Raw genomic sequence first — 57,671 nt, forward strand, 5'->3', positions numbered from 1 at the left:
TTAATGATGGCACGGTAATTATTAAATCATTGCCAGGTCACACACCTGGACATCAGGTTTTATTTGTAGATCTTCCTAATCATGGACCTACGCTACTATCTGGTGATATGTATCACTTTACCAAAAATAGAAACGATAAAATAATACCTCAGTTTAACCATGATATCCCTTTGTCAGAAAAAAGTATGGTACTATTCGAACAGTTTGTAAAAGAAAAGAACGCAAAAGTTTACATACAACACGAATTATCTGATTTTTCCAAAATGCCAAAGGCTCCTCAATTTTTAAATTAATATGAAGAATTTTTTTATAATACTTGTCCTTAGTTTATCTATCATATCGTGCAAAAACGATACTAAAAAATCATCTGATACTGAACCATCTCTAATTCGTGGAGAGTTCATATTAATTGACAATGCAGGTGTTATTAAAGGTAAAGATTTTATTTATGGTGTAATCATCGATGATATGGCCAATGAATTAAATAAAAAAATAAAACCATTGCAACGAGAAGAATATGATATGGTACCTGTAGTGATCAAAGGTATCATAAAAGAAAACACAGAAGATGGTTGGCCAGAAGTAGTTGAAATAAAAGAAATTGTTGGTGTAAGTGAGCCAACTTCAGAATTACCAACAAAAATAAAGTCTTCGGATTCTATACAAGAATCAAGTGGAGCAGGACATGAAGGTCACAATCACTAAAAATTTATTTAAAAAAGAAATAAAAACACAAGATGTTAGAAATTAAGGATTTACACGCTAGCGTTGAAGATAAGGAGATCTTAAAAGGTCTTAACCTAAATGTAAAAGCTGGAGAAGTTCACGCAATAATGGGTCCAAACGGTGCTGGAAAAAGTACATTAGCCAGTATTATTGCGGGAAAAGAAGAATATGAAGTGACAGAAGGTAACATTCTTTTAAATGGTGAAGATATAGAAGAATTAGCAGCAGAGGAAAGAGCTCATAAAGGCGTTTTTCTTTCGTTTCAATATCCTGTAGAAATTCCTGGAGTTACTGTTACTAACTTTATGAAAACAGCAATTAATGAAACAAGAAAGGCACAAGGACTAGAGGAAATGCCTGCAAAGGATATGCTGAAGAAAATTCGAGAAAAATCTGAATTATTAGATATCGATCGTAAATTTTTATCTCGTTCTCTTAACCAAGGGTTCTCTGGTGGAGAGAAAAAACGTAATGAAATATTCCAGATGGCGATGATGGAGCCTAAATTGGCTATTTTGGATGAAACAGATTCGGGATTAGATATTGATGCTTTACGTATTGTAGCTAATGGTGTAAACAAACTAAAAAGTAAAGACAATGCTGTTATTGTAATTACTCACTATCAGCGTTTATTGGAGCATATAGTACCTGATTTTGTACACGTTTTATATGATGGAAAAATAGTAAAGTCGGGAACTAAAGAATTAGCTTTAGAATTAGAAGAAAAAGGATACGATTGGATTAAAGAAGAGATAAACGCATAGTTATGGAGCTGAAAGAAAAATTAATATCTTCTTTTCTTGCTTTTGAAAACACAGTAGATGTAGATGCTCCTGTTCATGATATCAGAAGTCAAGCTATAAAAGTATTTGAAGAAAAGGGCTTCCCTACTAAAAAGGAAGAAGCTTGGAAGTATACTTCACTAAATGCTATTTTGAAGCATGATTATAGTATTTTTCCAAAAGAAGAAAATGCACTAGAATTTAAAGATGTAAAAAAATACTTCCTTTACGATCTAGACACTTATAAAATTGTATTTATTGATGGTAAATATTCTTCCCATTTATCAGAAACTACTCACGACAAGATTGATGTTTGTTTAATGTCTTCGGCGCTGAGTCATGAAAAGTACAAGCCTATTATTGACAATTATTTTAATAAAATTGCTCCTGAAGACGGTCTTACTTCTTTAAATACCGCTTTTTCTAAAGAAGGAGCTTATATTTATATCTCTAAGAATAAACAAGCAGACAAGCCAATACAAATCATTCATTTTTCTACAGGAAAAGAATCAACACAACTTCTACAACCTCGTAATCTTATTGTAGTTGAAGAAAATTCACATGTACAGATTATTGAACGTCATCAAAGTTTGACTGCTAATCCAGTTTTAACAAACTCGGTTACAGAGATTTTTGCTGATAAGCGAGCCTTTGTAGATTACTACAAAATCCAGAATGACAATGAAAATGCTTCGCTGATTGACAATACATATATTGAGCAACAAGCGCAGAGTGTAGCATCAGTGCATACCTTTGCTTTTGGAGGAAATGTGACCAGAAATAATTTAAATTTCTATCAGAAAGGAGAAGGAATTGATTCTATCCTTAATGGAGTTACTATTATAGAAGGTAAGCAACATGTGGATCACAATACATTAGTGCACCATACTGAGCCTAATTGCGAAAGCCATCAGGATTATAAAGGTATTTTCGATGAAAGAGCAACGGGAGTATTTAATGGTAAAATCATTGTAAACAAAGAGGCTCAAAAAACCAATGCTTTTCAATCTAATAATAATATTTTATTAAGTGATAAAGCAACTATTAATTCTAAACCTCAGCTAGAGATTTTTGCGGATGATGTAAAATGTTCTCACGGTTGTACCATCGGTCAATTAGATGAGCAAGCTTTGTTCTATATGAGATCTCGAGGGATAGGTGAAAAAGAAGCAAGAGCATTATTAATGTACGCTTTTGCCAATAATGTACTGGAAAGTGTAAAAATACCTCAACTTAAACAACGAATCAATAAGTTGATTGCCAATAAACTTGGAGTAAATCTTGGATTTGATTTGTAATTAAAATAACAGACCTGTCAGATTTTAAAAACCTGACAGGTCTCATCATACTATTCTCTACCTCTTCATATATTTGTTGAGGTTTTTTATTTTACAGAAGCTACTATTTCTTTTAAAAATGTATTAAAATCCACACCGGCATCACCAATCAACCCGAAACGCACAATAACTAAATCCTTAGAAGGGATAATAAATACACGCTGTCCCTGAAAACCATTAGCAGAATACATATCTCTGGGAGCATCCGGATAAAAACCTCCTGCATTGAGCCAAAAATGACCGCCATAATCTCCCTCTGATGTTGGACTTGGAGTCGTTACATAATCCACCCAATCAGCATTAAAAATTTGTTCCCCGTTCCAATTTCCTTTACGCAGATATAATAAACCGAATTTTGCCCAATCTCTAACCGTTGCCCAGGCATAAGAAGACCCTACATAATTACCAGCCATATCCGTCTCAATAAGCATAGAACGCATTCCTATTTTATCAATAAACTCACGATACGGAAAATCAAGATATTCTTGATAAGTATCAAACTGTTTTCTCAAAATCCCTGATAGTAAATTCGTAACACCAGATGAGTAATACCAATATTCATTAGGCTTATAAATTGCCTCTTTATCGATCTGAGCGATTGTCATATCTTCATCTATATATAACATGGTTGTAGCGTCAGAAATGGATCCATAATCTTCGTCCCAGGCTAGTCCGCAATTCATCTGTAATAAATTATGAATGGTTATCTCCCTTCTTTCATCTCTCTGCCATTCTTTTATGGGTGCTTTCTCATTAATATCAATCTTGCCTTGCTTTTGCAATACTCCATAATTGGTGGCCAATACACTCTTAGTCATAGACCATCCCAGTAAAATCGAGTTCTGATCTAAACCATCTGCATACTTCTCTGCGATAATCTGATCTTTATGAATAACTAAAACCGCTCGTGTTTTTTTGATACTTTCTCCTTCTTTATCAAAAATTGAAGTAACGGTAGTATCTATTTTATGATAATCAACCGTATCAAAAATAGTATCCTTCTGTGGTAAATCTCCATACGGGAAAGATAAGTTAGTTGCGTTTTTACTTCTATTGGGTACTAAATAAGGAGCTGTTTCATCAAAATCATCATCAATTAATACACTCCCTAATCCTTCTCTATAAATCGCTTTTCTTTCTTTTAACCCAAAAACGGATGCGATTGCAGATTTTTCAGTTGTAAGAACCTCATCATCTGCTAGGTTAACTGGAGCGAAATTATTGTCATTAATATCCGTAAATTCTACACTACGATTTCCAATAAAAACAGATGAAGCCATATTCTTCGCAGAATATCCAGTAAGGATCGTTAGTTTAGGGTAATTCCAAAAAGCAGCTACAACAAAGACCCCAATCAATCCTATAAATACTACCCCTAATTTTTTTTTAAATCCTTTCATTGTGTAAAGTGTTAAATCCTTTTAAAAATAAACAATATCACGTAAAAATAGTTGCTATTTTTGCAGAAAGAAATTGATATGTTAGATGTACAGAAAATACGAGAAGATTTTCCAATTCTTAAGAGAGAAGTAAACGGAAAACCTTTAGTATATTTTGATAATGCTGCCACATCCCAAACTCCTCAAGTGGTAATTGATGCGATAGTAGATTATTATAGTAATTATAATGCTAATATTCATCGTGGAGTACATACATTATCACAGGAAGCTACAGATGCTTACGAAATTGCTCGTAAAAAAGTACAAAACCACTTTAATGCAGAACATGCTCACGAGATCATACTAACTTCTGGAACAACGCACAGTATTAATATTGTAGCTACGGGTTTCACCAACTTACTTACTAAAGGTGATGAGATTATCGTTTCGGCTTTGGAGCACCACTCTAATATTGTGCCCTGGCAAATGCTTTGCGAAAGAACTGGAGCTGTTCTTAAGGTTATTCCTATGAATGTAGAAGGAGAACTCGTAATGGATGTGTATGATCAATTACTTTCTGAAAAAACCAAACTGGTTTTCACCAATCATATCTCTAATGCCTTAGGCACTATTAATCCTATAGAAGAGATTATACAAAAAGCTCATAATGTCGGCGCTGCAGTGCTTATAGATGGAGCGCAGTCTTGTCCACATATTAAACCTGATGTTCAGGATCTGGATGTAGATTTTTATGTAGCTTCTGCTCATAAACTTTGTGGACCAACAGGTGTAGGTTTACTATACGGAAAATCAGCATGGTTGAACAAACTACCTCCTTACCAAGGAGGAGGAGAAATGATCGATCAAGTCACATTCGAAAAAACAACATACGCTGGTCTTCCTCATAAATTTGAAGCCGGAACACCAAATATTTGCGGAGGTATCGCATTTGGAGTTGCCTTAGACTATATGAATAGTATTGGTTTTGATAATATTGCTGAGTATGAAAATGAACTATTAGACTATGGAACTAAAAAACTTTTGGAAATCGAAGGTTTAAGAATCTATGGAACTTCTAAACACAAAACCTCTGTTATCTCCTTTAATATAGACAATATCCATCCGTATGATATAGGTTCTATTGTGGACAAATTAGGTGTTGCTGTTCGTACTGGTCATCATTGTGCACAACCAATTATGGATTTTTATAAAATCCCAGGAACGATTCGCGCTTCTTTTTCTTTTTATAACACCAAAGAAGAGATCGATATTCTGGTTGCATCGGTTAAAAAAGCGAAAATGATGCTTTCTTAACATTTTATTAGCAAACTAATGAATGTTAGTTAGTTAACATTTAATTATGTTAATTTTTACAGTTTTTAAGTATAAAGTTTGTGATTTTTCTGTAGAAATTTAAAAGTATTATGCTTGCATAGTATCTGTTTTAGGGATAGTTTTACGTAACTAACCAATAAATAGATTACGCAAATGAAAAATTTTTTCTTCACACTACTCGCTTTTACCCTAATGACTACCAGTGCTATAGCTCAATATGGCGTTGATTCAAGTTCCAAAACATTTAGAGATGCCGATCGCAGAAACCGTAGAGTTAATGCAAGAATTTATTATCCTACTACGGCTCAAGGAAATCAATATGAGATTGCGGAAGGACAATTTCCTGTTATCATTCTCGGTCACGGTTTCCTCATGGGATCTGATGCTTATCAAAACTTTTATGATACTTTAGTTCCTAGAGGATACATTGTCGTTTTTGTTAACACAGAAGGTTCTTTTTTCGCAAATCACAGAGCATTCTCTGAGGATCTTGCTTTTATGGTTAATGCTATTCAAGGAGAAAACGATAATACAAGCTCCGTACTTTATCAATCCGTAGCGGATAAAAGTGCTTTAATTGGCCATTCGATGGGTGGTGGAGCCGCTACTGTAGCTGCCTCTCTTACCGATGTAGAAACATTAGTAACCTTTGCTCCTGCTACCTTACGATTTGACACATTAACACCAGCTTCTCAGGTAACCACGGATGCCATTGTTTTTTCTGGAAGTGGCGATGCAGTAACTCCTGCTGATGAAAATCACATTCCAATTTATAATAGTCTAGGTTCATCTTGTAAGTATTTCATTAATATTTTAGGTGGTGCACATTGTTATTATGCAAACAGCAACTTCGCTTGTGATTTTGGAGAAAATAGTTCTTCTGGAGATATTCAGATTACAAGAGATGAACAACAGGAAATAGTATTCAATTTTCTTAATTCTTGGTTCGACTATAAGTTAAAAGGTGATTCAAGTGCAGAACAGCAATTTACTAACGACTTACAATCATCTGATGATATCACACATGAAAATGATTGTGCAGAAGGAGTTAATACGTTATCGTCTGTAGAAAATGAACCTACCATTTTAATTACTCCTAATCCAGCATCAAGAAAAGTGACGATTGGAACTAAGAATCAAAAATCATTTGAAAAGATCGAATTTTATAACCAACAAGGAGTTCGAATATTTACTTCATTTAACAACGAAATAGATACTTCAAACCTAAAATCAGGTAGTTATATCGTAAAAATATTCACCAAAAACACAGTTACTACCAAGCAATTAATTATTCAAAATTAATTTTTTTTCATTTAATTTAATTTGATTAACAGTGTCCCGAATGGTGTATAAAAGTTATACACTGTTTGGGGCTATTTTGTTTCTTACAATAGACTATTCTAATCATTATTGCATTTAAAAACTATAGGATAAACACTTCCTTTGTTTTGATCATAACAACCTTCCCGAAGAGTTAAAAGCATTAATAAATACTATTTCATCATCGACAGAGAGTATAGAACAACTAGATTTGGTAATTTAATTTATCGTTCTTTCGTCCATCAAAATAAATTGGTTTAATAATCAATTTTTAGTTCATATTGAAAACCTTGATTATGCCCGTTTCTTATTGTATTTTTACACAAAAATTGTAAGCATATGTCTATACAAGAACTTCAGGAAGAGATTGTTGATGAATTCAGCATGTTTGATGATTGGATGCAACGTTATGAGTATATGATTGATCTTGGTAAATCCCTTCCTTTAATCGAAGAGAAATACAAAATTGATGAAAATATAATAAAAGGTTGTCAGAGTAAAGTTTGGGTCCATGCAGAAATGGAGGATGACAAAATTGAATTTACAGCAGACAGTGATGCTATTATAACCAAAGGTATTATTGCCATTCTAATTAGAGTGTTTTCTGGTCAACATCCAAAAGATATTATAGACGCCAATACCGCTTTTATAGATGAAATTGGTCTAAAAGAGCATCTATCACCAACCAGAGCAAATGGATTGGTAAGTATGATCAAGCAATTAAAAATGTATGCCATTGCATACCAAACCCAATTAAGTTAATTCGTCTTTTACTGTCAGGATTTACCAAAAATAGACGACTAAAAATATACTATGAGTGAGACTAATATAGATACAACAGAGCTTGGAGAAAAAATTGTACGAGTTCTGAAAACAATTTATGACCCTGAAATTCCTGTAGATATATATGAATTGGGATTAATATATGATGTTTTTGTTAATGAGGATTATGATGTAAAAATTCTTATGACACTTACATCTCCTAATTGCCCTGTTGCAGAGTCTCTGCCTGAGGAAGTGAAAGAGAAGGTAAAATCTTTGGATGCTGTAAATGATGTAGAATTAGAACTTACCTTTGAACCAACCTGGACACAAGATCTAATGAGTGAAGAAGCAAAGTTAGAGTTAGGAATGTTATAGGTTTCGAATAATTATTTTACCTATTACAAACTTTACTACATTTTCTTAAACCTGACATACAACAGAAATGAGCCTGGAACACTATCGTAAATTAGAAAAGATGTATTTGCATGCAAATATCAATACCAAAATCTATGATACAACTACGGTCAAAATTTCGGAAGGAATATCAGAGATTGGGTTGACTATATCAGAAAAATATTTCCACGCGTTAGGAGCAATACACGGTTCTGTATATTTTAAAATGTTGGATGATGCTGCATTCTTTGCCGTAAATTCTTTAGTTCAGGATGCTTTTGTACTTACCACATCCTTCACTATTAATTTAGTGCGCCCAATAGATAGTGGTATTATTAAAGCTATTGGAAAAATAAAATTCAAATCCAGAAATCTCTATGTTGCTGAATCCATTTTATATAGTGAAGATGGTAAAGAAATTGGTTTTGGAACTGGTAATTTTGCCAAAAGCAACATTGCACTAACCGATAAAATAGGGTATAAAATCTAAAACGATGGCAGAAGAAATTATCAATAGAGTTGCTAATAATAAAAATCTAATCACCATTAATCTGGAAGACTATTATCCAGAAGGAGAACGTCTATTGTTTGATATAAAAGACTGGCTTTTTGAAGGTTTTATTCTTCGCGAAAAAGACTTCAGAGAAAACGTGTCTAATCATGATTGGAGTCAATATCAGAGTAAGTATGTTGCGCTACACTGCTCAACAGATGCTATTATTCCAGGTTGGGCATATCTTTTATTAACAAGTGAGTTAATCCCTTTTGCCAAAAAAGTTGCTGTTGGCTCCTTAGAAGACATAGAAACGATTCTTTTTACACATATTATCAATACGCTGGATGTTTCAGAATATCAAGACAAGTTTCTGATCATTAAAGGATGTGCTAATAAACCTGTTCCTGAAAGTGCCTACATAGAACTCATCCAAAAATTGCAGCCAATTGCGAAAAGCATCATGTATGGAGAAGCTTGTTCCTCTGTACCTCTATTCAAGAGGAAATAGCTCATTTCATCCCATAAAACTGTTTTTTGTCGAAAATTCTAATTACAGTTATATTGAATTAAAGCGAAAAACGTTACTTCAATTATATTTGCCATCGCAAAATTTTACATAAATCTTGAACTTGTTTTTGCAAAAGTGTGTAGATATAAGATGCTTCATATTGTAAAAACAAACTACTTAAAACTATTAATTATGAAAAAAACTTTAGTAACATTAATTCTTATAGTAACTTCTACTGTATTATTTGCTCAAGAAGAAACTAAAGAAGAAGGACCAAAAGATGGTTGGACAAGAGCTGGAAATATCAGCTTTATTTTTAATCAATCGGCATTTAATAATGACTGGCTTGGTGGAGGAACATCTAACATTGCTGGAAATTTAGCATTGTCCTATGACTTCAACTATAGAAAAGGAAGCTTAACATGGGATAATAAAATACTTGCAGATTATGGTTTAACTAAACTTAAGGATCAAGAATTTACTCGTAAAACTAATGATCGATTTGACTTTAATTCGTTAGTAGGTAAACAACTTAAAGATTCTAATTGGTATTATTCATTTTTCTTAAACTTAAGAACTCAATTCGCTCCTGGATATGTGTTTAGTGAAGACGCTGCAGGAAATGAAGTAAGAACAGAAACTACTCACATTTTCTCTCCTGCCTATCTTCAGTTTGGACCCGGTATGTTGTGGAAAAAAAGTGATAATCTTAAAGTAAATATAGCACCTGCTACAGCTAGATTTATATTTGTTGATAAAGATTTTACAGCAGTAGACCCAACAGACCAGGCGGCATTAGATGCATATGTTCCTTATTTTGGTGTAGATGCTAATGAATCTTCTCGTTTTGAGTTTGGTGCGTCTATAAACGCATATGCTAAATTCGAAATCATGAAGAATGTGTCTATGGAAAACATTTTGAACCTATATTCTAATTACCTCGAAGATCCACAAAACGTGGATATTGATTATACAGCTAATGTAGTAATGACAATAAATAAATACTTATCTGCTAATGTTACATTTCAAGCAATTTATGATGATAATGCTGTTGGAGCATTTCAGATTAGAGAAGTGTTTGGAATTGGTGTGAATTACGGATTTTAATATATACTATCAACAAAAAACCCGGTTCTCCTATAGAACCGGGTTTTTTGTTGATTATAATTAAGAGTTTAACCTATGAACTCCATATGAAACTCGTATTGATCTTCTCCAATAGTTTGAAAACCGCACCTTTCATATAAATGTCTTGCTGGGTTTTCCTTAAGCACTTTAAGAATTAATTTTTTATTCAGAGATCTGGATAATTGTATCATATGATTAAGGAGGAATTTACCTATTCCTCTACCTTGATGATTTGGCAGTATCTGAAGCTGAAGAATTTCTATTGTATTACTAGTGTCTACATACTTTAGCACCCCTACTTTCTCTTCTTTTTGTTTTACAATAAAAGAGCTGTTAAAATGAATCTTTACTCTAGACAAATGCTCTTCTTCTGATAGGTACAGCCCTGCTTTTTCTAGATGTTCAAGCATCGTTAATTTCCTTAACTGAAATAAAAATGTTCCATCCTCATCTTTTGCTTTGACCAGTTCTATGTCCATCGTTCTTTTTTCTTGGTATAATTTCCAAATAAATATACTATTCTTAAAAAATAAAAGTTCTTATAACTACAACAATCACTCGCTACGAAATAAATTTTTAGTTCGAATTAACCATATTTGAATAAGCTATATGCATAAAGTATATTTGTGCATTGATCTATGATTTTCACCATGCGAAAGATTACATTGTTTGTTTTTTTATTCATTTCTGTGTTCGAAATAATCGGACAAGATAAGAAAGAGGTAAAGCAATTAGATTCTATACAGGTTCGTTTAACTAGGTCATTAGATCGTTTACTTCAAGATACACCTAAAGAATTAAATATAATTGTACTAAAAGATCTTTTAAAAAAACTAAGCCCTAAACCAGTTAAAAAACCTCACATAGGGTGGAAATCTTTTGGTAAGTTTTCTTTTTTCTTCAATCAATCTGCTTTTAATTACGATTGGCAAGGTGGTGGAACATCTAATGTTGCTAGTAATATTGCTCTTAACTATGAGTTTAATTACAAAAAAAATAGTTTAACCTGGGATAATAAAATTTTGGCTGATTATGGTCTTACCTTTTTGAAAGGAGAAAATTTTGCTCGTAAAACCAACGATCGAATAGAACTTAATTCCCGATTGGGACAACGAATTGGTGAAAGTTTCTGGAACTATTCTCTTTTTGTCAATTTCAGATCTCAGTTTGCTAAAGGATATAGTTTTAGTAAAGATCCAGATACTGATGAAACTATTCGTACAGAAGAAACTCATTTCTTTTCTCCTGCTTTTATTCAAATTGGTCCAGGATTGCTTTGGAAAAAAGGTGATAATTATAACATCAATATTGCTCCAGTAACTTCACGTATGATTTTTGTAGATGATCAGTTTACTACCATTCCTGATTATGAGGATGGGGATTATTTTGGAGTAGATGCAGGCAAGAGTTCCCGATTTGAATTTGGTGGATCTTTATCTGCATATACTAAGTTCCAGGTAGTAAAAAATATCACTATGGAAAACACTCTAAACCTATACTCTAACTACATAGAAGACCCATACAATGTAGATATTGATTATACGTTAAACCTAAACCTAGTCGTCAATAAATACATTTCCGGAAGTTTTGTCTTTCAGGCAATCTATGATGACAATGCTACAAGTGGATTTCAGATACGAGAAGTAATCGGATTAGGTCTTAATTATGAGTTTTGATGTTTTTCTAATTACTCCTCTACAAACTCGGGATATAAAAAATTATTATAAGGAAAACGAGTAACGTGTATGTCTCTTACTTCTTGATATACTCTTTTCCTAAACGTATCTATATTTTCTTTATTGATAGCAGATATAAACAATGCGTTGTCTCCTATTCTACTCATCCAGGTTTGCTTCCATTCCTCTAGTGTATAATGTATTTCCGTTCTTTCTGTTGTTAGATCATCTTCATCAATAGTTTCATGCTTATAAGCATCAATCTTATTAAAAACCATGATAACTGGTTTATCAAGACTATCAATTTCTTCCAAAATCTTACTCACAGAATCAATATGATCTTCAAACTGAGGATGTGATATATCCACTACATGTAGCAATAAATCAGCTTCTCGCACCTCATCTAATGTACTTTTAAAACTTTCTACTAACTGCGTAGGTAACTTTCTTATAAACCCTACCGTATCACTTAATAAAAACGGAAGGTTCCCGATTACTACTTTTCTTACAGTAGTATCCAGTGTTGCAAAAAGTTTATTCTCTGCAAAAACATCACTTTTGGCAATCACATTCATTAATGTAGATTTACCTACATTGGTATACCCTACTAGCGCTACACGTACTAATTTACCGCGATTACCTCGCTGAGTAGCCATCTGTTTATCAATTGTCAGTAGTTTTTTCTTCAATAAAGAAATACGATCTCTAACAATACGACGGTCAGTTTCAATCTCTGTTTCACCAGGGCCACGCATACCAATACCACCTCGTTGACGTTCTAAATGCGTCCATAACCCAGTTAATCGTGGTAAATAATATTGACATTGAGCCAATTCAACCTGAGTTCTAGCATAACTTGTCTGAGCACGCTGAGCAAAAATATCAAGGATCAAGTTGGTACGATCGATGATCTTAGCTTTTAGAATACGTTCAATATTACGTTGTTGTCCGGGAGTTAATTCATCATCAAAAACCACTGTTCCAATATCATGCTGTTCTACATATGCCAGCACTTCTTCCATTTTACCAGATCCGATAAACGTTTTAGGATTAGGTACATCCATCTTTTGGGTAAATCGTTTTACCACTTCTCCACCAGCTGTATACGTAAGAAATTCTAATTCATCCAAAAATTCAGTAAGCTTATCTTGATCCTGATTTTTGGTAATAATCCCTATTAAAACTGCTTTTTCGTATACTGTTTCTTCCTTTTCTATCATTAGCTATTCCTTCTTCAAACTTATATTATATATCATTCAACTTCCTCAAGTATACTCCAAGTGGAAATTGGGTCCTGCTATAAGCAGGATAAACTCAACTAATTATTTTAAATGCGCTTTATAGGCTTCCTAAATATAGTTTCATTTAATTAATCCACAAAGGTACAATATTGTCTGCATTTGAATTTGTACATTAGATGTTTACAACAAATTTTTATTGAATGTCTTCAAAGCTTTATTTTAAAAAGAAACATACGAATCTACATACAGTTGCTTTTTACAACTTAGAAAACCTATTTGATACCAAAGATGACCCTAATACCTTAGATGATGATTTCTTGCCAGACTCAGAAAAGCGATGGAATAAAAAAAGGTATGAAAAGAAGCTATTTAAGCTTGGGACAGCAATTTCTAACATTGGATTTGCCAAAACTGGAAAAGCTCCGGTCATTTTAGGTGTTGCTGAAGTTGAAAATAAAGCTGTTTTAGAAGATTTAGCCAAAACTAAGCACTTGGTTAACAAAAACTACGGTATCGTTCATCACGAGTCTCCGGATGAACGTGGAATAGATGTTGGGCTTCTATATCAAAAAGAAAATTTCACAGTTATAAATTCAGAAAGTGTTCAGGTACTAGTCAATAATGAATATGGGGAAAGAGATTTCACTCGGGATATTTTATGGGTAACCGGAACTTTGCATAAAGAAGAAATTCACATTTTAGTGAATCATTGGCCCTCTCGCAGAGATGGAGCCGAATCTACTTCCTACAAGCGAATTGCTGCCGCTGATAAAAATCGAGAAGTTATACGTCAAATTATGGATAAGGATCCCGAAGCAAAAATCATTGTAATGGGTGACTTTAATGATGATCCTAATAGCGAAAGTGTAAGAAAGCACCTAGTGTCTCATGATTTTTATAATCCTATGGAAAGACTACATACACGCTATCAAGGAACACTAAATTATAAAAGTCAATGGAATTTATTTGACCAGATTATTTTCAGCAACAATTTTCACAAATATGAAGAAGCAACCCATAGCTTTTCTGAAGCTAATATATTTGATGATAGTTTTTTAAAAATCCATAAAGGTAGATATAAAGGGAATCCTTTTAGAACCTATACAGGAAGAAAGTATAGAGGAGGATATAGCGACCACTTTCCTGTATATGTTCATCTAAAACATAATTAAGTCTCTTGCTTTTAATATAGATACGTAGTTCCCATAGAAAAATACCCAATAAACACCTTTCTTATACAAAGGGATTTCACTTTGCAAACATAGGTGATATACCCCTTTTTGTTCTAGCGACAAACCCTTTAAAAAACAGTAACACCCTGTTTTTCAATTCATTGTTTTGCGGAAATTTCCGCAAAACTGTTTTCTTCTTTTGCAGATTATAAACCCTATTCTACTTTTGACTCAGAGTTTATAAGAAAACATTTATAACTCTAATTTCACTCGTATGATACGATTGATTATAAAGATCATCCATCTATAGGATTAGAAATACAACTGGCGCCAAAAGTAGTTTCTACAACAATAATCTCTCTATACTACACTGTGAAAATCAGGATGCATTAGCATCCAAAAACTAAACATATCAATTTAATTATTCTAAAAAACCAAACAATGAAAAAATTATTTTATGCATTACCAATCATAGGTTTATTGTTCTTTACATCTTGTGATAAAGATGAATCTAACGAAGTCATGGACGAATCAGCGGTAACATCAGAGTTTTCTTTGAAAAGTATCTATGATTTTCATAAAGATATTACCATTACTTCGGACGAAGGAAGTACAGGAACTGTTAGAGTCTATGCCAATGATGAAAATTCTTTAGCAGATTACTCTAGTGAAAACCTAACTTTAATGGAAATCAATCAGAATGAAACCTTAAAACAAAGTTTAATTCGCCATAACAAACTTGATCTAACACAACCTGATACAGATGAGGATATTGATGATCAAAAAAGTGATTCATTTGAAGAAAATGGTGCCGATATTGCTTTTGAATTAGTTGCGCTTACTAAAGCTAATTCTGCATCAAAATATGCCATCAACTTTAATCATCCACAAAACGATTATGCTAAAGCTAGCTGGGGATATTATACACACTATAGCTCTGTTAATCAAGCTCAAATAGCTGAGATCGCTAGACATAATTTCTGGAGAAAAGTGTATTATGGTCTTAAGTATAAAGCATATAGCAACAGCAGTTGGGCAACTATCCAAAATGAATGGAGGTTGATTAAGAACAATCAAAGTTTTTCTCATACTAAGAACCCTTGCTATCAATTTAGAATGCGAGTAAAAACAAAAAAGAATAGTGCTTATTCAGTAACTTTTGATTACTAATATAATATACTAGAAACAAAAAACTCCCTGAAGAATGTCTTCAGGGAGTTTAATTATTTTGATTTATTATCTAAAGTTAGTTAGCATCAATACTAATCTCATCTAACTCATACGTTCCATCGAAACCTTCATCTCCACTTCCTGTATATCTAAAAGCAATATATATAGTACCTGTCTCACAAGATAAGTCTACATTACCAGACTCGATCCAGTCTCCAAAATTATCACTGTCCTGAACTATTGTAGCATCAGGAAATATTCCCCACGTTGCAGCTGCAATATTAGCTTCAGTTCCATCCCAATCTCTAGAAAACAAAACATCCATTTCGCTACCATCAGAAAAACTGTTAGACGTTTGGAACCTAAAAGTCTCTCCATCCTGAGCGTCTAAATCAATCTGAGGTGTAATCAACCAAGCTATGGTACTATCATCTCCAGATCTAAAAGAACCTGCTCTTGCAGAAACTCCTAAAGAACCATTGCTTCCTCCAGAACTCCAAGCTTCCCAACCTTCTGTTCCTGCTTGGATGTAATTAGTCCATCCATTTCCAGAAATAAGAGAGTTTGTACTTTGAGTTTCGAAATCATCAGAGAACAAATTCGTGTTTCCTATTACACTTGCTAATCCACAAGAAATTTCTTCTGGATCACAGCGATCTCCATTATCAAATGCTAAACCTGTAGGGTCATTTAATACTAAATTAAATTCATCTCCAAAGAAGTTTTTCGTTAAAACTCCTTCAAAACTTCCTTGTTGATTTGGTAATTGTAATCCTTTAAAATCTGCAAAAGTACTTGTGCTTAAAATCGCTGTTGCTCCATTATCACAACTCTCTAAGTTTCTTTCTCCATCAAAATCATCACTTGCCTCTCCAGCAAAAGTTAGTGGATTATCTCCTAGTACATCATTTCTATTAAACTGTACATTGTTAATCTTAACATATAAGTTAGTAAGATCATCAGAAAAATCAGAGATCGCAATTTCTAAAGGAGTAATAGCAGCTACCTCTGCAGATCTTATGATTACTTCTTCTTGAGAAAATGATGGTATTTGATCTACTTCTGTACCCGCTAGCACTCCTAAAGTAGCAACTCCATTTTCGATACCAGCTGACAACCCTTCAAGTTTAATAAACACTTTTCTTCCAAATTCATATGAAGTAAATAAAGGGTTAACATCTATTAAAACTCTAATTCCTGCAGTTGGACTCTCTGCCTTATCTTGTATAACAAGTTCTTCGAAAAAATTACCTGCTTTATCACTTGATACTACATACCCAGACATAAACTTATCTGAATCTTCAAAATTTACTGCATCGCCATTAGCTTGCCCTATTTCTCCTAATACACTTCCTACATCAACAATTAGGTTAGCATCAATATTTGGCTCCTCAATATTAAGTCCAGGAGTCTGAAAATCGTCGTCTTGTACACAAGCAGTAAATGTCACTGCCAAAACCAAAACGCTTATTAGTTTTTTTAAATTAATTGAATTCATTTTATAATATTTTTTTGTTGTGTTCATCATTAAAATCTTACGTATACATTAAGGTAGTACGAAGTACCAAATCCATAAAAATATCTCGGACCAAAAACAGGTGTTTCACGTTGAGATTCTTCCAAAGCTAGTCTGTAATTACCATTTCTAGCTTGCTCAAAACCTCCTGTTTGATATTGCTTGTCAAAAATATTATTAATAGTAGCAAAAAATCCAATATAATAATCTTTTACTCTCCAGGACTTACCTCCTACTGCATTCACCAGTATATAATCGTCAAATTGCTCTTGTCTTAATAAATCTCTTGCAATACTCTCATCATAGTCATTAAATGGTAAGCCATCTACATCCTGATTAAAGTTTGATGTTCTTGCAAAAGGACTCACATCAATATACGCATTAGAGAAATAATTCGCTGTAGTACCAAACCACCAGAAATTAGGATCTCTATACTCAAAACCTAATTGAGCTGCATTTTGGGGACCACCTGCAATACGATAATCTTTTAGTGCAGATTTACCTTCATAACGAGTACCTTGTAGTCCTTCCGTAATTTGTTCTCCTAGGAATGAGCTACTCGTACTTGCTAAAAATAAGTCAGGATTATTATCATATGTAAACTGTCCAATTGCTGCCGCACCTTTAAGCTTTATTGTTGGCGTTATTTGATATTCTATTCCTAATTCTGCTCCAAAATGTTGTTTATCTATTCCTGTAAGTATTTCCTGAACAAAACCTGCATCAGATCCAGAAATTGCCTGCGTAAAGAAAAACGATATATCAGTCGCGTCCTCAATTTTAGTATAATATCCTGTAACTCTTGCTTTCAGTTTAGGTGTTCTTAGAATATAACCAACATCTATAGATTGCACTTTTTCACTTTCCTGAGTACCAGGAATTGATTGTTCTGCTTCTATTAATTGTGCAATTGTTCTGTTGTTTTGTCTTGAGTTTGCAAAAGAGTTACGAATTGTTGGTGCTTTTGTAAAATACGTTCCATGAACATCAATAAGATTACGTCCGTTAATCTTATAAGTAAATCCACCTTTGGCACCATAGTTAGTAAAATCCAATTTATCACTTTTCCCAAAAGATCCTAAACGTCCTTCACCAGGAAAATATCCGTTTTCGAATAAACCTGTTCTTTGATAGGTAGTTTGAGAAACATTTCCTCCTAAAAAGAAATCAATTTTACTAGTTTTAAACTGTGCCTGAGCAAAACCACTTATAACATCAGCATCAATCTCAAAATTATAATCATATCGATCACCAACACCAACGATTCGGTTACGATTACGCAAATCACTTTGTGCTCTGTCAGCTAATTCTTCTGGAGTAAAACCTAGATCCACTGGTACATCATTATCAATGTTGGTTCCAAAAGAATCTACATCCAAAAATCCTGTTCCTCCCAAAAGATCAATTACCTCTGCAAAGTTTTCGCTTTTTAAGGTTCTGTAATTAACAGCTCCATTAATACTGATATTATCCGTTATCTGGCTATTTAAAATTGAGTTAAAGCTCCATTGTGTATCATCAGTTCTATCTTCATACAAAATATAAGTAGCATTAAGTCCTTGCGCAGCACTTAATTGATTGGCTTGTATCAATTGGTTCCAGTTTAACTGACCATCTCTTACAAACGCTTGTTGTGCTAAGAAAGCATTCTGAAAGTCAAGAGTAGTAGGATTAGGATCATCTAAGAATGAACTAGGCAGGTAACTTTGATGAATTGGGTTGGTATCTCTACTAGCTCCTGCTCCTGTATATGTCTCCTGTCCGTTAAAGTTTACTAAGTCCGTTCCTCCGTTATCTAAACGACTATTTCCGATTTTACCAGTCTGGTAACCAATATTGGTGTTTAAGGTCGTTTTGTCCGTAATATTCCAGTAATGGTTTAACATAAATACTGGTTCTTCTATTTCACGAACTCTTGAGTTTTTCTTTTCTCCATCAAAATAACCCCAATTCGGATTATATTGTCTTCCTTTTAAATTAAAAACCTCTTCTGTAATCGCAGTAGATCTTCCTCTTCGGTTTGGTGTATAAAAACTAGTAACATTTATACTATGTTTATCATTGATCTTTTTTTCTACAGCTGCAAAAATTGAATTAGCATCATATAGTGTTCCATCTATATAACCTTCATTACCCATTCTACGGGCTAACGAGATCGTATAGGCCCAACCATTGCTCATCAAGCCTGAACTATAGCTAGCCATCATTCTACCTGTATAACTTCTATTTGATGCTGCATAGGATAATCTACCACCTTGACGATATTGAGAAGCTCTCATTATAATATTTGTCGCTCCAGATAAGTCTCCAAACGTATAATCGTTAGCAGCAATTCCCATTGTGAATTCCTGGTTTCGCTGCACATCATTCAGTCCTCCCCAGTTACCCCACTGAGGTCTTCCGTTATTAAGTTTGTTCATTTCAATCCCATTGATCAACACTTTTGCATTTTCATTACCAAGACCTCTTGGGCGGAAAAACGTAGCGCTAAAATCAAATGCTGCTGCACTAAGAAACACATCTCTTGAAGCTTGTAATAGTCCCGAGATATTTGAAGATGCGTCATCATCTCCTTCGTCTAATTCATTGTCAGAAAGGCTAATAGTACCTATCTGAATTTGTTCTTGATTTACATCATAGTCCAGATCTATAGTTTTTAGATCCAAAACACTTCCTTCGTTAATAATTACCGGATAACGTTTTGTAACATATCCATTTTTAGATATTACAGCAATTTGTTCTCCTAAGGGTAATTGTGCATTTCCAAAATCAAATTCTCCCAAAGCATTTGTTGTCGTAGAAACCTCAGTTCCTTCGATAATAACTAATACCTGCGAAAGATTTTCATTTGAAGATGCGTCAACAATTTTACCCTTTAATCCTGTTTGCTGAGCGTAAGAAACAGCAACAGAACTTAAAAAAATCATTAAAAAGAATAGATTCTTTTTGAGTTGTGACACTTTCATTAATTGTTATTTTAGTTAAATATTTAACATTTCTGCCGCGCAAAAGTACATGTTTTAAATAGAAAAGCTAATTTTGGCTCAAAATTTGGAATACATTTTACAATAAGTTAATAATCAATTATATAATGAACTCAAAATATTTGCTTACCCTTGCTTTTGTACTAAGCCCTATTCTTGTTGTTTTCTCGCAAGAAAAGAAAACGTATAAAGTTAATACAATTGCTTTTTATAATGTAGAAAATCTTTTTGATACTGAAGATGACCCTATTACCTACGATGATGACCGAACACCAAACGGAAAAGATCACTGGACAGAAGACATATATAAGGACAAATTAAAAAACATGGCTAAGGTTATTTCTGAAATCGGTTCTGAGGTAACAAAAAATGCTCCTGCCATTTTAGGAGTAGCAGAAATAGAGAACAGAAAGGTTCTTGAGGATTTAGCTAATGAACCTGTTCTTTTACCTAAAGATTATGGAATTGTACAGTTTGATTCTCCGGATCGAAGAGGTATTGATGTAGCTCTTTTATATCAAAAATCTCTTTTTAGACCTATTAATACTAGTAAACATGAGCTTTTAATTTACAACACTAATGATCCTACTAAACGTGTATATACCAGAGATCAATTATTAGTTAGTGGATATCTTGATGGAGATTTGATTCACGTAATTGTAAATCATTGGCCTTCAAGAAGTGGTGGTGAAGCTCGTAGCAGACGTAAAAGAGAAAAAGCTGCAGAATTAAACAAAAAAATTATTGACTCCCTTTTTGATATAGATCCTTACGCTAAAATTATAACCATGGGAGATTTAAACGATGACCCAGACAATAGTAGTGTAAAAAAAGTACTAGCTGCTAAGGCAGAAAAAGAGGATGTAAAATTAAAAGGGTTGTACAATCCAATGTATAATATGTCTAAAAAAGGAATTGGTTCTCTTGCTTGGAGAGATAGTTGGAACCTTTTTGATCAAATTATTGTTTCTAAAGGTTTACTTGATAAAGATTATAGCTCTTATAAATATTACAAAGCAGGTGTTTATAATAAAAACTACCTAGCCAATCCACGTGGAAGATATAAAGGATATCCGTATAGAAGTTTTGCTAATGGTGCATATACTGGAGGATATAGTGATCACTTTCCTGTATATGTATATCTTATTAAAGAAGATAAATAAGTGTAAATAAGTGTAAATAAAAAAGGTGTTCGAAATGAACACCTTTTTTTATATCGTTTCTTTAAACTAATTAGTTTCCAGCATCAGCGCAGTCAGCAGGTAAAGCTGCTAATTCATTTGTATATGCATCCGCTGCACCACAGTCACTAGATCTATAAACATCAATAGCGCTCTTAACAGCCTCACAAGTTGCGGAATTAGCACTACTCTCATAAGCAGCTAAAGCAGCTACAACGGGAGCTCTAAGTTCAGAATCAATAGTGTCACATGCAAAATCAATAACATCATCTTCTCCACACGAAGTAAATCCTAAAGCCATACCAAAAACGGCAACAAACATAAGTTTTTTCATAATTTGGGTTTTAAAAAATTAAATTTTAAGAAGGCGAATATATAGGATTAATTTTCAATTAACAAAAAATTTTGTTAATTTTGTGTCGTTTGACGGAAAAAACCTACTTTTTGTCGTTTTCAATTCACTTCTTCTACATCTATTGGCTTACCAATATATACTAAAAAACTATCCTCATTAATCTGTTCCATTTTTTCGCTATAAGCAGAAATAATTCTAATATTTCTATCCGAATCTTTAACAAATAAAGGAATAATATCTTGATCTTGTTTTGTGATTTTAATCAAAGAACTATAGTGCGCATCATCATTAATTTTAATCTCTTGTATACCAGGATATTTCTCCGCCAAACCCATTAACTTATTATAATCATCCGTATGAGAAAACAAGCCTTCATCAGGATTATTTTCTGGGTCATTCATTTCCTCAGAGCTCACTAACCTAAAAGATCCGTTCTCTCCAAATTGATCTTTGAATTTGTTAATAGCAAACTTATTAATGTCTGTATTACCTGTAAGAGCCATTAGAAAACCTATGTCATTTAATTCTATATTATTGTTCAATTGATCATTATATATACTTCCTTCTAAAGCTTCTAATCCTAAGGTTTTGGCTTTTTTAATATTATCTCTGTTACTATCTACTAATACTACATGACGATGATTCCTTTTTAAATATGTAGCAATTAATCTCGAAACCTTTGACGCTCCTATAATTAATATTCCTTCAGATTTTGTTAGGAACACACCTGCTATTTTAGCGAATAACCTTGCTGTGGTTGCATTAAGTAGTACAGTTCCTAATACAATCATAAAAACTAGAGGAGTAATATACTCTGCCTCTGGCACACCATTTTTGGCTAACTTTAAACCAAATAAGGATGCAATACCCGCTGCGACAATTCCTCTTGGCCCTACCCAACTAATAAATAATTTTTCATTTATTTTCAGCCCAGAATTAATAGAGCTTAAAAACACGCCCAAAGGTCGGATAATAAAAACAACCGCGGCAAAAAGCATAATTGCATTCCAGTTAAATATTAATTGTAATTCTTCAATATTAATGTTTGCTGAGAGAAGAATAAATAAAATTGAAATTAATAAAACACTTAATGATTCCTTAAAATATAACAGCTCTTCCAAATTCGGAAGATTCGTGTTCCCTAAAACCATCCCCATAATTACTACGGATAGCAAACCCGATTCATGTGCAAAAGCATCTGATAAAACGAATACTGCAAGCACCGTTGCCAAAGTAAAAACATTCAATAAATAATGTGGAATTACTTTTTTCTTAATACCAAAAGCTAAGGCATAAGCAAAGGTGAAACCAAAGGTGAAACCAAACAACACAATTTTTCCGAATTCTATAAAAGCAGTTTTTGTAAAAGTTCCACCTTCTCCGGCACTAATAAATTCAAAAACTAAAACCGCGACCAATGCTCCAATCGGATCAATAAGAATCCCTTCCCATTTAAGTATTGCAGAAACATCTTTTTTTAGGGGTATATTCCTTAAAATAGGAGTAATCACTGTAGGACCCGTCACAATAATAAGGGAAGAAAACAAAAATGAAATCTGCCAACTTAAGTCAAAAATGTAGTGAGCAGCCAGTCCTGCACCAAAAAATGTTACCACAACTGCTACCGTAATTAACTTAAGAATTACCGGTCCCACATTAAGAATTTCATCTCTTCTTAGCGTTAATCCTCCTTCAAAAAGAATAATACCGATCGCCAATGAAACAAAATAAAACAAGCTCTCTCCAGGAAATAAGCCTTCCACTCCATTCCAGATAGGTTGAATTAACTTAGTGCTGTCTTCTGTATATAAAGTTGCTATTGGGCCCACTAAAAGTCCAATCAAAATAAGAGGTAATATCGCGGGGATTTTAAATTTCCATGCTACCCATTGTGCTAAGATTCCTAAAATAATTATCCCTGCTAGCTCTACCATTTTTTTGCTCTAATTATTATGACAAGCAAAATATCGGAATTTTTTTACAAATATATATAGCATTCTCAATTTTATACTTCCAAAAAATAACAGTATATTCTGGCCTTAATTTTTTTAGCAATATAACATTGACCGGACTTTTAGATCACAAATTTAAAACAATACTAATAGGAGTAGCATTTTCTCCCAACCTTAAGAACAATGTATATGAAGCTATGAGAATGGTCGATTTCTTTGATTCTAACATGATTCTTGTTCATGTTGGTATAAAAACAAAAGAAAAAGAAGCCACTATAAAAGAATTAATCTCTGGTTTTTCTGACGATACAGAAAAAGTAAAAATTATCTGGCGAGAAGGAAATCCTGTTGATGTGATTATAGAAACTGCAAAAGAAAGTAATGCAGATCTAATTATGCTGGGAGCAACACCAAGAGAGGATTTTCTGAAGTTTTATATAGGATCCATCGCTAGAAAAATAACCAGAAACGCGCACTGCTCTGTTTTATTACTTATAAAACCCTCAGAAGACCTGAGACCTTGTCATCACGTAGTCGTAAATGGATTAAAAGATGATAAAACAAAACAAACAATTTTTTCGGCTTTTGAAGTTGCCCAAAATCTTGGTGCACAGCAATTAACAATTGTAGAAGAAATATCTCAACAAGAGGTTCAAGTAGTGATACAAGATGATAAATCATTACTAAAAGCAACAAAAAGAAAAGAACAAATAACCAAAAAGGAGCACCTTAGAGTACAAGACATTGTTAATGAAGTTCCTGAAGATTTTAAATCTGGAATACATATTAAAACGCAACCCATATTTGGAAAAAGAGGATATTCTATCGGTCACTATGCTCGTGTTATAAGTGCAGATTTACTTATAATGAATGCTCCAGGAAAAACAACTTTTTTAGATCGAATTTTTCCTCATGACATTGAACATATTTTAGCTGAACTACCAACTGATGTGTTAATTATTAGATAAATGAAAAATTTTAAAACTAACGCATCTGGATTTTTATCCAGCTTACCAAAAAATATTTTTTCTGGTTTTGTGGTCTCGTTGATTGCACTACCTCTCGGATTAGGCTTAGCCTTAGCATCAGAAGCTCCTCCTATATCAGGAATAATTGCTGCTGTTGTGGGAGGAATTATAGTTTCTATATTTGGTGGTTCTAATGTAACCATTGCAGGCCCTGGTAATGGATTGGTTGTAGTATTATTAGGTGCAATTACTACATTAGCAGATGGAGATTTGTATCACGGATACCTTTTCACACTAGCAGCGATTATATGTTCTGGTGTTTTAATGATTCTTATAGGAGTTTTGCGATTAGGAATATTAAGCGATTTTTTTCCCTCTTCTGCTATTCAAGGAATGTTAGCGGCAATAGGGATTAGTATTTTTGCAAAACAATTTCATGTAATGATGGCGAATACTGGGGCAAAAGGAGACACAATCTCTCTTCTTGTAAACATCCCAGATAGTATTGTATCCTTATTTTCTCCAGAATATAGTCACCTTTTAATAGCTGCTGCTGTAGGCATAATAAGTTTGTTAATAATGGTTTTTTATGGTAAAATTCGAAATAAATACCTTCAGTTAGTTCCAGCTCCTATGTGGATTGTTTTATTGGTAATTGGATTTAGTTATTACTATGAGTTCTTTTCTAAAGACCCTTATCCTATAGCTGATAAACTTCTTGTACAGATACCGGATAAAGTGTTTTCTAACTTTCCTTCCCCTGATTTTTCATCGCTATTTCAGTTTAAATTTATTGGAGTCGTTGTTGCAATCACTTTAATTTCTAGTATAGAATCTTTATTGAGTATTAAAGCAGTTGATAAGCTTGATCCTGAGAAAAGAAGATCTAATACTAACAAAGATCTTACGGCATTAGGAATAGCTTCTATTGCTAGTGGTTTTCTTGGAGGATTAAACGTAGTAACTGTAATCGCCAGAAGTTCCGTAAATGTAAACAATGGAGGTAGTAATCGATCTGCTAACTTTTTCCATTCAGTATTCTTAATATTATTTGTAGTGTTGTTTCAGGATCAACTAAGTAGGATTCCGCTAACTGCATTAGCCGCAATTTTAGTGTATACGGGATATAAATTATCCGCTCCAAAAAACTTAAAAGATGCTGCCAAAATTGGTAAAGAACAACTAATTATTTTCTCCGCTACTATAATCGGTACTATTACTACAAACTTGATAAGCGGTATTCTTATTGGAATTCTTACCACCTTAATAATTCATTTTATACTTAATAAAAGTGTAATGCTCTTTGCTCGAAACCTCTTTAAACCAAATGTTCTTATGTTTAAAGAAGAAGTACATGGAACCTATTTTGTGAGTGTCAAAAACTTTTCTAGCTTTCTTAATTATTATAGATTAAAAAGAAACTTGGATTCAATTCCTGAAGATGGTGATGTTGTGGTAGATTTTTCTTATTGTGATTTTGTCGATTATACTGTGCAGGAAAGTCTTTTTGGGTATCAAGAAACTTTTCAAAGAAAAGGTGGCTCTTTTGAAATTACAGGTCTTGATAAACACGGTACTGCATCAGAACATCCTCTTGCTGTAAGAAGTCTTATTTCTTTTTCTAAAAAATTTAAAATCGGATCTAATCTTACTAAAAGACAAGAAGATTTACAAAAAGTTGCTGATGATTTCTCTTGGAATTACAGCCCAAAAAAACAAGAAGATACTACCATTTTAAATAATTTTCTGTTTTTCAAAATCAAAAAAGTAAAATACATTTATAACAGTATAGTCAACAAAGATTCTTCACTCAAAATTTCCGATGTAGAATTTTCTGAAGGTGAATTTATTGCACGAAAAGACATTAGAACCACTATTTTGACCATTGATCTAAAAAAGAAAATTCCAATTTTTACTTTGGATCGAGAAGGATTTATAGAATTTGTATATAAAATTGCTGGGTTTAAAGATATTTTGATTGATGATCATGCTGATTTTTCTAAACGTTTTTATCTTTTAGGAGAACATACAGAAAACATTAAATTATTTTTTACTGATGAATTAGTGCTGTTTTTTGAGAGTAATCCCTATTACCATATCGAGTCAAACGGTCGAACTTTATTGCTAATGCGAAAAGAGCGTGTTGCAAGTGTTAAGGAAATTAAAGCACTATTAGATTATGGAATTCGATTAGAGAAAGTTATATCTCAGATTGATTTTGATGAAATATTGTTAAAAAGTCTACAAATTAAATCCTGATCCTTGTCATTTTTTCTATTTTGCAAAGATTTTTATATGAATTATGAAACGAACCAATAGAAAATTTTTGATTTGCATCGAAAATAATTATTTGGAGAATTCCATGTGACATCTAAAACAATATTATCAACACATGAAATTACACGCTGTAAAAGCAGGAAACTTTAAACTTGATGGTGGAGCCATGTTTGGTGTCGTTCCAAAAGTTTTATGGAATAAAACAAATCCAGCCGACACCAATAATCTGATCGACATCGCTGCCAGATGCTTATTATTAGAAGATGGAGATCGTTTGATTTTGATTGACACAGGAATGGGAAATAAACAGTCAGACAAATTTTTTGGTTATTATTCTCTTTGGGGTAATGATAACTTAGATAAATCTCTAAAAGAAAAAGGATTTCATAGAGATGATGTTACAGATGTTTTTGTTACCCATTTGCATTTTGATCATTGTGGTGGTGTCGTGCAATGGAATAACAACAAAACAGGGTATGAACTGGCCTTTAAAAATGCTAAGGTTTGGAGTAACGAAAACCACTGGAATTGGGCTACAGAACCCAATGCTAGAGAAAAAGCGTCTTTCTTAAAAGAAAATATTCTTCCTATTCAGGAAAGTGGACACCTTAACTTCATTTCTAGAACAGGAGAAACATTCCAAAAAAATACAGAATTGGGGTTTGGCGTGCTATTTGTAGATGGTCATACAGAAAAACAAATGATCCCTCATATAAAATATAAAGAAAAAACAATCGTGTTTATGGCAGACCTTTTGCCTACAGCCGGTCATGTTCCATTGCCATATGTTATGGGATATGATACCAGACCATTACTAACATTACCTGAAAAAAAATTATTTTTGGAAAATGCGGCCACAAATAATTGGTACCTGTTTATGGAACACGATGCACATAATGAGATTATAACCGTACAACAAACCGAAAAAGGTGTACGATACAAAGAAACTTTTACTTGTAATGAAATATTTAATTAATAATGCTATGATTCCCAAGTCTAATAAAATAATAATCACCTCTGTTGCCTCTGCAATGTTATTGAGTAGTTGCGGAGCACCTTCTATAATTTCTACACCAATAGAGAATATTGACACAATTCCATTAAAAAATGTTGTATTAACCGAAGCACAATTAAAAAATTGGAATTCTTCTGATTTAACGATTGATACCATTCCTGGAATGAGTGTTAATCGAGCATATACTGAGTTGATCAAAAATAAAAAAGGCCAAACTGTTATTGTTGCTGTTATTGATAGTGGTGTTGATATAGAACACGAAGACCTTGATGGTGTTATCTGGACCAATGCTAAAGAAATCAAGAATAACGGAAAAGACGATGATCAAAATGGATATATTGATGATATTCATGGATGGAATTTTCTAGGAGATTCTGATAATGAAAATCTAGAATATACAAGAATCGTAAAAAAACTAAAACCAAAGTATGAAGGAAAAAATTTAGCTTCCATCAGTCCGTCTGATAAAGATGAATACCAAATTTATATTGAGGCCAAAGCAGAATATGAGAAGGAATATCAAGAAGCCCTTGGTAATAAAAACCGATATGAACAGATATTGCAGCAAGTTAAGACCTCACACGAAAAGCTTACTGAAACATTAGGAAAAGAAAACTATTCTCAACAAGAATTGCTTTCAGCAAAAGCTGAAACTCCCGAAATGCAACAATATGTTGCGATACTTTCTCAAATGTTCGGGTTTTTAGAAAAAGATGAAACCATCCCAGACTTAATAAGTAATCTAAAGGAAGGTATTGACCATTTCACAGAACAACTGAATTATCACATTAATCTTGATTTTGACGGAAGAGCAAAAGTAGGCGATAATGTTGATGATATAAGTGATACGACTTACGGGAACAATAAAGTAATGGGACCTAACCCTGAAAAAGAAGGAATAAAGCATGGAACCCATGTTGCTGGAATTATCGCTGCAGAACGTAATAATGGAAAAGGAGTTAATGGAGTTGCTAAAAATGTAAAAATAATGGCAATCAGAGCAGTTCCTAACGGAGACGAATATGACAAAGACATTGCGCTAGCTATTCGATACGCAGTAGATAATGGAGCTAAAGTTATAAACACAAGTTTTGGTAAATATTATTCTACTCATCCTGAATGGGTAAGAAAAGCCATCAGATATGCTGGAGAAAAAGATGTATTAATTGTTAATGCAGCAGGAAATGAAGGAATAGATCTAGACCAAAAAGCTGTATACCCTAACGATCAAACAGATAATTCCTCTGAAATTTCTAATAACTTTATTACCATTGGCGCTTTAAATTACGAATACGGCTCTAACCTTGTTGCCAATTTCTCGAATTACGGAAAAAATAATGTAGATGCTTTTGCTCCTGGTGTAAAAATATGGGCTACTACTCCATCTAATTCTTATGAATATCTTCAGGGAACCTCAATGGCTGCTCCTGCGGTTTCTGGTGTTGCAGCACTCATAAGATCTTATTATCCAAAACTAAAAGCAACTCAAGTAAAACAAATACTAATGGACAGTGGTCTAAGTACTACTGCTAGTGTAGTAGTCGGTGGAGATACTACCAATTCAGATAAGTTTACAGAATTATCTAAATCAGGTAAGATGGTAAATCTATATAATGCTCTTATTTTGGCAGAGAAAATATCTAAATAAAAAAAAACACGTTATGTTTAAAATAATCTCAATTGGATTCTTATTATCCGTATTAGGTGTTTCGGCGCAGAATAATACAAGCTACTGGCAACAACACGTTGATTATACTATGAACGTGGATATGAATGTTGACAACTTTCAATATACAGGAACACAAGAACTAGTATACACAAACAATTCTCCTGATTCATTACATCAAGTATTTTATCACCTATACTTTAATGCATTTCAGCCAGGAAGTGAGATGGATGTGCGTTCTAGAAATATTCCAGATCCAGATCCGAGAGTAATGGATAGAATTAATAAACTTACTCCTGAAGAAATCGGGTATTTAAAAGTATCTTCCTTAACACAAAATGGAGCAAAAGTACAATATGACGTAGCTGGAACTGTTTTAGAAGTGCAATTGAATAAACCAATTGCACCTGGTGAAAAAGTCACTTTTTCTATGAATTTTGATGGGCAAGTTCCTAATCAAGTGCGTCGTTCAGGGCGCAATAGTAAAGAAGACATCGCATTATCCATGACTCAGTGGTATCCTAAAATGGCAGAATATGATTTCGAAGGATGGCACGCCGACCCATATATTGCTCGAGAATTTCATGGTGTTTGGGGAAACTTTGATGTAACTATCAATATTGATAAAAATTATATCATAGGAGGATCTGGATACCTTCAAAACCCTCAGGAAATAGGATATGGATATGAAAAACCAGGAACAAAAGTAAAACAAAAAGGAAAAAAATTATCGTGGCATTTTATAGCTCCTAACGTACACGATTTTACCTGGGCAGCTGATCCAGAGTACATACACGATGTAGTACAAGTTCCTGATGGTCCTGTGCTTCATTTTTTATATAAAAATAAAGAAGAATACCTAGAAAACTGGAAGAAACTGCAGCCTAAGTCTGTAGAGCTAATGAAATATTTCAGTAAAAACATTGGAAAATATCCGTATGACCAATATTCTATTATCCAAGGAGGAGATGGCGGAATGGAATATGCAATGTGTACTTTGATTACTGGAGGAAGAAACTTAGGAAGCCTAATAGGAGTAACAGCACACGAAATGGCGCATGCCTGGTTTCAACATATATTAGCTACGAATGAAGCCAAACATGAATGGATGGACGAAGGTTTTACTAGTTACATTTCAACATTAGCAATGAACGAAGTAATGGAACAGAATAAACCAAATCCTATGGAAGGAATGTACCAAGGATACCTACAGTTGGCAAATTCGGGAATAGAACAACCACAATCTACACATGCTGATCGCTATAGTCGAAATGGAGCTTATGGAGCTTCAGCATATGCTAAAGGAGCTGTTTTTATGGCCCAACTAGGATATGTTATAGGAGAAGATAACTTATCAAAAACTATTAGAAGATACTTTAATGAATGGAAGTTCAAGCATCCAACCCCTAATGATTTTAAGCGTATAGCAGAAAAAGTTTCTGGAATGCAATTAGATTGGTATTTAACAGATTGGACTCAAACCACTAATACCATAGATTATGGTATAAAGGAAGTTTTGGAAAAAGAAAACAATACCTCAATAACACTAGAACGTATCGGATTAATGCCAATGCCAATAGATTTGTATGTAGAATATACAGATGGGACTCAGGAATCTTTTTATATTCCATTAAGACTGATGAGAAAGGATAAAGAAAACCCTTTTCCGTCAATGAATCGTACGGTTTTGTCTGATTGGGCATGGACTAATCCAACATATTCATTAAATATATCCAAACCTAAATCAAGTATAAAATCTATTAAAATTGATATTACAAAACAAATGGCAGATATAAAAAGTACTGACAACAGTTTTTCTCAGTAAATAATAACATCTCTAAAATATTCAAAAGGCGCTTTATATAAGTTTAATATAAAGGGTCTTTTTTATTTGTATCGCCTTAACACATTCATTATTAAATCATAAGATCTTTTCTTTTTTGTTAAAAAAGTACTTATTTTCGCCATATAAAATATGTTATTATCATTTTTTAGGGTTTTAACCAAGTGAATTGTTATATATAAGTGTTAGAAAATACTCTGTTAATGATTCTTAAAGTCCATTTAACTAGGAAAAATGTAATTATTGATTATTTTCGAAGACAAAATTGTAAACATAATTAAACCATTACGTATGAAAAAGGTAAAATTACTAATACCACTTTCCTTAGTTTTGATTTCTCTAGTTGTTCTAGTTACTTATTTTAATAAGAACGAAACGAACGTAAATCAAGCTAAAAAAGAATTTATTCCCTTAAAAAAAGAGGGTGAAAAGAAAGGAAAAACGATCGAACAACGTCGTCGTTTTGCAGAAGAGAGATTAAAGCATGAATTCAATCTTCAGGCAAATCCTAGCACAGGAAAAATTCCTAAAGAAGAAAAAGGTAAAGAAATTATTGCTTCTAATGATTTCATGACTAGAGCGAAAAATTCTAAAGCAAGTAGTAATGCTTCTTACATTTCTAGAGGACCTTCAAACCTTGGAGGAAGAACTAGAACTTTAGTAATTGATAGATCTGACAACACTAGTAATACTATTATTGCAGGTGGAGTTAGTAGTGGAGTATTTAGAACTACTGATGGAGGAGCTAGTTGGTCAAAAGTATCTTCTAACAATGAAATACACAACGTTACTACCATTGCTCAAGATCCACGAAGTGGTTTTGAAAACATTTGGTATTATGGTACAGGAGAAGCTGCTGGAAATAGTGCAAGTGCTGGTGGAGCAACCTTTTTAGGTCAAGGAATCTGGCAATCTACGGATAGTGGACAGAGCTGGACTCAATTGCCTAGTACGGCTTCTGTACAAGAACAAAATGATTCTCCTTTTGATTTTATGTATAAAATTGCAGTGCATCCGATCACTGGTGATTTATATGCTGGAGCAGGAGGTGCTATTAGAAGGTTCGATGGTGCAACTTGGACTGTTGAATTAGATTCTGGTGGAAATTTCTTTTCTGATTTAGTAATAACAAGTACAGGAATAGTATATGCTGCATTTTCTGGATCTTCTGTAACTAACAATGGAGTATGGCAGTCACCTACAGGTGTTGGATCTTATACAAGAATTGGGTCTAATCTTACACCTGGTTTTGGATCAACCGGAAGAATGGTGCTAGCTGTTGCTCCTTCTAACGAAGATGTTGTTTATGCGTTTCATACTTCTAGCGCACCGTTTGAAGCAAGGCTTTGGCAATGGAATGACGGTTCAGATAGTTGGATAGACAGAACCTCTACAATGCCTGATGAAGCAGGAGGAGACTTGGCCGGAAACGACCCTATTGCGGTTCAAGGTGGATATGACTTAGTTGTTAGTGTAAAACCTGATGATGAAAACTTTGTCGTTATCGGTGGAACGAATGCATATAAAATAGAAAATATAACTACGGATCCTACATTTATAAGAATTGGAGGATATATTAGTAATCAAAGCTATGGGTTGTATAACCTTGGTGGTGGTGATTCACACCATCCAGATATTCATGCTTTAGAGTTCGATCCTAATAATCCAGATATTTTGTTCAGTGGAACTGATGGAGGTATTCATAGAACAGATCCTACAGCAGCAATTGTTGCTTGGACTAGTCTAAACAATAACTATCAAACATATCAATATTATCACGTAGCAACTGATCCTGATGCGACTTCAAACATAGTAATTGGTGGGGCTCAAGATAATGGTACTACAGCTGGAGGTTTCGCTGCAAGTCCTGATCTTACTACAATGTCTAGTCAAGCGGGAGGAGATGGAGTTGCTGTAGCTGTATCTAGAGATGACGCTTGTGTTCCTTTCTTTTTAGGTGTTCAAAATGGTGTTATATTCAGAGATTGTCCTAATGGTGGAGAAATAACTCCAGATGGTTCTACTAGTCAATTTGTTACTTATTTCTACCTTGATGAAAGCAACAATAATGCATTATATTATGCTGGTCAGAATATTTTGTATAGAACAAATGAATCTAGCGCTGTAACATCTTTGACTTGGACTAATTTAGGCACCTTACCTGTTGGAGAACGAATTAGACAAATGAAAGCGACCTGGGGTACTTATAATGCTGCTTCAAGTTATTTACTAATCGGTGGAAATCAAGGTTCTTTGTTTAGATTAGATGATCCTCAAAATGCTACTGATGTGTCTTCTGCAATAGAAATAACTCCTCCTGGTAGACTTGATGGAACAGTAAGTGGTATTGCAATACACCCAACCAATAGAGATATCGTTATGGTAACTTATTCTAATTATGGGATTACGAATATTTATATCACTACTAATGCAACAGCAGCTACCCCAACCTGGACAGTAGCTGAAAGGAATCTGGATGTTTTTTCTATAAGATCTGCAATGATTACTGAGGTTGATAATGAAACTAGATATTTTGTAGGAACCGCAAGAGGGTTATATACTAGTTTAGATCCTATTAATACAGATTGGGAGATAGAAGCTCCTGACCAAATTGGTTTTGCTGTAATTAGTGCTTTAGCATACAAGCCTTCAAACAACAAAGTTTTGGTTGGAACTCATGGTAATGGAATGTATGAAGCAACAGTTGTTTCTACTGCTCTTTCTGTAGAAGAATTTGATTCACCAGATTTTAGGTTATTAGCTTATCCTATTCCAGCTAAAGATATATTAAATGTGGTAGTCGAAAATTCATTTGTAAAAGGTGATTTAGACTATACAGTTTTTAGTATTGATGGTAGAATAATAAAAGAAGGAGTGCTAAATGGTGATAAACAAGTTAACGTGAGTGATTTAGCTCAAGGTAATTATATTTTGCAATTAAATTCTGCTTCTAGTAAAAAAGCTATTGTTTTTAATAAGGGATAGATTCTTTAAAAGTTTTTAAAAATCCGCTGTTAGGTATTCTAACAGTGGATTTTCTCTTTACAGCATATTCATCCCAAATCTTATCTGTATTTTTACCAAAATATGAAAGCAACTTTTGGTAAAAATGAACGACTGAAAAGTAAAAAGGAAATAGAGTTTCTTTTTTCAGAAGGGAAATCTATTTCCAAATATCCTGTTCGTCTTATTTATAGAAAAACTACTTTACAAAAAGGAGAAGGTATCCAAACTGCTGTTTCTGTTAGTAAACGTAATTTTAAAAAAGCAGTAGATCGAAATCGCATAAAACGTTTGCTACGGGAAAGTTATAGAAAAAATAAGTATCTTGTAGGCAACAACACTACTCATCAATTTACTTTTATGTTCTTATATACAGGTAAGGAAATGCCTGATTATATAATAATTGAATCTAAAATAAAAGAAATAATACAAAAGTTCATTGCTAAAGAAATTAAAACATCATAGTTTTAAACATCTTGTAACTTCATAAAAAGATGAAACGTATGAAAAAGAAAATCCTTTATCCTGCAGTTGCAGTTATTATTCTGTTATCTACAGTAAGTTTTAAATCCGATTTTTTTGAAATCGCGAAACAGATCGAAATTTTTACTACCATGTTCAAAGAATTAAACATGAATTATGTAGATGAAACGAATCCTGCAGAGCTTATGGATACTGCTATAAAAGCCATGTTAGACGATTTAGATCCATATACTAAATATTGGAATGAACAAGATGTAGAGGCTTCTAAAATAAGAAATGCCGGAGAATATACAGGTATTGGTGCTTCTGTAAAAACAGTTAAGGATAAAATAATTATTGTCGAGCCTTATAAAGATTATCCAGCCGATAAAGCTGGTCTAAAGGCTGGAGATGAAATTATTAAGATTGGTGATGTAACTGTGTCAGATTTTGAAGAAGATGCAGGAGAACTTCTTAAAGGAGCTAGTGGTACCAAAGTAGAAATCACTTACAAAAGACAAGATCAAACAAAAACCACAATTCTTACCAGAGAAGAAATAGAAGTAAATGCGGTTCCATTTTTCGAATTGTTAGAAGACAATACCGGATATATTGTACTATCTAAATTTAACAATAAAGCATCTTCAGAAACAGTTGCGGCCTTAAAAGACCTAAAAGCTAAGGGTGCCGATAAAATTATACTGGATCTTAGAGGAAATCCTGGAGGTTTACTAAGTGAAGCCATCAATGTAACCAACATATTTGTTCCTAAAGGAGAGTTAATCACAACAACCAAATCAGTTGTAAAAAAATATAATAAAGAATATTTTACAAAAAAATCTCCTGTCGACATAGAGATCCCGTTAGTCGTTTTAGTGAATGGTAGAAGTGCTTCAGCCAGTGAAATTGTAGCGGGAAGTATTCAGGATTTAGATAGAGGTGTTGTTATTGGTGCCAGAAGTTTTGGTAAAGGATTAGTACAGCGCCCTAAGAAATTAACCTATGGGACACAGCTAAAAATAACAATATCACGTTATTATACGCCTAGTGGAAGGTGTATTCAGGCTCTAGATTATTGGAACAGGGATGAAAACAATAGAGCGGTTCGTATAAGTGAGCAAGATTTTAAAGCTTTCAAAACCAAAAAAGGAAGAACCGTATACGATGGTGGAGGAATTCAACCAGATATCGAAATGGAAACATCAAAATTTAGTAATATTACTACTTCTTTACTTCAATCAGATGCAATATTTGACTACGGAACAAAATACTATTACTTACACCAAACAGAAGATATAACTAACTTCAAGTTTACTGATAAAGACTATGAAGATTTTAAAAATTTTGTAAAACAAAGTGGTTTTAATTACGAAACAGCCACAGAAAAATCTCTTAAAAAATCATTAGAAGTTGCTAAAAAAGATAAATTAGATCAGGATATTTCTGAAAGTTATAATGCTTTACTTGCTACTATAAAAAAATCTAAAGCAAAAGGTTTAGATACTTTTAAAACAGAAATTGCAAATCTACTAACAGATGAAATTGTTAAACGTTTCTCTTATAGAGAAGGATTGTATAATTACTATCTAACACATAATCCAGAAATTAAAAAGAGTAAAGAAATTCTGGGAAACAAAACTAAATATGATAAGATTTTAAAATAATTATTTCTTACTGTAACGCTATTTTAGGACGTCACAACATATAAAATAAAAAAACCAGCGTTCTTGCTGGTTTTTTTATTCTTATCTTATCATTGCTATATGTGGAATACCATCTTCTAAATATTCTTCTCCTATTTGTTTAAACCCATGTTTTTGATAAAAACTATTGAGATAACACTGAGCTGATATTTTAATTTGTTCAGTACCGAAGATTTCTTTTATTCCTTCAATACTTTTCTTTATTAAATCATGTCCATAACCATATTTTCTTTCATTTTTAGACACTACTACTCTACCAATACTAGCATTTTCAAAATAATCTCCAGCATCAAAAACCCTTGTATAAGCAACTATTTCATCGTTTTTATATCCAATTATATGAAGTGCTTGTTGATCTTTATTATCTACATCTTGATAAACACAATTCTGTTCAACAATAAATACTTCTGCACGTAAACGTAAGATTTTGTACAATTCGGAGGTAGAAAGCTCCTCAAAACTTTTTATTTTAAAAAATATATCACTCATCAAGAAATACTATTAACACATCGAGATTTTATTAACCCTGTTCTGATGTCTTCCTCCTTCAAATTCTGTTGCTAAAAAAGTTTTAACCATTTCGATTGCCTGAGGCAACGATGTATATCTAGCCGGAATACTAATTATATTTGCATTGTTATGTTGTCTGGTTAATTCAGTGATTTCTTTTGTCCAACATAATCCAGCACGTACATTTTTATATTTATTTGCTGTCATGGAAACACCATTTCCACTTCCACATATTAGTATTCCAAAATCTACAGCTTTAGTATCAACATCTTTCGCTACTGGATGTACGAAATCCGGATAATCTACACTGCTATTCTCATCAGTACCATAATTTACAACCTCAATTCCTTCTGATTTAAGATATGCTACAATTCCAAATTTATATTCGGTTCCTGCATGATCGTTTCCAATAGCTATTTTCACAACTTTCAAGTTTTATTATTATTTAAAGTTCTACGATATATATTGTAAACAAAGATACTTCAATCTAAAAAAAGTAAAGATCAAAAAATCAACAATTTAACCCAACCTCACCTTAATGTTAATAACTCCTTGTCTTGTGTTAACATAACTTGTGTATAAATAGTTCTTAAAATTGAGCAACTTTTTTTGGTAATGTTCTTTTTTATTAGAATACACTGAGAGTTCTTAAAAATCAAAATTAAATAGCCTCTTTTTTTAGATAAGTTTTTAAGTATTAAACTCATCTTATGAACTACGGTTATACCATAAAACTATTAATAAAATCATGTGTTTATAAACTATTAACAGTTGTTAATTAAATTTAATTATAACAACGTTTTCAATCATTTAACCTATTAATATCCTGTTGATATATATCTGAAAATTCAATCTAACTTAACAAACAAATAAAATTTAGTAAAGTTATACCGCTATCAACACTACATAATAATCATTATTTATTTTTTTAAATTTAGAAAAAGAAAAAGTATATATATAATATATGTTGAAAACTATTAAATATAAGATTAAAAGAAATTATATAATTCTAAGATGTGAATTAGTGTTTAGATCATCTATTATTTCTTGTACTCTTATTTGATCTTTTTGATGAATTTTAAGATTGATTCCTCCAAGTGCATTAGAATAAAATGGAAAGACTGTAATCATAGTTTCATTCTCAAAAAAATAAGAAATACCTTCTCTTTCCAAAAGAAGTCGTAATATTGCATAATCGTTTGGATACGTAAAGGTTGCAATTGTAATAAAATCTTTCATAGAAATAATCCAGATAATAGATTATCTAAATATACAAATTATATAAAAATAAAGAGTTAATTAATTTGTGTAGCTTCCTTATCAGAGTGTATAGCACCATTTATTTCTGATTTCTCATTGGTATCTGTTTTCTGATCCATTGTATCTCCAATATAAAGCGTAGAATAATATATACCTAATAAAAATATTAGTGTAAACAGAAATATAATTTTATGAATTTTTTTGATTTTAGGTATCATATACTTAGTACCAAACGAACAAATAACAATCTTGGTATTTTAAAATTAAGTAAATTTTAAGAAAAATAACAAGATTTGTTGATAATAGTTGTTTGTAATATACTGATTTACAGATAACACATTTTTTTAACTATAAACAAGAACAAAATTTAATATTTAATAAAAGTTTACATATAAAACAACTTACGTTAAAAGATAAGCTGTAATTTTATATTATATTATTTAAAAGACATTAATGAAAAGACAAAAAAGAAGAGGAAAAAAGTCTCCGAAAATAGAAAATATTACCCAAGGAATACTCAAAATACTTAAATCAGAACCTGGCAAAACATTTAATTATAAGCAGATTGCTGCTAAATTTGGAGTGGATGATGCTAGTAGTCGAAATCAAATTATTAAGAAATTAACGCAGTTAGCTGCTAAGAAAGAAATTGAAGAAATTGATAGAGGAAAATTTAAGATTGTACCAAATATCAATACATATTCAGGTATTCTTGAAATAACTTCTAAAGGAACAGGATACGTAATTGTAAAAGATCTGGAAGATGATATTTTCGTACCTAATAACAATCTTAATAAAGCTCTGAATGGGGATGAAGTAGAAGTATATATTTACAAACGAAAACGTAGAGGTAAGAGTGAAGGAGAAATTTCTAGAGTTATTTCTAGAAAAAAGGATGAGTTTGTAGGAGTTATCGAAATACAAAAAAATTATGCATTTGTAAATATGCATGACGCTAAGATGTATACTGATATTTTTGTTCCTAAAAATAAAATTAAAGATGCAGAAGATGGTGATAAAGTATTAGTGAAATTGGAAGATTGGCCAGAAAAGGCGGATTCACCATTTGGAAACGTTGTAAAAGTACTTGGTAAACCAGGAGAACATAATACAGAAATTCATTCAATATTAGCTCAGTATGGATTACCATACGAGTTTCCTGTAGAAGTAGAAGAGTATGCAAATAATATAGATACTTCTATCCAAGAGTCTGAAATCAAAAATCGTAGAGATATGCGTAAAACGCTAACCTTTACAATAGATCCAAAAGATGCAAAAGATTTTGATGATGCATTATCTTTTGAGGTTTTAGAAAATGGAAATTATGAGATTGGAATTCATATAGCAGATGTATCACATTATTTGAAACCAGGAACAATTTTGGATGATGAGGCTTATGAAAGAGCGACTTCTGTGTATTTAGTAGATAGAGTAGTTCCTATGCTTCCTGAGGTACTATCAAACAATGCTTGTTCTTTAAGACCGCACGAAGAAAAATATACATTTTCAGCAGTTTTTGAACTTAATGATAAATCAGAAATTAAAAACCAATGGTTTGGAAGAACAGTTACTTATTCTGATGCACGTTTCGCATATGAAGAAGCGCAACATATCATTGAAACCAAAGAAAATACGATTCCATCAGATATTTCTCTAACAGGAAAAGAATATAAAACTGATCAAAAAATTGCCGATGCAGTATTAAAAATGGATGAATTAGCTAAAATCATGCGTGTAAAGCGAATGGGAGATGGAGCTATTTCTTTTGATAAAGTAGAAGTAAAGTTTAATCTAAACGAAGAAAACAATCCAGTGGGAGTGTTTTTTAAGACTTCTAAGGATGCAAATAAACTTATTGAAGAGTTTATGTTGCTTGCTAATAAAAAGGTTGCAGAATTCATTGGAAAGCAAAATCCAAAGAAAACTTTTATATATAGAGTCCACGACGAACCTAATGATGAAAAGTTAGCTGCTTTGCAAAATGTTATTGGACGATTTGGTTATAAACTGGATTTAAGAGATAGAAAAACTACTACTAACTCACTAAATGGATTATTAAAAGAGGTTCAAGGAAAAAAAGAACAAAATCTTGTAGATACTTTAGCAATACGAAGTATGAGTAAAGCAGAGTATACAACACATAATATTGGACATTATGGATTAGCTTTTGATTATTACTCTCATTTTACATCACCAATAAGACGTTATCCAGATGTTATGGCACACCGTTTGCTTCAACATTATTTAGATAGTGGAAAATCTGCATCAGAAGAAGAGTATGAAGAACGATGTAATCATAGTAGTTCTATGGAAAATCTGGCTGCAAGTGCAGAAAGAGATTCTATAAAATATATGCAGATAAAATTCATGAAAGATCATGGAGATGAAGAATTTCTAGGAGTGATTTCTGGAGTTACCGAATGGGGTATTTATGTAGAGATCATTGACAATAAATGTGAAGGAATGATACGTCTTAAAGATATAAGTGATGATCATTATGTTTTTGATCAGGATGAATATGCAGTGATTGGTCAAAACTCTAAAAAAGTATATCAACTAGGAGATGAAGTATATGTAAAAGTAAAGAATGCTGATCTTGTTAAAAGGCATTTGGATTTTACTATTTTAGGAAGTAAACAAGAAAGAGAATAAACAATATATTACGTCGTTTATTTAAAAAACAAATCATACACAAATCAAATTTAAATTTATAGGCAATGAAAAAAGTAGTATTTCTTTCGTTATTATTTGTTGTATCTATTATGAATGCACAAAGTGTAATAACAAAAAATGTTGGAGATTTTAATGAACTTAAAGTTTTTGATAAAATTGAAGTAAAACTTCTAAAAGGATCAGAAAACAAAGTAGAAATTTCTGGAATTAGCAGAAAAGAAGTAGATGTAGTTATTAAAGATAATGTACTTAAGATAAAAATGTCATTAAGTAATACTTGGGATAATAACGATACTAAAGTGATTGTGTATTATACAGATATTTCAAAATTAGATGTAAATGAAGGAGCTAAAATAATGGTCAAAGGAACAGTAACGGCTACTGAATTGGATCTGAGAGCACAAGAAGGTGGAGATATATATGCAGAGATTGAAACGGATAAATTATTAGCAAGAGCTGTTAGTGGAGGAGGATTACATCTAGAAGGAAGTGCTAAAGAGCAAGAAGTAACGGTAAAAGCTGGAGGACAATTTATTGCAGAAGACTTAAAAACTGTAAGAACTCAAGTAAAAATCAGTGCTGGTGGTAGAGCAAATGTAAATGCAAGTGACTACGTAAAAGCTAATACAGCTGCAGGTGGTACCATAAGAATCTATGGAAACCCAAAAGAAGTTGATGGAAAAAAAGTATTTGGTGGTAAAATTATAGAGGTAAACTAAGTTCTATTTTCTAAATTTGTAAGAAACACGCTTACATTATATGTTTCAAGACGCTCAAGCAGCAATACCTTTAGGATTTTTATTAGCCTTTTTGATAGGTCCTGTATTTTTTGTGTTATTAGAAACGGCCGCTATAAAAGGATTTAGGGCTGCATTAGCAGTCGATCTAGGTGTAATTGTAGCGGATATAGCATTTATCTTAATTGCTTATTTTAGTACAAATCAGATTTTGGAAAAAATAAAAGATGATCCTGCATTATTTATTTTTGGAGGAATGTTGTTATCTACCTATGGAATTATTTCTTTTATAAAAGAAAGAAAAAACTATAATAAATTAAGAGACACTTCGGTGGAGATAATTAATAAACATAATTATTTTACTTTATTTATAAAAGGGTTCTTATTGAATTTTATAAATATAGGAGTACTAGGGTTTTGGTTAAGTATTATTATTGTGATAGGTCCACAATTAGATATGAATACGAATAGAATAGTAATATTTTTTATCATTGTTCTTGTTACATATCTTATTGTTGATATCTTTAAAATGCTATTAGCTAAGCGGTTAAAAAGAAAATTAACACCTAAGAGAACATATATTATTAAAAGAGTGATCAGTATTTTTATGATTGTTTTTGGAGTTTTCTTAATTATTAAGGGAGTGTTGCCTGAGACTATGGAGAAAAAAATTCAAGATAAGATCGAAAAAATTACACCAGAATCGAGATTTAAATAAAAAAATCCTGTAAATATTTACAGGATTTTTTTTTGAGGTGTCGAGCGGATTCGAACCGCTGTAGATGGTGTTGCAGACCACTGCCTAGCCACTCGGCCACGACACCCTTTTTGTCTTCGAGGGCAAATGTAAAAAAATTTATGATTACTTCGGTTTTATTTATCTTTTTTTACTCCTAGTAATTGTAACCATCTGCACATTTCCTCCTATTGGTGGATTAATCTTAGAAACATCAATCGTTACTTTATCAACTAATGGTAACTCATCCAATATACGTGTTAAAATTCTTTCCGCAGCATGTTCTAACAATTTAGAACGAATAGCCATTTCTTCTTTAACAATATGGTTAAGGTGTACATAATCCACAGTATCAGAAAGATGGTCAGTATTAGCTGACTTATTAAGATTCGCATTAACTTTTAAATCAACACGGTAATCAGAACCAATTTTTTTTTCTTCTACAAGACATCCATGATATGCATATATCTTGATGTTTTTAAGTTTAATTAACCCCACATAATTTTTTTACAAAGGTAATAGAATCTTTGGTAAGAATTCATAGGAAAATAACCCTTTTCTATAAATGCATTATCACAAATAAATAGATATTATATAATTGTTGTGTATCATTAGAAATATTAGGTAGTTTTGTATTTTATTTTTTACCAATGACAGAAGAAAAAAAATCACTCAATTTTTTAGAGCATATTGTAGAAGAAGATTTGGCAAATGGGATGAATCCTAAGGATTTACGCTTTCGTTTTCCTCCAGAGCCCAATGGATATTTACATATTGGTCATACGAAAGCAATAGGGATAAGTTTCGGATTAGGAATTAAGTATAATGCACCCGTAAACTTGCGTTTCGATGACACAAATCCAGCCAAAGAAGAGCAGGAATATGTAGACGCTATTAAGAACGATATTTCTTGGTTGGGATATCAATGGGATAAAGAGTGTTATTCTTCTGATTATTTTCAGCAATTATATGATTGGACTGTAGCTTTAATAAAAGAAGGAAAAGCATATGTAGATAACCAATCTTCTGAGGAAATTGCAGCACAAAAAGGAACAACTACAGAACCAGGAATTAATAGTCCGTATAGAGATAGATCTGTTCAGGAGAATCTGGATTTATTTCAAAGAATGAAGGCAGGTGATTTCGATGAAGGTGAATATGTAGTAAGAGCAAAGATTGATATGGCCGACCCTAATATGTTGATGCGCGATCCATTGATGTATAGAATATTAAAAAAATCACATCATAGAACGGGTGATGAGTGGTGTATATACCCTATGTATGATTGGACTCACGGTGAAAGTGATTATATAGAAAATATTTCTCATTCATTATGTTCTTTAGAATTTAAACCACATAGAAAATTATATGATTGGTTTTTGGATCAAATACATAATAAGAATATAAGGCCAAAACAAAGAGAATTTGCACGCCTTAATCTTAGTTATACTATTATGAGTAAACGTAAATTACTCAGATTAGTTAATGATGGTATTGTAAAGGGCTGGGATGATCCTAGAATGCCCACAATTTCTGGTTTAAGAAGAAGAGGATATACGCCAACATCCATAAGAAAGTTTGTAGAAACGGTGGGTGTGGCAAAAAGAGAGAATGTAATTGATGTTTCATTATTAGAGTTTTGTGTGCGTGAGGATCTTAACAAAAAAGCTCCTAGAGTAATGGCTGTTTTGGATCCTGTAAAACTTATAATTACTAACTATCCTGCAGGAAAAGAAGAGTGGTTAGAAGCAGAAAATAATCCAGAAGATGAAACTGCTGGTTCTAGAGAAATTCCTTTTTCTAAAGAATTATATATAGAAAGAGAAGATTTTAAAGAAGAAGCTGGTCGTAAGTATTTTAGACTTACATTAGGTAAAGAAGTACGTCTTAAAAACGCATATATTATTAAAGGCGAGAGTGTTGTAAAAGATAAGGACGGTAATATTACTGAAGTTCATTGTACATATGATTCTAAAAGTAGATCAGGTAGTGGAACTGAAGAATCTAAGCGTAATGTAAAAGGAACATTACATTGGGTGTCTATACAACACGCAATTCCTGCAGAAATAAGGTTGTATGATCGCTTATTTAATAATGAAGCTCCTGATAGTCATAAAGAAAAAGATTTTATGGAATTCTTAAATTCGAATTCATTAAATGTAATTACAGGATATGTAGAACCAGGTCTTAAAGAAGCAAAATCATTAGAACAGTTTCAATTTCAAAGATTAGGATATTTTAATGTGGATCCTGATAGTACGCCAAATGCATTAGTTTTTAATAAAACAGTTGGTTTACGCGATACTTGGGCTAAAGTTAAACCTGCTGAAAATAATCAATCAAACAACACTCAACCACAGCAAAATAAGCAAAGAGAAGTATCTGCAATCGATGAAATCAAAAGAGCAGGGAAGAAGTATACTAATTTACCGGAAGACAAAAGAGAGGCTCTTAAAATAAAGATTTTGGAAGCAGCTAAGAATGTAGATATTGATGAATTAGTTCCACTTTATGGGACTGCTGCTAAGAAAATAGGAACACGAATTGTGGTTACTATAGCACTAGGAGTTGTTTTAGAAACTAAAGATCTAGAGCCTGATCAATTGGCAAAAGACTTTATTATAAAAGGGAAAGAAGATACTAATGAATTATTAAGTGAAGAAGCAGAAATAATAGGTAATAAATATGGTTTATAGTTTTAAACTAATGTTATAAAAAAAGGATGATAATTATTTTATCATCCTTTTTTTTTCAATTATCAGCAATTTGTTCGTCCTGAGGAATTTCTATTTCCGTTTCAAAATTCTTAAATATTTTCTGTGTTTCGGGATCATCTATTAATTTATTGGATTCAATAAAATACCATTTTTCTTTCTTTTTATCATAAAATCCAAATAATGAACTTTTTAAAGTAACGAGTCTTCCGTTAAAATCCATTTTTATGGTGTTTTTTACAAGACAACGATGTTCTTTTTTTTCTTTTTTGATTTCTGTTAATTCATCGATTTCCGAGCTTTTAATTTTAATTTTTTGAGCAGTCATGGTTTGAAAAACCTGTTCGATATCTTTTTTTAGTTGTTCTTTCCCGTATTTTTTGGAAATTTTAGGATGTGTATATTCTAAAAGTGTATTAACATCTTTTTTAAGTGAAGCTTCAGAAATTACTTTTGCATCTCGTATAGCTTGTTTTTTTAATTTATCAATGTTTTGGGAAAAAATGCTTCCTGAGACAAGTAGAAGTATAAGTAGGTAATTTTTCATTTTCATTTTTTTGTAAAAGTGCTCTTTTTTTAAGCAATAAAGAACATTTATTGTTTTTAATTTTAATATTGTTTTTTTTTATTAAAATTGGGTTTATATTAAAGACTCTAAGCGAAAATAAAAGTTGCACAATATGATTTTATGTCTTGATTATATAAAAGCTCTTAAATCGTACTATTTTCATTTTTTTGTAAAATTAATGATTTGCGCACTTAGATATTCGTAAAATTTATAAAAAATAAAACCCGATCAGAAATTGTGATCGGGTTTTGTTTTTTTATAAAGTAATTCTATGCTTCTGGCTTATTTCCACCAAGCCCTTTTTTAGCATTTTGTTTTTTCATTTCTTCTCCTATTTGGTTTGAAGCAGTAAATGAAGCAATCATATTGTTTAACATATCACTACCAGCTTGTGGAGAGTTTGGTAATAATATTAAATTACTATTTACGTGCTCTCCTATGGATTGTAGTGTATCATAATGTTGTGTTACTACAATTAGGGCAGAAGCTTCCTGAGAATTAATACCAACATTATTTAAAACATCTACACTTTCTTCCAAACCTCTAGCTATTTCTCTTCTTTGGTCTGCAATACCTTGTCCTTGCAACCTTTTACTTTCTGCTTCTGCACGAGCTTTTGCTACAATTTTAATACGTTCTGCTTCAGCTTCATATTCTGCTGCAACTTTTTCACGTTCTGCCGCATTAATTCTGTTCATAGCTTCTTTTACTTGAAGATCAGGATCAATATCGGTTACTAATGTTTTTATAATATCATACCCATAATTAACCATGGCTTCATTTAATTCACTTTTTACAGCTATAGCAACATCGTCTTTACGCTCAAAAACATCATCTAGTTTCATTTTAGGAACCTCTGCACGAACTACATCAAATACGTATGATGTAATTTGATCATGTGGGTTTTCTAATTTATAAAATGCATCGTATACTTTTTCTCTAATTACTTGAAACTGCACAGAGATTTTTAGACGCACAAATACATCATCTTTAGTTTTTGTCTCTACCAGTACATCTAATTGTTGTATTTTAAGATTAATACGGCCCGCAATACGATCAAAGATTGGTATTTTAAAATGTAATCCAGAAGTTCGGATACTTAAGAATTTACCAAAACGTTCCACGATCGCTGAGGTTTGTTGTTTTACAGTAAATATTCCGGATATTATAATTATAAATCCTAGAATTATAATCGGTATAAAATATAGTCCCATTGTTTTTAGATTAAATGTTATTAGATGAAATGAATTTACTAATTAATTATAAATCATTGTATTTTATTTTGCTATAGTTATCATAGCTGTATATCCATAATTGGTGAAAGAAACAGAAATTATTTCCCATCCTTCTGTCGAAATTTTATTTAAGGCATCTTCTACCTTTTTTTTTAGTTTTTCTAAAGACCAGTTACTGGAAATTTTAATGACTTTATATTGTTTTCCCATAGTTGACAAATTTTATAATGGTTACTCTATATGTATACATTTTTATAAAAATGTTACATGTCTTAAAAAGGATAACCCACTATCCGATTGAGGATAATGGGTTATTTATTAGATATATAAATAGGATGGTATTAATTTTTCTCTATGATGGATTCAATTCTTTTAATAGTTTCTTTTTTACCAATAATTGCTGTTATATCAAAGAGATCCGGCCCTTGAAGTGATCCTACTAATGCAATACGAAGAGGCATCATAATTTTTCCGAATCCGATTTCTTTCGATTTTATCCAAGTTTTCACAATATTGGAAACGTTTTCAGAGTCGAAATCTGTAATATCACTAATGATTCTGATCAACTCATGCATAAGCGTAGAAGTGTCATCTTTCCATGCTTTTTTACATGCTTTTTCGTCATATTCAGAGGGTGCTATAAATAAAAAAGAACTTAGGTCCCAAAGGTCTTTAGAAAAAACAGCTCTTTCTTTTATTAGGTTTACTACATCTATAAGATTAAATGTGGTCGTAATGTTTTTCTCAGAAATGATTTCTTTTAATTGTTCCACGTGTACGCTAACATTTGTCTGTTGAAAATGTTGTTGTTGGAACCATTTTGTTTTCTCAGGATCAAATTTAGCGCCAGCTTTATTTACTTTTGAAAGATCGAATTCATTAATCAATTCTTCTAGTGAGAATAATTCTTGCTCTGTTCCAGGATTCCATCCTAGAAAAGCCAGCATATTAACTACAGCTTCAGAAAGGTATCCATCTTCACGATATCCTGATGCGATTTCGTTTGTTTTTGGATCTGTCCATTGTAAAGGGAAAACAGGGAATCCTAATTTATCACCATCTCTTTTACTTAATTTTCCTTTACCAACTGGTTTTAGAATTAATGGTAAATGAGAAAAACTTGGAGCTTCCCAGCCAAGGGATCTATACAATAAAACATGTAGTGCTAAGGATGGTAACCATTCTTCTCCTCGAATTACATGAGTAATTTCCATTAAATGATCATCTACAATATTGGCTAGGTGATAGGTAGGCATACCATCACTTTTAAACAATATTTTATCATCCAATACATTGGTGTCTATTTTCATATCACCGCGCACTTCATCCGTTAGATGTAAAGTTTCATCTTGCGGACATTTAAAACGAATTACGTATGGATCACCAGAGTTAATTTTTTGTTGAGTTTCGTTTTCCGAAAGAGAGATTGAATTATTTAATTTTGTTCTATTGTGCCAATTGTAGATAAATGTTTTTCCTTGAGCTTCATCATTTGTTCTGTGTTCATTAAGCTCATCAGAAGTATCAAAAGCGTAATAGGCATGACCATTTTCTATTAATTGATCAGCGTATTGTTTATATAAATGTTTACGCTCACTTTGTCTGTAAGGACCAAACCCACCATCTTTTCCGGGTCCTTCATCAAAAGGTATATTACACCAATCAAGTGCTTCTGTGATATAATCTTCAGCGCCAGAAACGTACCTGTTTTGATCGGTGTCTTCTATTCTAAGAACAAAGGTTCCATTGTGTTTTTTTGTAAAAAGATAATTGAATAGGGCTGTTCTTACACCACCTATATGCAAAGGTCCTGTTGGACTTGGGGCAAATCGTACCCTAGTTTTTTTCGTCATGATTTCGTGTTTATACCTTAATAAAGGTGTATAAAAGCGATGACAAAGATACAATCTTAAATAAGTGATTTAAAAAGATTTGTTTCAATAAATCTATAAATAATTATATAGTTATTATCAAGGTTTCATTTCTTTCGGAACTCTTTTGTTCATTAACATAAACCATAGAGGTGGAAAAAATGATATGACCATTGAGGTTGGATAACCATAGGGGAGTTGTGGACTTTCTTTATGGTGATCCAGAAGCTGGTATTTTTTAGAAGCTCTGTAGTGATGATCGCTATGTCTTGTTAGTTCAAAAAGTAGAATGCGTCCTAATAAATGATTAGAATTCCAAGAATGAATTTCACGAACACGCTCATATCTTCCAGAATCATTTTTCTTTCTAAGAAGACCATAATGTTCAATGTAGTTGATAGTTTCTAATAACAAGAAACCGACAATAGCGCATGATAAGGCTACAAGTAATCCTATAAATCCAAAAGTTGTAAAAGTAAGAGAGAGATAAATAATGGTAATAATCAAATACCATAGCATGTCATTTTTTACAGATAAAAAAGATTGGTTGTTTTGTTTTAATAATTTGATTTGAATTCCCCAAGCACTTAGATATTGTCCAATAATTGATGTGAACCAAAAAGAATAAAGAGGTTGATTATATTTAGCTGTGGCCGGATCTTCATTAGTAGCGGCTTTTAGATGATGTCCAAAATTATGTTCTATATAAAAATGCATATATAAAGAAGGGAGTAATAAAGCTTTTGCGATAAATCTTTCTTTGGAAAATCGGTGACCAAGTTCATGTCCAACGTTAATTCCGTTAGCACCAAGAACAATACCGGTGGAAAATATAATACCTATTATTTCATATGTTGCTAGACTTAAATTGCTTACTGTATACAATGCATAAAATAGTATCATATATATAATCGGAAGATTGATATAAAGTAACCAATCAAACAACTGTTTTTTAGACTTCGATAAACGCAAGTCGTCATCTAAATTGTCCTCAGAAGAGGATGTAAAGAGCTCTATGAGAGGAATGAGACCAAATACATAAATTGGAGTTAAATAGGTATATATGCCTTGTAACCATATACTTAATACTGCAACAAAGGGAATGGTGTAGGCAGATATGTATTTTAAATCTTTCATAACAAGTTATATACTAGGGGTTTGAATTATAATAAATATAACAAATCTATAAGAAATAAAGTTGTAGTTTTATAGATTACTGAAAAAGAAAAGGCAAGAAGTATGGGTAATTTCGAATTCATAAAAGAGAAATTAGAACAATTTATCAAAAAATTTTATTTGAATGAACTAATAAAAGGAGTAATACTGTTCTTTGCTATTGGTGTGTTATATTTTTTGATTACACTTTTAATTGAATATTTCTTATGGTTAAATAGTACTTGGCGTACGATATTGTTCTGGTTGTTTATCGTGGTAGAACTATCGCTTTTTATTAAGCTAATCATGCTACCAATAGCTAAGTTATTAAGAATAGCTAAAGGAATTGATTATGTGAATGCTTCTAAAATAATAGGAAATCATTTTCCTGATGTAAATGATAAATTATTAAACCTCTTACAACTTAGCGAGGACAGCAGATCATCGTCATTATTGTTAGCGAGCATAGAGCAGAGGTCAATACAATTGAAGCCGATACCTTTTAAATTGGCGATAAACTTTAAGAAGAATGGTAAGTACTTAAAGTATGCATTGATACCAATTGCTGTTTTTTTACTAGTAAGTTTGTTTAATAAAAACAATTGGTTTTCAGAAAGTTACGATCGAGTTGTTAATTATCAAACTGCTTACGAACCACCAGCGCCTTTTCAGTTTTTTGTGGTTAATGAGTCATTAAATGCTTTAGAAAGTAAAGATTTTGTTTTAGAGGTTAAGACAACTGGTGAGGTTGTTCCAGAAAATGTAACAATTAGCTATAATGAGGAGGTTTATTTTTTGAAAAATACAGGTGTCGGTGCGTTTCAGCACACATTTGTTCAGCCTAAAAAGCCTATTGATTTTGTGTTATCTTCTAATGAGGTTAGTTCAAGAGAATATTCGTTAGATGTTGTACCAGTTCCAACGTTATTAGACTTTAGAATGGAATTGGATTATCCAGCATATACTCAAAAGAAAGATGAGTTTTTACAGAGTTCAGGTAATGCGGTAATACCAGAAGGAACTAGGGTTATATGGAAAGTAAAGACCAGAAATACGGATAAAGTAAATATGGTTGCAAATGATTCCGCGATGATTTTTGATAGGAAGGAATCTGATTTTTATTATGAAAATGTATTATATGCAGATTGGGATTATCAAATCACAACTTCTAATGGAAATATTAATGATTATGATAACCTTTCTTTTAATATAAATGTGGTAAAGGATCAATATCCGGAGATTAACTTAACAGCTGAAAAAGATACTGTAGATAATAGCACTATGTATTTTTATGGAAGAGTAAGTGATGATTATGGTCTTAGCAAGTTGAGGTTGGTATACTATAATAGTAATATGGAAACGGATAAAAAGAATGAGAATTTGGAAGTAAATAGTTCTGTTTTTGATGAGTTTGTTTTTGCGTTTCCAGGGAATCTTGTCTTAAAAGATGGTGTTAATTATGATTTTTATTTTGAGGTTTTTGATAATGATGCAATACATCAATATAAAGGCACAAAAAGTCAGGTTTTTAGTTTTAGAAAGTTAACAGATAAGGAAGAGGAAGATAAAAGATTAAATGAACAAAGTGAGGCGATATCTGGTTTAAATAAATCATTAAAGAAATTTAAAGATCAAGAACAAGATTTAAAGGCGTTGAGTAAGTTGCAAAAAGAGAAGAAGCAATTGGATTATAATGATAAAAAGAAGCTCGAAGATTATTTGGAGAGACAGAAAGAGCAGGAGAAGATGATGCAAAATTTTTCCAAAAAGCTTAAAGATAATTTGGAGCAATTGGATGACAAAAAGGAAGAAGAACCGTTCAAAGATGCGTTGAAGGAAATGATGGAACGGAATGAGGAAAAGTTAAAGAAAAACGAAAAGCTTCTTGATGAAATAAACAAGCTTGCAGAAAAAATGCGGAAAGAAGAGTTGACGGAAAAACTTGAGGAATTAGCAAAAGAAAATAAAAATATTAAGAAGAATTTAGAGCAATTATTGGAGTTGACTAAGAGATATTATGTCATTGAAAAACATGAGAAGTTAGCTGAGAAATTGAAAGATCTATCTGAAAAGCAAGAAGAGTTATCTGAAAAGAAGGAAGAGGAAAACACCAAAGAAAAGCAGGATGAATTAAACAAGGAGTTTGAGGAATTTCAAAAGGAAATGGATGATCTTAGGAAGGATAATAAAGATTTAAAAAAACCAATGGACCTGGATCAGGATAAGAATGAAGAGGATGACATTAAAGAAGAACAGAAAAAGGCTAGTGACAATTTAGAGAAAAAAGAAAAGTCTGAGGCAAAGAAAAATCAGAAAAGCGCTGCGGAAAAGATGAAGCAAATGAGCAGCGGAATGCAAATGCAGATGCAAATGGGAGGTGGTGAACAGCAGCAGGAGGATATGGAAATGTTAAGGCAGATCTTAGATAATCTTGTTGATTTTTCAATAGAACAGGAGGAGCTAATGAAAGGTTTTAAAGGTATAAATATTGATAACCCAACATATTCTACTAAATTAAAAAGACAAAGTATACTCCGCGAAAATTTTATTCACATTGATGATAGTCTATATGCACTGGCTTTACGTACACCACAGATATCAGATAAAGTAACAGGAAAGTTAACCGATATAGAATTTAATATGGATAAATCGCTGGAGCGTTTGGCGGAGAATCAGTCTATTCAGGGAATAGCGAATCAGCAATATGCGGTAACTGGATCGAATGATTTGGCTTATTTTTTAAGTTTAACTTTGGATCAGATGCAAAACAGTATGTCTGCGGCTGGTAAAGGTGAAAGTGGAAGTAAGTCACAAGGCTTTCAGTTACCAGATATTATTAAAAAACAAGAGGAGCTGAATGAGAAAATGAAAGAAGGAACAGAGAAAGGTAAGGGTGAGAAAAAGAGTGAAAAAGAAGGAGAATCTAAAAGTGAGGGATCTGGAGAAAATGGTGAAAAAGGTGAGAACGGAAAGAGTGGAAAAGGTAAAGGAGGTAATAAAAATGGAAAGGACGGAAAGAACGGAAAGAACGGAAAAGAGGGAAAAGGTGAGTCTGAAATGCAAAAGGAAGATATGAATGGAGAATTGTATGAGATCTATAAACAACAACAACAATTGAGAAATGCGTTACAGGATAAGTTGAAGAAGGAAGGCATTGGCAAAGGAAAAGGAAGCGAGTTGTTGCGTAGAATGGAACAGGTAGAAGGTGAGTTGTTGGAGAAAGGTTTTAATAATGAAACATTAAGCAAGATGTTGGATTTGAAACATGAATTGTTAAAGCTAGATGACGCTACTTTAGAGCAAGGAGAGGAAGAAAGAAGAGAAAGTAAAAGTAATACGAAACGCTTCAACAACGACAATAGTGAGCAAATACTTAGAGCAAAACAATATTTTAATACTACTGAAATATTAAATAGACAAGTATTACCTTTGCGGCAAAATTATAAGCGCAAAGTTCAAGAATATTTTAAGAAGGTAAATGATTAGTTTTTTTTATGAGTCCGTTGAGTTTGATTTGAAGGAGGAAGCAATTTCTTCTTGGTTAAACAAAGTTATTATTTCTGAGAAAAAGAAGGAAGGAGAGATTAGTTTTGTTTTTTGCAACGATGATTATTTGCTGAAAATTAACCAAGAATTTCTGGATCACGACACCTATACGGACATAATAAGTTTTGATAATAGTTTGGGAAATGAGATGTCTGGAGACATCTTTATTTCTGTTGACAGAGTGATAGATAATTCTAAAGTTTATAACGTTTCTGAAGACGAAGAAATGAAACGTGTTATGGTTCATGGAGTCTTGCATTTTTGTGGTTACAAAGATAAAACGGAAAAGGAAAGTTCTCTTATGAGACTAAAGGAAGATGAAAAACTAGCGATGTTCCACGTGGAACATCGCTAGTTTTTCATTAATATTTTGTTCCACGTGGAACAAAATAGGGTTTAAAAATTTACTGTTCCACGTGGAACAAATGATAAGATAGTATGTTTGATAAGGAGTATGATGTTATAGTAGTGGGTGCTGGTCACGCTGGAAGTGAAGCTGCGGCGTCAGCCGCAAATTTAGGCTGTAGCACTTTGTTAATTACGATGAATTTGCAAAACATTGCTCAGATGAGTTGTAATCCTGCCATGGGCGGGATAGCAAAAGGACAAATAGTTAGAGAGATAGATGCACTTGGCGGGTATAGTGGAATTGTAAGTGATAGAACCGCTATACAGTTTAAGATGCTAAATAAATCAAAAGGACCCGCAATGTGGAGTCCTCGCGTACAAAGTGACCGAATGCGTTTTGCCGAGGAGTGGAGGATGTTGTTAGAGCAAACTCATAACCTAGATTTTTATCAAGAAATGGTGAGTGGGCTTATCGTTAAAAATGGAGAAATAAAAGGTGTGCGAACTTCTCTTGGTATAGAGGTAAAAGCGAAAACTGTTGTTTTAACAAATGGAACATTTCTAAATGGTTTGATTCATATAGGTGATAAACAATTTGGTGGTGGTAGAGCAGGAGAAAGAGCGGCTACAGGAATTACGGAGCAACTTCTGGATCTTGGTTTTGATTCAGGAAGAATGAAAACAGGAACACCTCCTAGAGTAGATGGAAGATCGTTAGATTATTCCAAGATGGTTGAACAACCAGGAGATGAAAGACCAGAGAAATTTAGTTATACAGATTTATCTAAACCATTAACGAATCAAAGGTCATGTTATATGACGTATACTTCTCCAGAAGTTCATGATTTATTGAGAGAGGGTTTTGATCGTTCTCCAATGTTTAATGGAAGAATAAAAAGTATAGGTCCTAGATATTGTCCATCTATAGAAGATAAGATAAATAGATTTGCTGATAAGGAAAGGCATCAGATGTTTATAGAGCCAGAAGGATGGAATACGGTAGAAGTATATGTGAATGGGTTCTCTACATCGCTGCCAGAAGATATTCAGTTTAAAGCATTGAGATCGGTTGTTGGTTTTGAAGGAGTGAAATTTTTTAGGCCGGGTTATGCAATCGAATATGATTATTTTCCCCCAACTCAGTTAACGCATACATTAGAGACTAAACTTGTATCTGGTTTGTTTTTTGCTGGACAGATTAATGGTACTACTGGATATGAAGAAGCCGCTTCTCAAGGATTAATGGCAGGAATAAATGCCGCATTAAAAGTTAAAGAGGAAGAAGCTTTTACAATTAAAAGAAGTGAAGCATATATAGGTGTTTTAATAGATGATTTGATCACAAAAGGAACAGAAGAACCATATCGTATGTTTACATCTAGAGCGGAGTATAGAACTTTGTTAAGACAGGATAATGCTGATTTCAGATTAACACCTATGTCTCATAAAATAGGATTGGCCTCTGATGATCGATTAAGAAGAATGCAAGAAAAAGAAAGTAAGTCTAAAGCTTTTGTTCAATTTTTTAAAGAGACAAGTGTAACACCAGAAGAAGCAAACCCCGTTCTTGAAGAAAAGAAATCTTCATTAATTAATCAAAGTGGTAAGATGTTTAAATTATTTGCTCGACCACAAATTACATTAGAAGATATTAAACATTTCGAAAAGGTTTCTGAATACATCAAAGAAAATGAATTGGATAGGGAAGTTTTAGAACAAACAGAAATACAGGTAAAATATTCAGGTTATATCGAAAAGGAAAAAAATAATGCTGATAAACTAAATCGTTTAGAGAATGTTAAAATACCTAAGAATTTTGATTACACAAAATTGAAATCGCTTTCGTACGAAGCTTGTGAGAAAATGACAAAAATACAGCCGGCAACAATTTCTCAGGCATCGAGAATTAGTGGTGTTTCTCCTAGTGATATTTCTGTACTTTTAGTCTATATGGGAAGATGAAAAAAGGATTATTTTTTACACAAGAAAAACCTTTTAAGGTGAAGATACTTGGAGTTTTGATTTTTGTGATTATTGGTTATTTATTAATTAAAGGAGATAGTTCGTTATCACAGGTTTTGATTTTATTGAGTATTGGGATTACGCTATTGGGTTATTCTATTTCTTATGAAGTTAAAAAAGGTTTCGATGTCTATAGACATTTTATGTTTTTAGGTGGGACAATTTATAAAGCTAAGACGGATTTGGATTTTCCTGAGTATATATCTGTTTTTTCCGCTTCTTTTAAACAAGATAATGAATGGGGTACCGTTTCTGCTTTAGGAACACAAGCAAAACAGAATTCATTTGTAATTAGACTGTTTAATGGAAATAATAGATTCACACTATTTAAAACCAGTAATTATCAAAATGCAATAGGTAAGGCAAATCAGCTTAGTGAATTATTGGGAGTAGAGATTCATGATGCAACAAAACCATAGTTCCACGTGGAACATTTTTTATTTAGCTGGTGTTAGATCGAAACTCGTTTTTTTAGATAAAGTTTTATAGACATTAAAAATAAGATTAAAGAACAAGATTATATTAATATTTCCTCAGGCTAGTAATGAATAAAGAAAATTTAGATTTATATATAGAGTGTCAAGATCATACTGTATCAGGTGAAAATTTCAGATTATATAAGGATAAAGATCATGATATGTTGGTTACACTCCCCAAACCGGACGGCGAAAGTTTAGGGAGGTATTATGAAAGTGAAGATTATATTTCTCATACAGATGCTAAACGGAGTCTTTTCGAAAAACTATATCATATAGTAAAAAACTATTCACTTAATAAAAAAGTAAGACTAATATCTGATTTAAACAAAGGAACCGGAAACCTCTTAGATATAGGTGCAGGAACAGGAGATTTTTTGGTGGAAGCTAATAAAAAGAACTGGGAGGTTTATGGAGTAGAACCTAATTCGAGTGCTAAAATATTAGCAGAAAAGAAAGGAATTATTTTACAATCGAACACAGATGGTTTAGTTTCTAATAGTTTTGATGTGATTACGATGTGGCATGTACTGGAACATGTTCCAGATTTGTCATCTCAGATAAAGGAGTTAAAACGATTACTAAAGCCTGGAGGTTATTTGGTGGTGGCAGTTCCTAATTTTAAATCATATGATGCAAGTTATTATAAATCTTTCTGGGCAGCGTATGACGTGCCTAGACATCTTTGGCATTTTTCTAAAAACTCTATACAAACGCTTTTTGAGAAAGAAGGAATACGGTTGGATAAAATTGTTCCTCTAATTTTTGATTCGTTTTATGTTTCTCTATTATCAGAAAAACATAAAAATGGAAAAATGAATTTTGTAAAAGCTTTTTGGATAGGCTTGCTTTCAAATGTTAAAGGAAAGCAGTCAAAGGAGTATTCTTCTCACATCTATATATTAAAAGGACTGTAATTTTCTTTTTTAAGAGGTTTTAAGGCTTTTTTAAACCACGTTTAGATAAACTGTCTTGTTTTTTTTCAAAAAAGCCTTAAAAGAGCTCATTTTTGATCAATTTCTATTGTTTTTTACAATGGCTTCTTTCTTATTCATTGTTTTTTCTTATATCTCTTTAATTTGATGAATGAATGGGTATAACATCACATGAACTTTGATATTTTTGCGCAGAACTAAATTTTAATATAATGAGAAATTTTATATGGGTTGCAATTGCATTAATAGGAATGACTTCTTGCAATCAACAAATTGAGAAAACAGGTTATGTAAATAACACGAAAGTGGTATCTGATTTTAATGAGATGAAAACCGCTAAGGATAAGTGGACAAAAAAGAATAATGAAGTTAGAGCTGAGTTAGAAGAAAAAGCGAAGCAATTTCAGATTGAGGTGCAGGGATATCAGAATATAATGAAATCTATGTCTACGGCTAATAGAGAAAAGAAGGAGCAGGAGTTATTAGTAAAACAACAAGGATTACAAAGAGAGCAGCAAACTAGAATGCAAGA

Annotated in this window: 50 protein-coding genes and 1 tRNA gene (2 of these 51 only partly in view); 33 read left to right on the forward strand and 18 right to left on the reverse strand. The window is 32.4% G+C overall.

The window, feature by feature from the left end; translation table 11 throughout:
- The 4 genes in view from Q0975_RS09810 to sufD are tightly spaced (at most 32 nt apart) and all read left to right on the forward strand, a layout consistent with a single transcriptional unit that may run on beyond the window.
- Positions 1-293 carry the 3' end of an N-acyl homoserine lactonase family protein gene (locus Q0975_RS09810; RefSeq protein WP_299435776.1) on the forward strand. The gene continues 586 nt to the left of window position 1, outside the view, so only the last 293 of its 879 coding nucleotides appear in the window; its start codon lies beyond the left edge, outside the window; the stop codon is at positions 291-293.
- A 1-nt stretch (position 294) separates the two neighbouring features.
- Positions 295-705: a hypothetical protein gene (locus Q0975_RS09815; RefSeq protein WP_299435777.1), complete on the forward strand. Its 411-nt coding sequence runs from the start codon at positions 295-297 to the stop codon at positions 703-705.
- 32 nt (positions 706-737) lie between these two features.
- On the forward strand, positions 738-1,490 hold the full coding sequence (sufC, locus tag Q0975_RS09820) for a Fe-S cluster assembly ATPase SufC (protein WP_299435778.1): 753 nt from the start codon (positions 738-740) through the stop codon (positions 1,488-1,490).
- 2 nt (positions 1,491-1,492) lie between these two features.
- Positions 1,493-2,806, forward strand: a complete 1,314-nt coding sequence (gene sufD, locus Q0975_RS09825) for a Fe-S cluster assembly protein SufD (RefSeq protein ID WP_299435779.1) — start codon at positions 1,493-1,495, stop codon at positions 2,804-2,806.
- Positions 2,807-2,892: 86 nt separating this feature from the next.
- Here the strand turns inward: sufD and Q0975_RS09830 are convergent, their stop codons facing one another.
- On the reverse strand, positions 2,893-4,245 hold the full coding sequence (locus Q0975_RS09830; protein ID WP_299435780.1) for a serine hydrolase: 1,353 nt from the start codon (positions 4,243-4,245) through the stop codon (positions 2,893-2,895).
- A gap of 78 nt (positions 4,246-4,323) precedes the next feature.
- Here Q0975_RS09830 and Q0975_RS09835 point away from each other — a divergent pair, with 78 nt between their 5' ends.
- The 7 genes from Q0975_RS09835 to Q0975_RS09865 all read left to right on the forward strand — a co-directional run bounded on the left by Q0975_RS09835 (position 4,324) and on the right by Q0975_RS09865 (position 10,148).
- Complete coding sequence (locus Q0975_RS09835) at positions 4,324-5,538, forward strand: cysteine desulfurase (protein ID WP_299435921.1); 1,215 nt, start codon at positions 4,324-4,326, stop codon at positions 5,536-5,538.
- Positions 5,539-5,712: 174 nt separating this feature from the next.
- Positions 5,713-6,861, forward strand: coding sequence for a T9SS type A sorting domain-containing protein (locus Q0975_RS09840; protein WP_299435782.1), 1,149 nt, complete (start codon positions 5,713-5,715; stop codon positions 6,859-6,861).
- Positions 6,862-7,218: 357 nt separating this feature from the next.
- On the forward strand, positions 7,219-7,641 hold the full coding sequence (locus tag Q0975_RS09845) for a SufE family protein (RefSeq protein WP_299435784.1): 423 nt from the start codon (positions 7,219-7,221) through the stop codon (positions 7,639-7,641).
- 51 nt (positions 7,642-7,692) lie between these two features.
- Positions 7,693-8,019: a DUF59 domain-containing protein gene (locus Q0975_RS09850; protein WP_091406545.1), complete on the forward strand. Its 327-nt coding sequence runs from the start codon at positions 7,693-7,695 to the stop codon at positions 8,017-8,019.
- A gap of 67 nt (positions 8,020-8,086) precedes the next feature.
- On the forward strand, positions 8,087-8,527 hold the full coding sequence (locus tag Q0975_RS09855) for a PaaI family thioesterase (protein ID WP_299435786.1): 441 nt from the start codon (positions 8,087-8,089) through the stop codon (positions 8,525-8,527).
- A gap of 4 nt (positions 8,528-8,531) precedes the next feature.
- Positions 8,532-9,041: a DUF2480 family protein gene (locus Q0975_RS09860; RefSeq protein ID WP_299435788.1), complete on the forward strand. Its 510-nt coding sequence runs from the start codon at positions 8,532-8,534 to the stop codon at positions 9,039-9,041.
- A 192-nt stretch (positions 9,042-9,233) separates the two neighbouring features.
- Positions 9,234-10,148, forward strand: a complete 915-nt coding sequence (locus tag Q0975_RS09865; RefSeq protein ID WP_299435790.1) for a DUF3078 domain-containing protein — start codon at positions 9,234-9,236, stop codon at positions 10,146-10,148.
- A gap of 68 nt (positions 10,149-10,216) precedes the next feature.
- Here the strand turns inward: Q0975_RS09865 and Q0975_RS09870 are convergent, their stop codons facing one another.
- Complete coding sequence (locus Q0975_RS09870; RefSeq protein ID WP_299435792.1) at positions 10,217-10,648, reverse strand: GNAT family N-acetyltransferase; 432 nt, start codon at positions 10,646-10,648, stop codon at positions 10,217-10,219.
- Positions 10,649-10,819: 171 nt separating this feature from the next.
- Between Q0975_RS09870 and Q0975_RS09875 the strand changes: the two genes are divergently transcribed.
- Positions 10,820-11,845, forward strand: coding sequence for a DUF3078 domain-containing protein (locus Q0975_RS09875; RefSeq protein WP_299435794.1), 1,026 nt, complete (start codon positions 10,820-10,822; stop codon positions 11,843-11,845).
- 11 nt (positions 11,846-11,856) lie between these two features.
- Here Q0975_RS09875 and hflX read toward each other — a convergent pair whose 3' ends face one another.
- On the reverse strand, positions 11,857-13,065 hold the full coding sequence (gene hflX / locus Q0975_RS09880; RefSeq protein ID WP_299435796.1) for a GTPase HflX: 1,209 nt from the start codon (positions 13,063-13,065) through the stop codon (positions 11,857-11,859).
- Positions 13,066-13,286: 221 nt separating this feature from the next.
- Here hflX and Q0975_RS09885 point away from each other — a divergent pair, with 221 nt between their 5' ends.
- Positions 13,287-14,258, forward strand: a complete 972-nt coding sequence (locus Q0975_RS09885; protein WP_299435798.1) for an endonuclease — start codon at positions 13,287-13,289, stop codon at positions 14,256-14,258.
- 441 nt (positions 14,259-14,699) lie between these two features.
- A complete protein-coding gene (locus Q0975_RS09890; RefSeq protein ID WP_299435799.1) occupies positions 14,700-15,428 on the forward strand; it encodes a hypothetical protein in 729 nt (242 codons plus the stop codon).
- Between the two features lie 76 nt (positions 15,429-15,504).
- Here Q0975_RS09890 and Q0975_RS09895 read toward each other — a convergent pair whose 3' ends face one another.
- Together Q0975_RS09895 and Q0975_RS09900 are read right to left on the reverse strand one after the other, a co-directional pair.
- Positions 15,505-16,926, reverse strand: a complete 1,422-nt coding sequence (locus Q0975_RS09895) for a DUF5689 domain-containing protein (protein ID WP_299435801.1) — start codon at positions 16,924-16,926, stop codon at positions 15,505-15,507.
- A 29-nt stretch (positions 16,927-16,955) separates the two neighbouring features.
- Complete coding sequence (locus Q0975_RS09900; protein WP_299435803.1) at positions 16,956-19,910, reverse strand: TonB-dependent receptor; 2,955 nt, start codon at positions 19,908-19,910, stop codon at positions 16,956-16,958.
- Positions 19,911-20,035: 125 nt separating this feature from the next.
- On the opposite strand from Q0975_RS09900, the gene Q0975_RS09905 reads away from it, so the two are divergent.
- The gene (locus Q0975_RS09905; RefSeq protein ID WP_299435805.1) at positions 20,036-21,091 is read left to right on the forward strand and encodes an endonuclease/exonuclease/phosphatase family protein; all 1,056 of its coding nucleotides are present in this window, start codon (positions 20,036-20,038) and stop codon (positions 21,089-21,091) included.
- A 70-nt stretch (positions 21,092-21,161) separates the two neighbouring features.
- Here Q0975_RS09905 and Q0975_RS09910 read toward each other — a convergent pair whose 3' ends face one another.
- Together Q0975_RS09910 and Q0975_RS09915 are read right to left on the reverse strand one after the other, a co-directional pair.
- Positions 21,162-21,443 carry a hypothetical protein gene (locus Q0975_RS09910; protein WP_299435806.1) on the reverse strand — a complete coding sequence of 94 codons (282 nt, stop codon included), beginning with the start codon at positions 21,441-21,443 and terminating at the stop codon, positions 21,162-21,164.
- Positions 21,444-21,562: 119 nt separating this feature from the next.
- Positions 21,563-23,398 carry a sodium:proton antiporter gene (locus Q0975_RS09915; protein ID WP_299435808.1) on the reverse strand — a complete coding sequence of 612 codons (1,836 nt, stop codon included), beginning with the start codon at positions 23,396-23,398 and terminating at the stop codon, positions 21,563-21,565.
- 128 nt (positions 23,399-23,526) lie between these two features.
- Between Q0975_RS09915 and Q0975_RS09920 the strand changes: the two genes are divergently transcribed.
- From Q0975_RS09920 to Q0975_RS09955, 8 genes are all read left to right on the forward strand, one after another.
- Positions 23,527-24,384, forward strand: coding sequence for a universal stress protein (locus Q0975_RS09920; protein WP_299435810.1), 858 nt, complete (start codon positions 23,527-23,529; stop codon positions 24,382-24,384).
- Complete coding sequence (locus tag Q0975_RS09925; RefSeq protein ID WP_299435812.1) at positions 24,385-26,643, forward strand: SulP family inorganic anion transporter; 2,259 nt, start codon at positions 24,385-24,387, stop codon at positions 26,641-26,643.
- Between the two features lie 133 nt (positions 26,644-26,776).
- Positions 26,777-27,637 (forward strand): MBL fold metallo-hydrolase, encoded by an 861-nt coding sequence (locus Q0975_RS09930; RefSeq protein ID WP_299435814.1) that lies wholly within the window; start codon positions 26,777-26,779, stop codon positions 27,635-27,637.
- On the forward strand, positions 27,621-29,324 hold the full coding sequence (locus tag Q0975_RS09935) for a S8 family peptidase (protein ID WP_299435815.1): 1,704 nt from the start codon (positions 27,621-27,623) through the stop codon (positions 29,322-29,324). The genes Q0975_RS09930 and Q0975_RS09935 overlap by 17 nt, the downstream gene beginning before the upstream one ends.
- 13 nt (positions 29,325-29,337) lie before the next feature.
- On the forward strand, positions 29,338-31,167 hold the full coding sequence (locus Q0975_RS09940; RefSeq protein ID WP_299435817.1) for a M1 family metallopeptidase: 1,830 nt from the start codon (positions 29,338-29,340) through the stop codon (positions 31,165-31,167).
- Positions 31,168-31,476: 309 nt separating this feature from the next.
- The gene (locus Q0975_RS09945) at positions 31,477-34,170 is read left to right on the forward strand and encodes a T9SS type A sorting domain-containing protein (RefSeq protein ID WP_299435819.1); all 2,694 of its coding nucleotides are present in this window, start codon (positions 31,477-31,479) and stop codon (positions 34,168-34,170) included.
- Between the two features lie 102 nt (positions 34,171-34,272).
- The gene (gene rnpA, locus Q0975_RS09950) at positions 34,273-34,653 is read left to right on the forward strand and encodes a ribonuclease P protein component (RefSeq protein ID WP_299435821.1); all 381 of its coding nucleotides are present in this window, start codon (positions 34,273-34,275) and stop codon (positions 34,651-34,653) included.
- A 38-nt stretch (positions 34,654-34,691) separates the two neighbouring features.
- The gene (locus Q0975_RS09955; RefSeq protein WP_299435823.1) at positions 34,692-36,314 is read left to right on the forward strand and encodes a S41 family peptidase; all 1,623 of its coding nucleotides are present in this window, start codon (positions 34,692-34,694) and stop codon (positions 36,312-36,314) included.
- Between the two features lie 81 nt (positions 36,315-36,395).
- On the opposite strand, the gene Q0975_RS09960 is transcribed toward Q0975_RS09955, so the two are convergent.
- The 4 genes from Q0975_RS09960 to Q0975_RS09975 all read right to left on the reverse strand — a co-directional run bounded on the left by Q0975_RS09960 (position 36,396) and on the right by Q0975_RS09975 (position 38,341).
- Positions 36,396-36,842, reverse strand: coding sequence for a GNAT family N-acetyltransferase (locus Q0975_RS09960; protein ID WP_299435825.1), 447 nt, complete (start codon positions 36,840-36,842; stop codon positions 36,396-36,398).
- A gap of 12 nt (positions 36,843-36,854) precedes the next feature.
- Complete coding sequence (gene rpiB / locus Q0975_RS09965) at positions 36,855-37,286, reverse strand: ribose 5-phosphate isomerase B (RefSeq protein ID WP_299435827.1); 432 nt, start codon at positions 37,284-37,286, stop codon at positions 36,855-36,857.
- 576 nt (positions 37,287-37,862) lie between these two features.
- A complete protein-coding gene (locus tag Q0975_RS09970) occupies positions 37,863-38,102 on the reverse strand; it encodes a DUF2007 domain-containing protein (protein ID WP_299435829.1) in 240 nt (79 codons plus the stop codon).
- Positions 38,103-38,158: 56 nt separating this feature from the next.
- Complete coding sequence (locus Q0975_RS09975) at positions 38,159-38,341, reverse strand: hypothetical protein (protein WP_299435832.1); 183 nt, start codon at positions 38,339-38,341, stop codon at positions 38,159-38,161.
- A 235-nt stretch (positions 38,342-38,576) separates the two neighbouring features.
- Between Q0975_RS09975 and rnr the strand changes: the two genes are divergently transcribed.
- The 3 genes from rnr (at position 38,577) to Q0975_RS09990 (ending at position 42,251) form a co-directional block, all read left to right on the forward strand.
- A complete protein-coding gene (rnr, locus tag Q0975_RS09980; protein ID WP_299435835.1) occupies positions 38,577-40,775 on the forward strand; it encodes a ribonuclease R in 2,199 nt (732 codons plus the stop codon).
- 65 nt (positions 40,776-40,840) lie between these two features.
- Entirely contained in the window at positions 40,841-41,515 is a 675-nt protein-coding gene (locus Q0975_RS09985; protein ID WP_299435838.1) for a head GIN domain-containing protein, read from the forward strand.
- Between the two features lie 40 nt (positions 41,516-41,555).
- On the forward strand, positions 41,556-42,251 hold the full coding sequence (locus tag Q0975_RS09990; protein ID WP_299435841.1) for a LysE family transporter: 696 nt from the start codon (positions 41,556-41,558) through the stop codon (positions 42,249-42,251).
- Between the two features lie 35 nt (positions 42,252-42,286).
- On the opposite strand, the gene Q0975_RS09995 is transcribed toward Q0975_RS09990, so the two are convergent.
- Together Q0975_RS09995 and folB are read right to left on the reverse strand one after the other, a co-directional pair.
- Positions 42,287-42,357, reverse strand: a tRNA-Cys gene (locus tag Q0975_RS09995).
- A gap of 53 nt (positions 42,358-42,410) precedes the next feature.
- Positions 42,411-42,767 carry a dihydroneopterin aldolase gene (gene folB / locus Q0975_RS10000; RefSeq protein ID WP_299435844.1) on the reverse strand — a complete coding sequence of 119 codons (357 nt, stop codon included), beginning with the start codon at positions 42,765-42,767 and terminating at the stop codon, positions 42,411-42,413.
- Between the two features lie 152 nt (positions 42,768-42,919).
- Here folB and Q0975_RS10005 point away from each other — a divergent pair, with 152 nt between their 5' ends.
- On the forward strand, positions 42,920-44,965 hold the full coding sequence (locus Q0975_RS10005; RefSeq protein ID WP_299435847.1) for a glutamine--tRNA ligase/YqeY domain fusion protein: 2,046 nt from the start codon (positions 42,920-42,922) through the stop codon (positions 44,963-44,965).
- Positions 44,966-45,020: 55 nt separating this feature from the next.
- Here Q0975_RS10005 and Q0975_RS10010 read toward each other — a convergent pair whose 3' ends face one another.
- From Q0975_RS10010 to Q0975_RS10030, 5 genes are all read right to left on the reverse strand, one after another.
- On the reverse strand, positions 45,021-45,530 hold the full coding sequence (locus Q0975_RS10010; protein ID WP_299435850.1) for a hypothetical protein: 510 nt from the start codon (positions 45,528-45,530) through the stop codon (positions 45,021-45,023).
- Positions 45,531-45,820: 290 nt separating this feature from the next.
- Positions 45,821-46,765: an SPFH domain-containing protein gene (locus tag Q0975_RS10015; protein ID WP_299435852.1), complete on the reverse strand. Its 945-nt coding sequence runs from the start codon at positions 46,763-46,765 to the stop codon at positions 45,821-45,823.
- A 63-nt stretch (positions 46,766-46,828) separates the two neighbouring features.
- Positions 46,829-46,996, reverse strand: a complete 168-nt coding sequence (locus Q0975_RS10020) for a DUF4177 domain-containing protein (RefSeq protein WP_299435855.1) — start codon at positions 46,994-46,996, stop codon at positions 46,829-46,831.
- A gap of 131 nt (positions 46,997-47,127) precedes the next feature.
- Positions 47,128-48,639 carry a glutamate--tRNA ligase gene (gltX, locus tag Q0975_RS10025; protein WP_299435858.1) on the reverse strand — a complete coding sequence of 504 codons (1,512 nt, stop codon included), beginning with the start codon at positions 48,637-48,639 and terminating at the stop codon, positions 47,128-47,130.
- A gap of 117 nt (positions 48,640-48,756) precedes the next feature.
- On the reverse strand, positions 48,757-49,794 hold the full coding sequence (locus Q0975_RS10030; RefSeq protein ID WP_299435861.1) for an alkane 1-monooxygenase: 1,038 nt from the start codon (positions 49,792-49,794) through the stop codon (positions 48,757-48,759).
- A 159-nt stretch (positions 49,795-49,953) separates the two neighbouring features.
- Between Q0975_RS10030 and Q0975_RS10035 the strand changes: the two genes are divergently transcribed.
- The 6 genes from Q0975_RS10035 to Q0975_RS10060 all read left to right on the forward strand — a co-directional run.
- On the forward strand, positions 49,954-53,298 hold the full coding sequence (locus tag Q0975_RS10035) for a DUF4175 family protein (RefSeq protein ID WP_366888523.1): 3,345 nt from the start codon (positions 49,954-49,956) through the stop codon (positions 53,296-53,298).
- Complete coding sequence (ybeY, locus tag Q0975_RS10040; RefSeq protein ID WP_299435867.1) at positions 53,291-53,713, forward strand: rRNA maturation RNase YbeY; 423 nt, start codon at positions 53,291-53,293, stop codon at positions 53,711-53,713. The genes Q0975_RS10035 and ybeY overlap by 8 nt, the downstream gene beginning before the upstream one ends.
- Positions 53,714-53,796: 83 nt before the next feature.
- Positions 53,797-55,668 carry a tRNA uridine-5-carboxymethylaminomethyl(34) synthesis enzyme MnmG gene (gene mnmG / locus Q0975_RS10045; protein ID WP_299435870.1) on the forward strand — a complete coding sequence of 624 codons (1,872 nt, stop codon included), beginning with the start codon at positions 53,797-53,799 and terminating at the stop codon, positions 55,666-55,668.
- Complete coding sequence (locus Q0975_RS10050) at positions 55,665-56,147, forward strand: hypothetical protein (protein WP_299435873.1); 483 nt, start codon at positions 55,665-55,667, stop codon at positions 56,145-56,147. Before mnmG ends, Q0975_RS10050 begins: the two co-directional genes overlap by 4 nt.
- Positions 56,148-56,272: 125 nt before the next feature.
- Positions 56,273-57,121, forward strand: a complete 849-nt coding sequence (locus Q0975_RS10055; protein ID WP_299435876.1) for a class I SAM-dependent methyltransferase — start codon at positions 56,273-56,275, stop codon at positions 57,119-57,121.
- A 230-nt stretch (positions 57,122-57,351) separates the two neighbouring features.
- On the forward strand, positions 57,352-57,671 hold the 5' portion of the coding sequence (locus Q0975_RS10060; RefSeq protein WP_299435879.1) for an OmpH family outer membrane protein. It continues 208 nt past the right edge of the window; 320 of the gene's 528 nt are visible here — the first part of the coding sequence; the start codon lies at positions 57,352-57,354; the stop codon falls past the right edge of the window.

Source organism: uncultured Aquimarina sp., from assembly GCF_947500065.1.
GTDB lineage: Bacteria > Bacteroidota > Bacteroidia > Flavobacteriales > Flavobacteriaceae > Aquimarina.

What these genes read in the sequence shown, in the direction of transcription:
- Q0975_RS09815 (WP_299435777.1), top strand. Translation starts at nt 295, where the DNA reads ATGAAGAATTTTTTTATAATACTTGTCCTTAGTTTATCTATCATATCG.
- sufC (WP_299435778.1), top strand. Translation starts at nt 738, where the DNA reads ATGTTAGAAATTAAGGATTTACACGCTAGCGTTGAAGATAAGGAGATC.
- sufD (WP_299435779.1), top strand. Translation starts at nt 1,493, where the DNA reads ATGGAGCTGAAAGAAAAATTAATATCTTCTTTTCTTGCTTTTGAAAAC.
- Q0975_RS09830 (WP_299435780.1), bottom strand. Translation starts at nt 4,245, where the DNA reads ATGAAAGGATTTAAAAAAAAATTAGGGGTAGTATTTATAGGATTGATT.
- Q0975_RS09835 (WP_299435921.1), top strand. Translation starts at nt 4,324, where the DNA reads ATGTTAGATGTACAGAAAATACGAGAAGATTTTCCAATTCTTAAGAGA.
- Q0975_RS09840 (WP_299435782.1), top strand. Translation starts at nt 5,713, where the DNA reads ATGAAAAATTTTTTCTTCACACTACTCGCTTTTACCCTAATGACTACC.
- Q0975_RS09845 (WP_299435784.1), top strand. Translation starts at nt 7,219, where the DNA reads ATGTCTATACAAGAACTTCAGGAAGAGATTGTTGATGAATTCAGCATG.
- Q0975_RS09850 (WP_091406545.1), top strand. Translation starts at nt 7,693, where the DNA reads ATGAGTGAGACTAATATAGATACAACAGAGCTTGGAGAAAAAATTGTA.
- Q0975_RS09855 (WP_299435786.1), top strand. Translation starts at nt 8,087, where the DNA reads ATGAGCCTGGAACACTATCGTAAATTAGAAAAGATGTATTTGCATGCA.
- Q0975_RS09860 (WP_299435788.1), top strand. Translation starts at nt 8,532, where the DNA reads ATGGCAGAAGAAATTATCAATAGAGTTGCTAATAATAAAAATCTAATC.
- Q0975_RS09865 (WP_299435790.1), top strand. Translation starts at nt 9,234, where the DNA reads ATGAAAAAAACTTTAGTAACATTAATTCTTATAGTAACTTCTACTGTA.
- Q0975_RS09870 (WP_299435792.1), bottom strand. Translation starts at nt 10,648, where the DNA reads ATGGACATAGAACTGGTCAAAGCAAAAGATGAGGATGGAACATTTTTA.
- Q0975_RS09875 (WP_299435794.1), top strand. Translation starts at nt 10,820, where the DNA reads ATGCGAAAGATTACATTGTTTGTTTTTTTATTCATTTCTGTGTTCGAA.
- hflX (WP_299435796.1), bottom strand. Translation starts at nt 13,065, where the DNA reads ATGATAGAAAAGGAAGAAACAGTATACGAAAAAGCAGTTTTAATAGGG.
- Q0975_RS09885 (WP_299435798.1), top strand. Translation starts at nt 13,287, where the DNA reads ATGTCTTCAAAGCTTTATTTTAAAAAGAAACATACGAATCTACATACA.
- Q0975_RS09890 (WP_299435799.1), top strand. Translation starts at nt 14,700, where the DNA reads ATGAAAAAATTATTTTATGCATTACCAATCATAGGTTTATTGTTCTTT.
- Q0975_RS09895 (WP_299435801.1), bottom strand. Translation starts at nt 16,926, where the DNA reads ATGAATTCAATTAATTTAAAAAAACTAATAAGCGTTTTGGTTTTGGCA.
- Q0975_RS09900 (WP_299435803.1), bottom strand. Translation starts at nt 19,910, where the DNA reads ATGAAAGTGTCACAACTCAAAAAGAATCTATTCTTTTTAATGATTTTT.
- Q0975_RS09905 (WP_299435805.1), top strand. Translation starts at nt 20,036, where the DNA reads ATGAACTCAAAATATTTGCTTACCCTTGCTTTTGTACTAAGCCCTATT.
- Q0975_RS09910 (WP_299435806.1), bottom strand. Translation starts at nt 21,443, where the DNA reads ATGAAAAAACTTATGTTTGTTGCCGTTTTTGGTATGGCTTTAGGATTT.
- Q0975_RS09915 (WP_299435808.1), bottom strand. Translation starts at nt 23,398, where the DNA reads ATGGTAGAGCTAGCAGGGATAATTATTTTAGGAATCTTAGCACAATGG.
- Q0975_RS09925 (WP_299435812.1), top strand. Translation starts at nt 24,385, where the DNA reads ATGAAAAATTTTAAAACTAACGCATCTGGATTTTTATCCAGCTTACCA.
- Q0975_RS09930 (WP_299435814.1), top strand. Translation starts at nt 26,777, where the DNA reads ATGAAATTACACGCTGTAAAAGCAGGAAACTTTAAACTTGATGGTGGA.
- Q0975_RS09935 (WP_299435815.1), top strand. Translation starts at nt 27,621, where the DNA reads ATGAAATATTTAATTAATAATGCTATGATTCCCAAGTCTAATAAAATA.
- Q0975_RS09940 (WP_299435817.1), top strand. Translation starts at nt 29,338, where the DNA reads ATGTTTAAAATAATCTCAATTGGATTCTTATTATCCGTATTAGGTGTT.
- Q0975_RS09945 (WP_299435819.1), top strand. Translation starts at nt 31,477, where the DNA reads ATGAAAAAGGTAAAATTACTAATACCACTTTCCTTAGTTTTGATTTCT.
- rnpA (WP_299435821.1), top strand. Translation starts at nt 34,273, where the DNA reads ATGAAAGCAACTTTTGGTAAAAATGAACGACTGAAAAGTAAAAAGGAA.
- Q0975_RS09955 (WP_299435823.1), top strand. Translation starts at nt 34,692, where the DNA reads ATGAAAAAGAAAATCCTTTATCCTGCAGTTGCAGTTATTATTCTGTTA.
- Q0975_RS09960 (WP_299435825.1), bottom strand. Translation starts at nt 36,842, where the DNA reads ATGAGTGATATATTTTTTAAAATAAAAAGTTTTGAGGAGCTTTCTACC.
- Q0975_RS09970 (WP_299435829.1), bottom strand. Translation starts at nt 38,102, where the DNA reads ATGAAAGATTTTATTACAATTGCAACCTTTACGTATCCAAACGATTAT.
- Q0975_RS09975 (WP_299435832.1), bottom strand. Translation starts at nt 38,341, where the DNA reads ATGATACCTAAAATCAAAAAAATTCATAAAATTATATTTCTGTTTACA.
- rnr (WP_299435835.1), top strand. Translation starts at nt 38,577, where the DNA reads ATGAAAAGACAAAAAAGAAGAGGAAAAAAGTCTCCGAAAATAGAAAAT.
- Q0975_RS09985 (WP_299435838.1), top strand. Translation starts at nt 40,841, where the DNA reads ATGAAAAAAGTAGTATTTCTTTCGTTATTATTTGTTGTATCTATTATG.
- Q0975_RS09990 (WP_299435841.1), top strand. Translation starts at nt 41,556, where the DNA reads ATGTTTCAAGACGCTCAAGCAGCAATACCTTTAGGATTTTTATTAGCC.
- Q0975_RS10005 (WP_299435847.1), top strand. Translation starts at nt 42,920, where the DNA reads ATGACAGAAGAAAAAAAATCACTCAATTTTTTAGAGCATATTGTAGAA.
- Q0975_RS10010 (WP_299435850.1), bottom strand. Translation starts at nt 45,530, where the DNA reads ATGAAAAATTACCTACTTATACTTCTACTTGTCTCAGGAAGCATTTTT.
- Q0975_RS10015 (WP_299435852.1), bottom strand. Translation starts at nt 46,765, where the DNA reads ATGGGACTATATTTTATACCGATTATAATTCTAGGATTTATAATTATA.
- Q0975_RS10020 (WP_299435855.1), bottom strand. Translation starts at nt 46,996, where the DNA reads ATGGGAAAACAATATAAAGTCATTAAAATTTCCAGTAACTGGTCTTTA.
- gltX (WP_299435858.1), bottom strand. Translation starts at nt 48,639, where the DNA reads ATGACGAAAAAAACTAGGGTACGATTTGCCCCAAGTCCAACAGGACCT.
- Q0975_RS10030 (WP_299435861.1), bottom strand. Translation starts at nt 49,794, where the DNA reads ATGAAAGATTTAAAATACATATCTGCCTACACCATTCCCTTTGTTGCA.
- ybeY (WP_299435867.1), top strand. Translation starts at nt 53,291, where the DNA reads ATGATTAGTTTTTTTTATGAGTCCGTTGAGTTTGATTTGAAGGAGGAA.
- mnmG (WP_299435870.1), top strand. Translation starts at nt 53,797, where the DNA reads ATGTTTGATAAGGAGTATGATGTTATAGTAGTGGGTGCTGGTCACGCT.
- Q0975_RS10050 (WP_299435873.1), top strand. Translation starts at nt 55,665, where the DNA reads ATGAAAAAAGGATTATTTTTTACACAAGAAAAACCTTTTAAGGTGAAG.
- Q0975_RS10055 (WP_299435876.1), top strand. Translation starts at nt 56,273, where the DNA reads ATGAATAAAGAAAATTTAGATTTATATATAGAGTGTCAAGATCATACT.